Source organism: Pseudoruegeria sp. HB172150, from assembly GCF_013184805.1.
Lineage (GTDB): Bacteria > Pseudomonadota > Alphaproteobacteria > Rhodobacterales > Rhodobacteraceae > Psychromarinibacter.
This window is the reverse complement of sequence record NZ_JAATNG010000001.1, coordinates 1,297,293-1,352,761: the sequence shown is the minus strand read 5'-3', so window position 1 is coordinate 1,352,761 and position 55,469 is coordinate 1,297,293. Positions and strand designations below refer to the sequence as shown.

58 protein-coding genes and 2 tRNA genes (2 of these 60 cut by a window edge) are annotated in these 55,469 nt (G+C 60.9%); 25 read left to right on the top strand and 35 right to left on the bottom strand.

Annotated elements, in window-relative coordinates; genetic code table 11:
- The 4 genes from urtC to urtA form a co-directional block, all read right to left on the bottom strand.
- Positions 1-73 carry the start of an urea ABC transporter permease subunit UrtC gene (gene urtC / locus HCO70_RS06590; RefSeq protein WP_253913213.1) on the bottom strand. It extends 1,139 nt beyond the left edge of the window, so 73 of the gene's 1,212 nt are visible here — the first part of the coding sequence; its start codon is at positions 71-73; its stop codon lies off the left edge, out of view.
- A 115-nt stretch (positions 74-188) separates the two neighbouring features.
- Entirely contained in the window at positions 189-593 is a 405-nt protein-coding gene (locus tag HCO70_RS06585) for a DUF6636 domain-containing protein (protein WP_172294221.1), read from the bottom strand.
- 109 nt (positions 594-702) lie between these two features.
- Positions 703-2,697 carry an urea ABC transporter permease subunit UrtB gene (urtB, locus tag HCO70_RS06580; protein ID WP_172294219.1) on the bottom strand — a complete coding sequence of 665 codons (1,995 nt, stop codon included), beginning with the start codon at positions 2,695-2,697 and terminating at the stop codon, positions 703-705.
- Positions 2,698-2,752: 55 nt separating this feature from the next.
- The gene (gene urtA, locus HCO70_RS06575) at positions 2,753-4,036 is read right to left on the bottom strand and encodes an urea ABC transporter substrate-binding protein (RefSeq protein WP_172294217.1); all 1,284 of its coding nucleotides are present in this window, start codon (positions 4,034-4,036) and stop codon (positions 2,753-2,755) included.
- Positions 4,037-4,472: 436 nt separating this feature from the next.
- On the opposite strand from urtA, the gene HCO70_RS06570 reads away from it, so the two are divergent.
- The 3 genes from HCO70_RS06570 to HCO70_RS06560 are packed head-to-tail and all read left to right on the top strand — an operon-like array spanning position 4,473 to position 8,105.
- Complete coding sequence (locus HCO70_RS06570) at positions 4,473-6,026, top strand: glycosyl hydrolase (RefSeq protein WP_172294215.1); 1,554 nt, start codon at positions 4,473-4,475, stop codon at positions 6,024-6,026.
- The gene (locus HCO70_RS06565; RefSeq protein ID WP_172294213.1) at positions 6,026-6,760 is read left to right on the top strand and encodes an HAD-IIB family hydrolase; all 735 of its coding nucleotides are present in this window, start codon (positions 6,026-6,028) and stop codon (positions 6,758-6,760) included. Before HCO70_RS06570 ends, HCO70_RS06565 begins: the two co-directional genes overlap by 1 nt.
- A gap of 37 nt (positions 6,761-6,797) precedes the next feature.
- Complete coding sequence (locus HCO70_RS06560; RefSeq protein ID WP_172294211.1) at positions 6,798-8,105, top strand: glycosyltransferase; 1,308 nt, start codon at positions 6,798-6,800, stop codon at positions 8,103-8,105.
- A gap of 3 nt (positions 8,106-8,108) precedes the next feature.
- Here HCO70_RS06560 and HCO70_RS06555 read toward each other — a convergent pair whose 3' ends face one another.
- Positions 8,109-9,095 (bottom strand): cyclodeaminase, encoded by a 987-nt coding sequence (locus HCO70_RS06555; RefSeq protein ID WP_172294209.1) that lies wholly within the window; start codon positions 9,093-9,095, stop codon positions 8,109-8,111.
- Complete coding sequence (eutB, locus tag HCO70_RS06550; protein ID WP_172294207.1) at positions 9,085-10,089, bottom strand: hydroxyectoine utilization dehydratase EutB; 1,005 nt, start codon at positions 10,087-10,089, stop codon at positions 9,085-9,087. Before eutB ends, HCO70_RS06555 begins: the two co-directional genes overlap by 11 nt.
- A 111-nt stretch (positions 10,090-10,200) precedes the next feature.
- Between eutB and HCO70_RS06545 the strand changes: the two genes are divergently transcribed.
- Positions 10,201-10,833 carry an AAA family ATPase gene (locus tag HCO70_RS06545; protein ID WP_172294205.1) on the top strand — a complete coding sequence of 211 codons (633 nt, stop codon included), beginning with the start codon at positions 10,201-10,203 and terminating at the stop codon, positions 10,831-10,833.
- 157 nt (positions 10,834-10,990) lie between these two features.
- Here HCO70_RS06545 and HCO70_RS06540 read toward each other — a convergent pair whose 3' ends face one another.
- On the bottom strand, positions 10,991-11,719 hold the full coding sequence (locus HCO70_RS06540) for a hypothetical protein (protein ID WP_216665283.1): 729 nt from the start codon (positions 11,717-11,719) through the stop codon (positions 10,991-10,993).
- 280 nt (positions 11,720-11,999) lie between these two features.
- Between HCO70_RS06540 and HCO70_RS06535 the strand changes: the two genes are divergently transcribed.
- The gene (locus tag HCO70_RS06535) at positions 12,000-13,550 is read left to right on the top strand and encodes a phage integrase SAM-like domain-containing protein (protein ID WP_216665282.1); all 1,551 of its coding nucleotides are present in this window, start codon (positions 12,000-12,002) and stop codon (positions 13,548-13,550) included.
- Positions 13,551-13,577: 27 nt separating this feature from the next.
- Here HCO70_RS06535 and HCO70_RS06530 read toward each other — a convergent pair whose 3' ends face one another.
- A complete protein-coding gene (locus HCO70_RS06530; protein WP_172294199.1) occupies positions 13,578-14,108 on the bottom strand; it encodes a hypothetical protein in 531 nt (176 codons plus the stop codon).
- 75 nt (positions 14,109-14,183) lie between these two features.
- Here HCO70_RS06530 and HCO70_RS06525 point away from each other — a divergent pair, with 75 nt between their 5' ends.
- Entirely contained in the window at positions 14,184-14,534 is a 351-nt protein-coding gene (locus HCO70_RS06525) for a DUF2513 domain-containing protein (protein ID WP_172294197.1), read from the top strand.
- Positions 14,535-14,992: 458 nt separating this feature from the next.
- Here the strand turns inward: HCO70_RS06525 and HCO70_RS06520 are convergent, their stop codons facing one another.
- The 3 genes from HCO70_RS06520 to HCO70_RS06510 all read right to left on the bottom strand — a co-directional run bounded on the left by HCO70_RS06520 (position 14,993) and on the right by HCO70_RS06510 (position 17,837).
- Complete coding sequence (locus tag HCO70_RS06520) at positions 14,993-15,700, bottom strand: GIY-YIG nuclease family protein (protein WP_172294195.1); 708 nt, start codon at positions 15,698-15,700, stop codon at positions 14,993-14,995.
- Positions 15,701-15,801: 101 nt separating this feature from the next.
- Positions 15,802-16,440, bottom strand: coding sequence for a hypothetical protein (locus HCO70_RS06515; RefSeq protein WP_172294193.1), 639 nt, complete (start codon positions 16,438-16,440; stop codon positions 15,802-15,804).
- A 713-nt stretch (positions 16,441-17,153) separates the two neighbouring features.
- Positions 17,154-17,837, bottom strand: a complete 684-nt coding sequence (locus HCO70_RS06510; protein ID WP_172294191.1) for a recombinase family protein — start codon at positions 17,835-17,837, stop codon at positions 17,154-17,156.
- Positions 17,838-18,479: 642 nt separating this feature from the next.
- Between HCO70_RS06510 and HCO70_RS06505 the strand changes: the two genes are divergently transcribed.
- Complete coding sequence (locus HCO70_RS06505) at positions 18,480-19,781, top strand: MBL fold metallo-hydrolase (protein ID WP_172294189.1); 1,302 nt, start codon at positions 18,480-18,482, stop codon at positions 19,779-19,781.
- A 368-nt stretch (positions 19,782-20,149) separates the two neighbouring features.
- On the opposite strand, the gene HCO70_RS06500 is transcribed toward HCO70_RS06505, so the two are convergent.
- From HCO70_RS06500 to tgt, 13 genes are all read right to left on the bottom strand, one after another.
- Positions 20,150-23,449, bottom strand: a complete 3,300-nt coding sequence (locus HCO70_RS06500) for a hypothetical protein (RefSeq protein WP_172294187.1) — start codon at positions 23,447-23,449, stop codon at positions 20,150-20,152.
- 456 nt (positions 23,450-23,905) lie between these two features.
- Entirely contained in the window at positions 23,906-24,298 is a 393-nt protein-coding gene (locus tag HCO70_RS06495; protein WP_172294185.1) for a hypothetical protein, read from the bottom strand.
- 471 nt (positions 24,299-24,769) lie between these two features.
- Positions 24,770-25,180 carry a hypothetical protein gene (locus HCO70_RS06490; RefSeq protein ID WP_172294183.1) on the bottom strand — a complete coding sequence of 137 codons (411 nt, stop codon included), beginning with the start codon at positions 25,178-25,180 and terminating at the stop codon, positions 24,770-24,772.
- Complete coding sequence (locus tag HCO70_RS06485) at positions 25,173-25,706, bottom strand: hypothetical protein (RefSeq protein ID WP_172294181.1); 534 nt, start codon at positions 25,704-25,706, stop codon at positions 25,173-25,175. Before HCO70_RS06485 ends, HCO70_RS06490 begins: the two co-directional genes overlap by 8 nt.
- Positions 25,703-25,969 carry a hypothetical protein gene (locus tag HCO70_RS06480; protein ID WP_172294179.1) on the bottom strand — a complete coding sequence of 89 codons (267 nt, stop codon included), beginning with the start codon at positions 25,967-25,969 and terminating at the stop codon, positions 25,703-25,705. Before HCO70_RS06480 ends, HCO70_RS06485 begins: the two co-directional genes overlap by 4 nt.
- A gap of 551 nt (positions 25,970-26,520) precedes the next feature.
- Positions 26,521-27,051 (bottom strand): hypothetical protein, encoded by a 531-nt coding sequence (locus HCO70_RS06475; protein WP_172294177.1) that lies wholly within the window; start codon positions 27,049-27,051, stop codon positions 26,521-26,523.
- 272 nt (positions 27,052-27,323) lie between these two features.
- A tRNA-Val gene (locus HCO70_RS06470) sits at positions 27,324-27,399 on the bottom strand.
- Between the two features lie 52 nt (positions 27,400-27,451).
- A complete protein-coding gene (gene soxR / locus HCO70_RS06465) occupies positions 27,452-27,931 on the bottom strand; it encodes a redox-sensitive transcriptional activator SoxR (protein WP_172294175.1) in 480 nt (159 codons plus the stop codon).
- Between the two features lie 299 nt (positions 27,932-28,230).
- A tRNA-Val gene (locus HCO70_RS06460) sits at positions 28,231-28,305 on the bottom strand.
- Between the two features lie 21 nt (positions 28,306-28,326).
- Positions 28,327-28,719 (bottom strand): HU family DNA-binding protein, encoded by a 393-nt coding sequence (locus HCO70_RS06455; RefSeq protein ID WP_172294173.1) that lies wholly within the window; start codon positions 28,717-28,719, stop codon positions 28,327-28,329.
- A 190-nt stretch (positions 28,720-28,909) separates the two neighbouring features.
- Positions 28,910-31,321 (bottom strand): endopeptidase La, encoded by a 2,412-nt coding sequence (gene lon, locus HCO70_RS06450; RefSeq protein WP_172294171.1) that lies wholly within the window; start codon positions 31,319-31,321, stop codon positions 28,910-28,912.
- Positions 31,322-31,530: 209 nt separating this feature from the next.
- Positions 31,531-32,619, bottom strand: a complete 1,089-nt coding sequence (locus tag HCO70_RS06445; RefSeq protein ID WP_172294169.1) for an alkene reductase — start codon at positions 32,617-32,619, stop codon at positions 31,531-31,533.
- Between the two features lie 88 nt (positions 32,620-32,707).
- Positions 32,708-33,838, bottom strand: a complete 1,131-nt coding sequence (tgt, locus tag HCO70_RS06440) for a tRNA guanosine(34) transglycosylase Tgt (protein WP_172296185.1) — start codon at positions 33,836-33,838, stop codon at positions 32,708-32,710.
- A gap of 85 nt (positions 33,839-33,923) precedes the next feature.
- Here tgt and rimK point away from each other — a divergent pair, with 85 nt between their 5' ends.
- Positions 33,924-35,339, top strand: a complete 1,416-nt coding sequence (rimK, locus tag HCO70_RS06435) for a 30S ribosomal protein S6--L-glutamate ligase (RefSeq protein ID WP_172294167.1) — start codon at positions 33,924-33,926, stop codon at positions 35,337-35,339.
- 55 nt (positions 35,340-35,394) lie between these two features.
- On the opposite strand, the gene HCO70_RS06430 is transcribed toward rimK, so the two are convergent.
- Together HCO70_RS06430 and HCO70_RS06425 are read right to left on the bottom strand one after the other, a co-directional pair.
- A complete protein-coding gene (locus tag HCO70_RS06430; RefSeq protein ID WP_172294165.1) occupies positions 35,395-36,054 on the bottom strand; it encodes a glutathione S-transferase family protein in 660 nt (219 codons plus the stop codon).
- Positions 36,047-36,394 carry a DUF1428 domain-containing protein gene (locus HCO70_RS06425; protein WP_172294163.1) on the bottom strand — a complete coding sequence of 116 codons (348 nt, stop codon included), beginning with the start codon at positions 36,392-36,394 and terminating at the stop codon, positions 36,047-36,049. The genes HCO70_RS06430 and HCO70_RS06425 overlap by 8 nt, the downstream gene beginning before the upstream one ends.
- A 182-nt stretch (positions 36,395-36,576) precedes the next feature.
- Here HCO70_RS06425 and HCO70_RS06420 point away from each other — a divergent pair, with 182 nt between their 5' ends.
- Entirely contained in the window at positions 36,577-36,942 is a 366-nt protein-coding gene (locus tag HCO70_RS06420) for an SUF system Fe-S cluster assembly protein (RefSeq protein ID WP_172294161.1), read from the top strand.
- A 48-nt stretch (positions 36,943-36,990) separates the two neighbouring features.
- Complete coding sequence (locus tag HCO70_RS06415; RefSeq protein WP_172294159.1) at positions 36,991-38,655, top strand: mechanosensitive ion channel family protein; 1,665 nt, start codon at positions 36,991-36,993, stop codon at positions 38,653-38,655.
- A 95-nt stretch (positions 38,656-38,750) separates the two neighbouring features.
- On the opposite strand, the gene HCO70_RS06410 is transcribed toward HCO70_RS06415, so the two are convergent.
- Positions 38,751-39,233 carry a ferritin-like domain-containing protein gene (locus HCO70_RS06410; protein WP_172294157.1) on the bottom strand — a complete coding sequence of 161 codons (483 nt, stop codon included), beginning with the start codon at positions 39,231-39,233 and terminating at the stop codon, positions 38,751-38,753.
- Positions 39,234-39,417: 184 nt separating this feature from the next.
- Positions 39,418-39,618 carry a hypothetical protein gene (locus tag HCO70_RS06405; protein ID WP_172294155.1) on the bottom strand — a complete coding sequence of 67 codons (201 nt, stop codon included), beginning with the start codon at positions 39,616-39,618 and terminating at the stop codon, positions 39,418-39,420.
- Positions 39,619-39,717: 99 nt separating this feature from the next.
- Here HCO70_RS06405 and HCO70_RS06400 point away from each other — a divergent pair, with 99 nt between their 5' ends.
- The 5 genes from HCO70_RS06400 (at position 39,718) to HCO70_RS06380 (ending at position 42,744) form a co-directional block, all read left to right on the top strand.
- Complete coding sequence (locus HCO70_RS06400; RefSeq protein WP_172294153.1) at positions 39,718-40,557, top strand: LysR family transcriptional regulator; 840 nt, start codon at positions 39,718-39,720, stop codon at positions 40,555-40,557.
- A gap of 79 nt (positions 40,558-40,636) precedes the next feature.
- Complete coding sequence (locus HCO70_RS06395; RefSeq protein ID WP_172294151.1) at positions 40,637-41,284, top strand: hypothetical protein; 648 nt, start codon at positions 40,637-40,639, stop codon at positions 41,282-41,284.
- Positions 41,281-42,012: a DUF3307 domain-containing protein gene (locus tag HCO70_RS06390; protein WP_172294149.1), complete on the top strand. Its 732-nt coding sequence runs from the start codon at positions 41,281-41,283 to the stop codon at positions 42,010-42,012. Before HCO70_RS06395 ends, HCO70_RS06390 begins: the two co-directional genes overlap by 4 nt.
- A 31-nt stretch (positions 42,013-42,043) precedes the next feature.
- Positions 42,044-42,424 (top strand): iron-sulfur cluster assembly accessory protein, encoded by a 381-nt coding sequence (locus tag HCO70_RS06385; protein ID WP_172294147.1) that lies wholly within the window; start codon positions 42,044-42,046, stop codon positions 42,422-42,424.
- Positions 42,421-42,744 (top strand): TfoX/Sxy family protein, encoded by a 324-nt coding sequence (locus HCO70_RS06380; protein ID WP_172294145.1) that lies wholly within the window; start codon positions 42,421-42,423, stop codon positions 42,742-42,744. The genes HCO70_RS06385 and HCO70_RS06380 overlap by 4 nt, the downstream gene beginning before the upstream one ends.
- A gap of 3 nt (positions 42,745-42,747) precedes the next feature.
- Here the strand turns inward: HCO70_RS06380 and HCO70_RS06375 are convergent, their stop codons facing one another.
- A complete protein-coding gene (locus HCO70_RS06375) occupies positions 42,748-43,317 on the bottom strand; it encodes an NADPH-dependent FMN reductase (RefSeq protein ID WP_172294143.1) in 570 nt (189 codons plus the stop codon).
- 236 nt (positions 43,318-43,553) lie between these two features.
- Between HCO70_RS06375 and tpiA the strand changes: the two genes are divergently transcribed.
- Positions 43,554-44,303 carry a triose-phosphate isomerase gene (gene tpiA, locus HCO70_RS06370; protein ID WP_172294141.1) on the top strand — a complete coding sequence of 250 codons (750 nt, stop codon included), beginning with the start codon at positions 43,554-43,556 and terminating at the stop codon, positions 44,301-44,303.
- Positions 44,304-44,307: 4 nt separating this feature from the next.
- Here the strand turns inward: tpiA and HCO70_RS06365 are convergent, their stop codons facing one another.
- Positions 44,308-45,435, bottom strand: a complete 1,128-nt coding sequence (locus HCO70_RS06365) for an FAD-dependent monooxygenase (protein WP_172294139.1) — start codon at positions 45,433-45,435, stop codon at positions 44,308-44,310.
- Positions 45,436-45,508: 73 nt separating this feature from the next.
- Positions 45,509-45,931, bottom strand: coding sequence for an RNA polymerase-binding protein DksA (gene dksA / locus HCO70_RS06360; protein ID WP_172296183.1), 423 nt, complete (start codon positions 45,929-45,931; stop codon positions 45,509-45,511).
- A 183-nt stretch (positions 45,932-46,114) separates the two neighbouring features.
- On the opposite strand from dksA, the gene HCO70_RS06355 reads away from it, so the two are divergent.
- From HCO70_RS06355 to HCO70_RS06315, 9 genes are all read left to right on the top strand, one after another.
- Entirely contained in the window at positions 46,115-46,954 is an 840-nt protein-coding gene (locus tag HCO70_RS06355) for a MoxR family ATPase (RefSeq protein WP_172294137.1), read from the top strand.
- A gap of 110 nt (positions 46,955-47,064) precedes the next feature.
- The gene (locus HCO70_RS06350; protein ID WP_172294135.1) at positions 47,065-47,505 is read left to right on the top strand and encodes a GNAT family N-acetyltransferase; all 441 of its coding nucleotides are present in this window, start codon (positions 47,065-47,067) and stop codon (positions 47,503-47,505) included.
- Positions 47,506-47,510: 5 nt separating this feature from the next.
- The gene (locus HCO70_RS06345) at positions 47,511-48,890 is read left to right on the top strand and encodes a DUF2927 domain-containing protein (RefSeq protein WP_172294133.1); all 1,380 of its coding nucleotides are present in this window, start codon (positions 47,511-47,513) and stop codon (positions 48,888-48,890) included.
- The gene (locus HCO70_RS06340) at positions 48,887-49,054 is read left to right on the top strand and encodes a hypothetical protein (protein WP_172294131.1); all 168 of its coding nucleotides are present in this window, start codon (positions 48,887-48,889) and stop codon (positions 49,052-49,054) included. Before HCO70_RS06345 ends, HCO70_RS06340 begins: the two co-directional genes overlap by 4 nt.
- Positions 49,054-50,241, top strand: a complete 1,188-nt coding sequence (locus HCO70_RS06335) for a VWA domain-containing protein (RefSeq protein WP_172294129.1) — start codon at positions 49,054-49,056, stop codon at positions 50,239-50,241. The genes HCO70_RS06340 and HCO70_RS06335 overlap by 1 nt, the downstream gene beginning before the upstream one ends.
- A 51-nt stretch (positions 50,242-50,292) precedes the next feature.
- The gene (locus HCO70_RS06330; protein ID WP_172294127.1) at positions 50,293-50,685 is read left to right on the top strand and encodes a hypothetical protein; all 393 of its coding nucleotides are present in this window, start codon (positions 50,293-50,295) and stop codon (positions 50,683-50,685) included.
- A complete protein-coding gene (locus HCO70_RS06325; protein ID WP_172294125.1) occupies positions 50,682-51,311 on the top strand; it encodes a DedA family protein in 630 nt (209 codons plus the stop codon). Before HCO70_RS06330 ends, HCO70_RS06325 begins: the two co-directional genes overlap by 4 nt.
- A gap of 52 nt (positions 51,312-51,363) precedes the next feature.
- Entirely contained in the window at positions 51,364-51,948 is a 585-nt protein-coding gene (locus HCO70_RS06320) for a GNAT family N-acetyltransferase (RefSeq protein WP_172294123.1), read from the top strand.
- 88 nt (positions 51,949-52,036) lie between these two features.
- The gene (locus HCO70_RS06315) at positions 52,037-52,738 is read left to right on the top strand and encodes a M48 family metallopeptidase (RefSeq protein ID WP_172294121.1); all 702 of its coding nucleotides are present in this window, start codon (positions 52,037-52,039) and stop codon (positions 52,736-52,738) included.
- A 48-nt stretch (positions 52,739-52,786) separates the two neighbouring features.
- On the opposite strand, the gene HCO70_RS06310 is transcribed toward HCO70_RS06315, so the two are convergent.
- From HCO70_RS06310 to HCO70_RS06295, 4 genes are all read right to left on the bottom strand, one after another.
- On the bottom strand, positions 52,787-53,329 hold the full coding sequence (locus HCO70_RS06310) for an RSP_2648 family PIN domain-containing protein (RefSeq protein WP_172294119.1): 543 nt from the start codon (positions 53,327-53,329) through the stop codon (positions 52,787-52,789).
- Positions 53,326-54,522 (bottom strand): RSP_2647 family RNA methyltransferase, encoded by a 1,197-nt coding sequence (locus HCO70_RS06305; protein WP_172294117.1) that lies wholly within the window; start codon positions 54,520-54,522, stop codon positions 53,326-53,328. Before HCO70_RS06305 ends, HCO70_RS06310 begins: the two co-directional genes overlap by 4 nt.
- A gap of 92 nt (positions 54,523-54,614) precedes the next feature.
- The gene (locus HCO70_RS06300) at positions 54,615-55,214 is read right to left on the bottom strand and encodes a DUF6778 family protein (RefSeq protein WP_172294115.1); all 600 of its coding nucleotides are present in this window, start codon (positions 55,212-55,214) and stop codon (positions 54,615-54,617) included.
- Positions 55,215-55,397: 183 nt separating this feature from the next.
- Positions 55,398-55,469, bottom strand: partial view of an RSP_7527 family protein gene (locus HCO70_RS06295; RefSeq protein ID WP_172294113.1) — the 3' portion only. It continues 81 nt past the right edge of the window; the window shows 72 of its 153 coding nt (coding positions 82-153); the start codon falls outside the window, past its right edge; its stop codon occupies positions 55,398-55,400.

Here is a 55,469-nt window from a genome sequence, read left to right as displayed (position 1 = left end):
CCGACAGGATCGTCACGCCCACCGTGAAGATCGCGAGGCAGGCGAGGAAGATCAGCACCGAGGGGTGGCGCATGACGAATGGCTTTGCGCGCGGTGCGCCGCCATCCGGGTAGGAGGCGGAGAGAGTGGAGGTCTGGTCGGTCATGCCGCGCCCCCCGCATGTCCGGCCGTTCCGGGGCGACCGGAGGTCAGTAGACGCTCTGGCGCGCCCTCGACAGGAAGAAGCCGTGGCCGTCCAGGTTCGAACACTGGAATCCGGTGCGTTCCGACAGGCAGGTGATGCCGCCGAATTCGCCGGTTACCCCGTAGGGCGCCTTGTCCGAGTACGACAGGTTCTTCGGCGGCGGGGCACATTGCATTTCCACCGGGCCGCGCTCTCGCAGCATGAAGCGATGCCCCCAGACCTGCGCGCAATCCGCAGGCCACGGACGCGCCGGCGGGCCGTTCTTCTGAATGATCTCGCAAATGATATCCGCGGAGTTCCGCCCGATCCCCACCGAGCATTCGATGTTCCCCGACGGCGTTTCGAAGCTGAAGACATCCGCCATCGCGGGAGACGCGGTCAACGCCACGAGCAGTGCAATCCAACGCATTGAGACTATTCCTGTTTTCAATTCGATCCGTACCGGCAGAATATGCCTTGGCCCCGGCGCCGGGAAGCGGCTTGCGCGCGGCAGAGCGTGTCGGTCGTAACAGCATGCCCTAAGCCTCCGCCGCGCGGCCCTTGAGGGCGATGAGACCCCTTGGCCGGAACTGGATGAAGATGATGATGAAGATGATCATGTAGGTCTGCGCCGCCAGCGTGTTCGACGGGTTGAACCACTCGATGAACTTCTGCAGGAAGCCGATCAGCGTGGCGCCCAGCAGCGTGCCCCAGATGTTGCCGACGCCGCCTACGACCACTGTCATGAAGCTTTGCACGATATAGGCCTGGCCGAGTTCCGAGGTGACCTGTGCATAGAGGCCGATGGCGACGCCCGCGATGCCGGCGATGCCGGAGCCGAGGCCAAAGGTCAGCATGTTGATGCGGTCGGGGTTGATCCCCATCGAGGCGGCCATGCGCGGGTTCTGAGTAACAGCGCGCACCTCTAGCCCGACGCGGGTGCGGTTCATGATGAACAGGAAGACGCCGAGGAAGATCAGCGCGAGGACGAAGATCGCGATGCGGATGTAGCTGATCGAGACCACGTCGTTGATGACCATCGCGCCGCCCAGCCAGTCGGGCGAGGTCAGCGGCCGCGCCTGGGTACCGAAGATGTTCTTTGCCAGCTGCTGCAGCGCGATCGAGATGCCGAAGGTGGCGAGCAGGGTTTCGAGCGGACGGTGGTAGAGGTGGCGGATCACCAGCCGTTCCATCGCGACGCCCGCCGCGAAGGTGACGACGAAGGCCGCCGGGATCGCGATGGCGATGGAGACGGTGTAGTCGGGCACGATCTGCTGCACGACGTAGCCGGTATAGGCGCCCATCATGATGAACTCGCCATGCGCCATGTTGATGACGCGCATCACGCCGAAGGTGATGGCGAGGCCGATGGCGGCGAGGAAGTAGATCGAGGCGAGCGACAGCGCGTCGAGCGTCAGGTCGAGGAACTGGTTCACCGCGACGGTGGTGTCGATGGATTGCAGCGCGGCGGCGGCGGCAAGCGCCACCTGCGGCGAGGTGGCGGTGTAGACGGTGTAGAAAGAGAAGTTGGCGAGGATGTCGTCGATCTCGCTTTCGGTCGCGGCGGCGTTGACGGTGCCGGCCTCGACGAGGGCGTCGTAGGCCATGTCGCGGGCGGTGTCGGTGTCGAGGCTGGCGACTTCGATGCCGGCCACCTTGCCGTTGTCGATGTTCGCGATCAGCGCGGCCTTCTGGTCATTGCGGTTGATCAGCGGCGGCGCGAGGTCGTTGGAGACGAGGATGCGGTAGGCTTCGTCATAGGGGAGTTCCTCGGACCCGGCCTTGAGTTCGTCGGCCAGCGCGGGATCTTCCGGCACCTCGCCCTCGGCCGCCATGATGCGGGTGGCGAGGAGCGGGTTGAGCGTGGCGCGGACGTCGACGCCGAGGTCGCCGTGGAAGCTTTCGATGGCCTCGATCTTTTCTTCATCCGTTTCGCCGAAGCGGATGGTCAGCAGGCGTTCTAGGCGCTGCATGCGGGCCTGGATGGCGGCGTTTTCCTCTTCGCCCATGGCGGCGCGCAGGGTGGCGAGGTGGGATTCCTCGGCGTCGCGCTCGATCGCGGCGAGGGCGCCGGAGCGAACGATGGGGGACGGATCTTTCAACTGGAAGCGGACCAGCGCGGCGCCCATCAGAGCGCGGATGCCGCTGTTGGGCTTGAGCTGGTCCATGTCGTCCTCGAGGACGGTTTCCAGCTCTTCCCTGGTAGCGATGTCGAAGAGTTTCAGCAGGTCCTCGCCGTCCGCATCCTCGCCGGCCTCTTCGACGAAGTAGAACAGCCCGGTTTCCTCGTTCTGCCACATCTCGCGCGCCTGCCATTTTTCCAGCACTTCGCGCGCGGCGGGAAGGCCGCTGTCGGCGAGCGCGTCGATGGCTGGCTGGATCGTGGTACGGGAGGATTTCTCGATTATCTCGCGGTGCTGCTGCAGCAGCGCCTGGATCTCGGACAGGTCCGTGGCGGTATCGTCCTGGGCGGAGGCCAGGGTCGCGAGACACGCCAGAAGGCTCGCGATCAGAGTGCAAAGGATGCGTGTCATGCCTGCGCCCTTAAAGGGGTGCGCGGGAGGCTCATCGCCCCCCGCGCCGGTCAGTTTAGTAGTTCGACTTGATCTGAACGCAGGTCGAGGTCTCGGTGTTGTACATACCGCATTCGAGATCCTTCCAGTCCGACTTCAGGACAGCGGATTCCGGCAGGAAATCGGTCCAGGCATCGCCCGGAACCGGGTCGGTTTCCGAGATGATGTCGAACTGGCCGTCCTCGAGGATCTCGCCGATCAGAACCGGCTTGGACAGGTGGTGGTTCACGCCCATCACGGCGGTGCCGCCGGTCAGGTTCGGGAACTCCTGGCCCCACATGGCCGAGCGTACTGCGTCGACGTCGGTGGTTTCAGCCTCGGTGACCGCGTTCACCCACATGTTGAAGCCGATGTAGTGCGCTTCCATCGGGTCATTGGTCACGCGGGCATCGTCGCCGATGAACTCGTGCCAGGCTTCGATGAACGCTTCGTTCTCGTCGGTATCGGCGGACATGAAGTAGTTCCAGGCTGCCAGGTGGCCGACAAGGTTCGACGTGTCGAGGCCCGACAGTTCTTCCTCACCCACCGAGAATGCGACGACAGGGATATCGTCGGCCGAGATACCGGCGGCGGCGAGTTCCTTGTAGAAGCCGACGTTGGCGTCGCCGTTGATGGTCGAGATCACGCCGACTTTCTTGCCGTCGGCGCCGAGCGCCACGACGTCAGCCACGATCTTGGACCAGTCGGAATGGCCGAAGGGGGTGTAGTTGACGAAGATGTCTTCCTCGGCGATGCCCTTATCCTTCAGGTAGGACTCGAGGATGTTGTTGGTCGTCCGCGGGTAGACATAGTCGGTGCCCAGCAGCGCGAATTTCTCGACGCCCAGTTCTTCAAGGTAGTAATCGGTGGCCGGGATCGCCTGCTGGTTCGGCGCGGCGCCGGTGTAGAAGACGTTCTTGGAGGATTCTTCACCCTCGTACTGCACCGGGTAGAAGAGCAGGCCGTTCAGTTCCTCGATGACCGGCAGGACCGATTTCCGCGACACGGAGGTCCAGTTGCCGAAGATCACGTCGACTTCGTGCACGGTCAGCAGTTCGCGGGCCTTTTCGGCAAAGAGCGGCCAGTCCGAGGCCGGGTCGACGACGACGGCTTCGAGTTCGCAGCCCAGCAGGCCGCCTTTCTCGTTCTGCTGATCCACGAGCATCAGCATCGTGTCTTTCAGCGTGGTTTCGGAAATCGCCATGGTGCCCGACAGCGAATGCAGAACGCCGACCTTGATCGGGCAATCCTGCGCCAGGGCCGGGCCGGAGATGGCCAGGCCGGCGGTCGCGCCGAGCAGAGCCTTGGTGAATTTCGACATATGTCTCTTCCCTTCAGAAATATGCCGGAGAGGGATCATGCCGCAGGACATGCGGCACGTAGGTCGGTTGATCTGTCACGCTGATAACCGGTACATCCCCCTCGCAGCTTTTGTTGCACCCGTGCGGTGGTGGGAGAACTGCCAGGAACGACCGCCACCGCACATCCGGGTCGCCGATGCGAGATTCGACGGGTCCCGAGCAGTTTCATACGGGCGGCGGTCGCGCCACGCATCGGAATGGTCGGAAATGGTCTTCGGCCAAAATGCACTTCGGAATTTGTGGCGCAAAATTAGGCGCTATTCTGATTGCCGCCTAATTTATGGTCGGTTCTTGATGTGACTGTATCCAATGTTGCATTCGACGCCACGTCAACCGGGGCTGTTGATCACATGGCGCCTGTTTGCATCTGCGGTTCCTGCGATCCATGATCGCGCTATGTACGCCAGTCACGGTTTCCTTCGTTCCGACATCGGCGATGTCGACGTCGTCTATCACGACGGCATCTATCATCTGTTCCACCTGGTTCTGCCGAACCACGATTTCATTGCCCACGCAGTGAGCCGCGACGGCATGACGTGGCGCCGCGTGAAGAACGCCCTGTTCGTCGACGATCCCGGCGCCTGGGACGATGACATGCTGTGGACGATGCATGTGACCCGCGACCCGGACGACGACGCCAGCTGGCGGATGTTCTACACCGGGCTGAGCCGGACCGAGTATGGGCGGGTGCAGCGGATCGGCGTGGCGCGGTCCAAGGACCTTTACAACTGGACCCGCTGCAACAGCGGCAAGTACCCGCTGGAAATCTCGCCGGAATGGTACGAGGCGAACGCCGACGAGGGCCGGAACTGGGTCAGTTTCCGCGATCCGTTCTTCTATCACGACCGGGAAACCGGCGAGCGGCTGCTGCTGGCGGCCGGCCGGGTGAAGGACGGGCCGATCGTGCGGCGCGGATGCGTCAGCCTCGCCCGCGAGGTGGAAACGGACCGCTGGGAATTCGGCCCGCCGCTTTACAAGCCGGGCCTCTATGACGATGTCGAAGTGCCGAACCTGTTCTGGCTGAACGGCCGGTATTACCTGATCGGGTCGATCCGTGAGGATGTGAAGATCCACTACTGGACCTCGGACGAGCTGACGGGGCCGTTCCGGAACTTTGCCGACAATGTGCTGTTGCCGAAAGGGAATTACGCGGCGCGGATCTGCCGGGCGGGTGACAAGCTGCTGCTGTTCAACTTCTTCCAGCGGAAGGAAGTCATCTATGGCCGCGAGACCATCGCGCGCATGCTGCCGCCGCCGAAGGAGCTGGTGACCGATACGCGCGGGCGGCTGATGCTGAAATCCTTCAGCCAATTCGACAAGATCGTTCGCAACCCGTTCAAGGTGACCAACCCGGCCGAGATTGAAACGTTGCTGGGCAATCCGCATGCGACGATTTCCAACGAGGGCGGCGCGCTGCATGTGGGATGCCTGAGCGGTTACGAGGCGTTCCTGCTGCCGGGCGAGCATCAGGATTTCCGCCTACGGGCGAAGATGTCGATGGAGGGGATCGGCAAGTGCGGACTGGTGTTCCGGATGTCGGACGAGGCGGATGGCTATTACCTGGCGCTCGATCTGGTGAAGGGCTATGCGCAGCTGCGGCGCTGGGGCGCCAATCCGCGGCCGGAGTTCGAGTTCGCGTTCCAGTACGAGAGCCTGCAGAGCGGCAATTTCGTGCCCTACCCGGCCAGCAAGGACCTGAACCTCGAGATTGTTACACACGGGATGTATATCGAGTTCTCGATCAACGGGCAGGTGACGCTTTGCGTGGTGGACGATGCCTATGACGAGGGCCGTGTCGGGTTCTACACCGAAAGCGCGCAGCTGCGGCTGGAGGACGTGACGATGGAGTGGCTGAGCCGCCCGATCACCGAGGAAGAGCCGGTCTATACCGCCACGCGCTCGCACCACGACCTGCCCGCGCATCCGCTGGAAACGCCGTTGGGAGAGTGATGGCCGCGGCCGGAGATATCGGGACGAGGCGCTGGCTGCTGGTCAGCGATATCGACGACACGCTGACCGGCGACGATGCGGCGATGGGCGTGCTGGGCGAGGCGCTGCTGGCCGGTCGGGACAGGCTGTGGTTCGCGGTGAATTCGAGCCGACCGCTGGCCAGCGTGTCGGCGACTTTGACGGATGTGTTTCCGGCGTCGCTTGTGCCCGATGCGGTGATCACCGCGCTGGGGACGGAGGTTGCGATGGGAGGCGGGCCCCTGCCCGGCTGGCAGGACCGGTTCGCGGGCTGGCCGCAGACGGAGATCTATTCGCGGATCGCGGCGCTGGGGCACGCGCCGCATGCGGCGATCTACAACACCGCGTTCAAGGTGAGTTTCGCGGTGCCGCAGGAGGCGCAGGCGGAGGTTCGGGCGGCACTGGAGGGTCTGCCCTGCCGGATCATCGCGTCCGGCACCGACGATTTCGACGTGATCCCGCCGAACGCGGGCAAGGGCGCGGCGGCGCTGCATCTGGCCGAGGTGCTGGGTGTGGCGGAGGAAAACCTGCTGGTGGCAGGCGACAGTGGGAACGATCTTGCCATGTTCGGCGTTAGCAAAGCGGGCATTGCCGTCGGCAATGCCCGTGCGGAGCTTGTGGAGGCGCTGCCGGCCGGCAGTTTCTACCACGCGAAGGCCCCCCATGCGGGCGGCGTTCTGGAGGGGCTCAGACATTACGGGGTGCTGCCGCAGTAACGCGGCCCGGCACCCAGGGCGAAAAGGAGACAGACAGATGGCTGGGGTGAAAGGCGACACGATCGGGTCGCTGATGATGATCTCATTGCATGGTTACGTGGCGGGTTCGCCGGAACTGGGCAAGCCGGATACCGGGGGTCAGGTCGTCTTTGTCATGGAGCTTGCCAAGCGTTTTGCCAGGCTCGGTTACAAAGTCGACGTTCTGACACGGCAGTTCGAGGATCAGCCCGCCGAGGACCGCATCAACGAGAACCTGCGCGTCTGGCGCATCCCCTTTGGCGGCAAGGAGTTTATCCGCAAGGAGGACATGCACGACTGGTACGGCGACTTCGTGTCGAACGTGCTGGCGGCGGTGCGGGCGAACGGGCTGCAGTACGATGTAGTGAACTCGCATTACTGGGACGCGGGCGTCTCGGGCCAGAAGATCGCCGAAGAACTGCAGATCCCGCATATCCACACGCCGCATTCGCTGGGCTGGTGGAAGCAGAAGGACATGAAATCGCTTGGCAAGGACGATGCCGAAGGAAATTACCGGTTCGAGGAGCGGATCCAGAAGGAATTCGTGCTGTACCGGTCCTGCGACCATGTGATCGTCACGTCGGAGCATCAGGCGGAACTGATCGAGGATCACTACGACCTGCCCGCGCGCCACATCACGATGATCCCGCCGGGGATCGACGAGGCGCGGTTCACGGCGGTGACCCCGTCGCAGCTGTCGGATATCCGCCAACGGCTGAAGATGTCGAAGGACGACGTCTATGTCGTGGGGCGCGCGGCCACGAACAAGGGCTATGACCTGATCATCGACGCGCTGCCGCATCTTGTCGCGATGCAGCCGAAGGCGCGGCTGGTGCTGGCGGCCGGGGCCAATTCCGACGAGGACAAGCGGCTGGTCGGCACGTGGAAGGCCAAGGCACAGGAACTGGGCGTGGCGGACCGGATCGACTGGCGCGGCTATGTCGCAGACGAGGATCTTGCCAACTACTACCGCGCGCCCGGGGTCTTCGCCCTGCCCTCCCGCTATGAGCCGTTCGGGATGACGGCCGTGGAGGCGATGGCCAGCGGCACGCCGACTGTGCTGACCACGCGCGGCGGGCTGTTCGAGCAAATCGACTTCGGCCGCCATGCGCTGGTGGCCGATCCGACCCGTCCGCAGGAATTCGCAGCGATGATCAACATGCCTATGCAGCACGAATGGCTGCGCGAGAAGCTGACGGTGGAAGGGGCGCGGTTCGCCCGCCGCACATTCGGCTGGACCGGTATCGCGCGGCGCACGGTGTCGCTGTTCGAAAGCTTCCGCGGCAAATACCTGACGCCGGAGCTGATGATCGAGGAGGACGCCTGAGCCTCAGGCGCGGATCAGCGTTCCGGCCTCGCCGAGGATGCCCATCACGTGGCTCGCAATCGCGGTGTCCTGCGCGCCGGTGCCGGTGAGATCGCAGATCGTGACGTCGCTGTTGCTGTTGCGGCCCTTGGCGGTACCGGCGATGACCTGACCGAGTTCGACCGGCGGCGGCCCCTGCCAGAGACCGAGTTGCAGCGCCGCCTCAAGTTCTCCGGACGTCTCGCACTGGCTGACGCGGTCGCAGATGTAGGTGTCGGCGGCGGTCAGGGCGTGGGGGTCGAGTTCGTGCTTGCCGGGCTGGTCGGAGCCCATGGCGGTGATGTGGAGCCCTTCGTGGAGCCAGTCGGCCTCTACAAGCGGGTCGCGTGATGGCGTTGTCGTAACGACGAGCTGCGACTGGCGGACGAGGGTTTCGGCGTCGGTCATCATTTCCGCTTCGATCCCGAGAGCATTGCCGAGATCGGCGGCGCATTTCGCCGCCCTGCCCGGATCGCGGCCCCAGACGAGGAGGCGTTTGAACGGCCGGACCAGATGTGCCGCCTGCATCTGCAGCCGCGCCTGCACACCGGTTCCGAGGACTCCGGCGGTTTCGACCTCTACCGGAGCCAGATGGCGGGCGGCGACTGCGCCGGCGGCAGCGGTGCGGATATCGGTCAGGTAGCCGTTGTCGAGGAACACCGCCTGCACGAGACCGGTCTTCGCCGAGAACAGGATCATCAGGCCGTTGAGGCTGGGCAGGCCGAGCTTCGGGTTATCGAAGAAACCGGGGCTGACCTTGATCGCGAAGCCTTCGAAGCCGGGGATGTAGGCCGTTTTCACGTCGACCTCGGCGTTCGCCTCGTGCAGGTCCATCGACAGGATCGGCGGCATCACCACGTGGCCCCCGGCCAGCGCCGCGAAGGCGCGTTCGATCACGTCGACGGCAGTTAAGTCGAGGTGGACAACCTCTCGCAGCTCCGCTTCGGTGACGATCCGGATGTCATGCGGCATAGCGGCGGCCTTTCAGGGTGACGTCACCGAGCGCGATGTCCTCGCCGGACACGATCAGGTGGAACATGGCCATGTCCACGTTGCGGCCGGTGACGATGGTGGCGGTGGGTCCTTCCGGGGTGAATTTCCCGGACAGGATTGCGGCGATGCCGACGGCGGAGGCGCCCTCGGCAACTATGCGGTCCTCGAAATACAGCACCTGCATGGCGTCGCGGATTTCTTCCTCTGATACAAGGATCGTCTCGTCGAGGTATTGGCGGCAGAGCGGGAAGGAGAGCCTGTTTTCCATGCCGATACCGCCGCCGAGGCTGTCGGCGAGGCTGGCGACTTCCTCTACCTCGACAGGATGCCCGGCGGCGATGGAGGCGTGCATGGCGGCGCCCCGGTCCATGGTGATGCCGATAAGGCGGATCCTTGGATTGATCGACTTGGCGGCGACAGCGACTCCGGCCGCCAGTCCACCGCCGGAGAGCGGAACCAGGATGGCGGAAATGTCGGGCCGCGCCTCGACCATTTCCAGGCCGATGGTGCCGTGCCCCGCGATCACATGGGGATCGTCGAAGGGGGAGATTTCCACCAGACCCTCGGACCCGACCAGACGCAGGCTTTCGGCCTGTGCCTCGTCCTGCGAGGCGCCGCAGATCTTCACCTCTGCCCCGAGGGCGCGGATGCCGTCGATCTTGGTCTGCGGCACGAGGCTGGACATGCAGATCACGGCGCGCAGACCGCGTTGGGCCGCGGCATAGGCGACGCCGCGCCCGTGGTTGCCGGTGGAGCAGCAGGTGACGCCCGTCGCATCCTCTGGCAGGGCCGCGATGGCGTTCATCGCGCCGCGCAGCTTGAAGGCGCCGATAGGCTGCAGGCTTTCCAACTTGAGCAGGATCTCGTGCCCGGTCCGCGCCGCCATGCCGGGCGACGGGATGAAGGGCGTGGCGTCTGCCCGGTGCCGGATGACTTGCCTTGCGGCGAAGATGTCTGCCAGCGAGAATTCCATTCAACTCCCCTTGCGCGGTGTTGTCCCGGGACCATAGGGGATGGGGGGCTTGAATGGGAAGGACGGGCCGGAGAATTGGCCGCAGCGGCGGCAGGACCGGGGGAGGACGCGATGGATCAGACGGGCAATGTAACGGATTTCGACGGATTGTTGGCCGTTGTGCGGGAGCGTGGCGGCGCAGGGCGCAGCGTGACGGCGGTTGCCGGGGCGCCGGGCGCGGGCAAATCGACGCTGGCGGAGGCGCTGGTGGAACGGTTGAACCGGGACGATCCGGGCAGCGCGGCGGTGTTCCCGATGGACGGGTATCATTTCGACGACATGGTTCTGGAGGCGCGCGGCTGGCGCCCGCGAAAGGGCGCGCCGCATACGTTCGACGTGGGCGGCTACGCGCATATGCTGCGGCGGCTGCGGGAGAATGCGGAGGCGGAGGTCGCGGTGCCGGTCTTCGACCGGTCGATCGAGATCGCGCGCGCCGGCGCGCGGATCATCCCCTCGACGGTGCGGTACGTGGTGACGGAGGGAAATTACCTGCTGCTGGATCAGGCGCCGTGGGACGGGCTGGCCGCGCTGTTCGATACGACGGTGTTCGTGGATGTGCCGGAGGCTGAGCTGGAGCGGCGGTTGCTGGGGCGTTGGGCTGCGCTGTCCGGCGATGCGCTGCGGGAGAAGATGGAGGGGAACGACCTGCCGAACATGCGGCTGGTGCTGGCGCAAAGCCGGGCGGCGGAGTTCGTGGTCACGTAGCGGCCGTCCCTCGGCAATCGCCGGCCAGCCTGGTTTTGTTCGGACGCATACGATGCCAGGTCGGTTGCATGCGATCAGCCGCGTCATTCGCGGCTGATCACGGTTCGTCACGCAGCGCACCCCTGAGGGCGTTCCTGCTGTGTGCCAGACGCAAGCCTTACTTACAGGATGTCAGCTTCCGCTGCCTGAAATTGCCATAAGTCTTCCAAACCATGTACCCGACATTCTCATGCGGATGGAATGCATCGGATATCCTGCTGTAACTCTTGCTTGTCGCATTCTCCCACCGCACTTCGAGTTGAATTTTGCAGTCGTCATCTGGCCACGGAATATTAAACTTTGCGTAGTGGTTATACTTGACGTTTGCCCCCCGCACGCTCTTGATCGTGTCTTTGCCGGGGCAGAATAAAAGCAATTGCACATCATCGAAGGCGTTCGCCGTATTATAGTTATATACAGTAAACAAGTACTTTTTTGTGTCCGAACTTCCCCAACTATTTACATAGGCATCCCAAAAATTGGTGTCTAAATATGTGGTCGAGGCCTTGTGTTTATTCCCCTCCGCGTCAGTGCAAGTTGTGGCATGAACCGTGGACGAGGACAGAATAGCGATAATCAAAGTCAGTGCAGAGAGCTTCCTTAGCTTTTTCATGCAGGTCTCCTGTTTTTCTTGTGGATGTCGAAGATTGCTGCCGGTTGGAATCAGCCTGTGCCAGCATTGCCTGTCCCTCGCACAGTCGCATCCGGGATGCTTGGAGATTGTATGGAGAAAACCTGGTGCCTTAGGCTGCCCGCTGCACATTTCCGGACGTCCTTCGACCGAGACCTCATCCTTCCCAACATGGACGCAGTCCGACAGGCAGGCTGCATTTGCTGCACCGGTCACTGTATCGGAAGCACGGTTCCAGGTAATTCAGGGCAAGTCACCACCCACGCCGCCATTTGCCGACAAGCGGGTTACGAGAGAATGCTGACCGGAGACTGCGGTAGATTCGAAGGAAGGTGGTGGGTGATGAGAGACTCCCAACTCCGACAATGATGAAATTTCCCTTATTTTATTGACTAGCACCTCTATGTTAGATCAAATCAGCCTCAAAATTACCATGGAAATTTGAAACTTCTACCATGGAATTCTGTTTGAGGCAGTGGCTATGTCGCATGAAAAAGTGAAGTACCTCTACCCTGCGAAAGAAGGTCGCTGGAAGTATCTGAGGGACGTACCTAAGCGCCTTCAGACCGTCTTAGGGCGAAAACGTTGGGAGTATAGCCTCGGCTCCAACCGAACAGAGGCGTTGAGAAAGTGGGCTAGGTATAGTGAGGAGCATGACACTCTTATTGCATCGTTGTCCACGGATGACGCTGTATCCGAATACCAGAACCGGAGAGACAGCGAGCAAGCTGCAGAGGCAGCACGCACCCAGACGGCACTGCTCAATCGCCCGGGCATCAAGCAATATGCTGGCATTGTGCCAGAGCTGTCAGATCTTTGGAGACCGGACACACCACGTGAGGACTGGCGGCAGACGGAACGGGTCATGAAAGACGCGCGGTCAGACGATCCGAAACAAGAATGGAAACGATTAGCCCACTTCGCTGGTTACGCGTTCGGAGATCGGGCGCATCTCAATGAACTGACACCCGAAGAGCGTGACCCATTTCAGCTTATGTTGGCAGACGCTGCCACATGCACCCCACCCTCCGACCCGACCGCGCAGGCCATCTATGAAGCTAACCATATTATTCTCAATGGACGCCTCGCTGAACTTAGCCCATACGTGTCACCGGATGCGCCCGACAGGATTCTGAAATTCTACGCGCGCTTCGCGGACTTCAAGAGCCACAAAGAACTGACGCGCGTCGATTACGAGAAGAAGTTGAAAGACTTCGTGGACAGGGTAGGCGATCTCCGTATCGGTGAAGTCACGCGCGAACACCTCAAGACGTACCGGGACGGCTTGTCAAAGCGTATGAAGGAGGTCTCGTCCGTCGTGGGCTACATGGGCGCAATCAAGGCTCTTCTTGCGTACGCCTTCGATGAAGACGAAATTCCTACGAACCCGGCGGCGGGACTCAAGATGCCATCCGACCCTAAGAGCATTGAGGATCGGAAACACCTGCCCTTCAAACCAAGCCAAGTTCTGATGATCTTGGAAAAGATCCACACCGTCTGGGCGGACGAGAACTCCAAATCAAAACTGAGTCTCGGGCGGCGGCGTCTCTACCGCCTAACCATCGAAGCACTATTGCATACGGGCGCTCGTCCCCACGAACTCTGGCGGCTGGCTCCCTCAGACGCTGGGACTCATGAGGCGCACAACTGGCACCAACGAGGCATCGACATCCGCAACACCAAAGATGGTGCTCGACTGATCCCCTGCCCCGACAAAGCACTTCCGTTTGCCGACTTCGTTCAAAATGGAGGTCTGTCTGTTTTGCAGGCCGAGAACGAAAAGGAGATCGCCAACCGGATCAAGGCCTTCAGTGGCGAACGTCAGTTCGGTAAAATTCTGACCGACCTCAATATTAAGCGCCCGCGAGTAAGCCTCTACTCGACTCGCGCGACATTTGTTTCTGCACTACAGCGAAATGGATACGGAGACGGAATGATAGAGAACATCATAGGTCATGTCGGCAGCGCCAGAATGCTGCGCCACTACAAATCACCCGAGGAAATGGACGATATGCTGGCGGCGATGCAGAGCGTTTCTTACCGCTGACGCCGCAATGTCCGCAGAAATGGTAGATTAGTCTTCGTTAATTTCACCTTCTGACGCTAAAGCAAGGCGACGATCAGATTTCACTGCCAAGGTACGTCTACGGCGACACTCCGAGTCGTAATATTCAATTGTCCAGCTTCTAAAATGAAATCTAGTTTCGAAGTAACCATCTGCGTTAACAATATCTGGATTTTCTAGGCAGCAAAACAGGCGCCTATCTTCGTTTGACCTATACTCTTTAACAGTAATGTAGGTTCCTTTATCGGTACTCGAAACAACCCCTTCTTCGTTTTCTGCAATATGTGGATCGCTGAACGGGTCGGAGAGGCGCAAGATCCAATTCAATCCGATACTCTGTACTTCCATATCCTTACTAATTGGCGCGAGTGCGCAGAAATCTTTTGAGCCGTTTTCCGCTAGAATTAGGACTTTCGGACGGCCATTTTCTTCATGAAGACATATTGCAGATAAAATATGTACACCAGAGGAGAAATATATGAACTCTCCGTGCGCACAATCCAAGAATCTTTTGACCACCATCTTTGGAAAAATCTTCACAGAACGCCTCCCATCGACCCGTAGTCGATTCCTATGCTACATTTCTTACTGTCACTTCACAGGGATCTTTGACAGATGAAAAGAGACGATGACTACATTCGTGAACTTCTGTTCGCTGCCGAAGCAGAAGATGACCCACACGTAATTGCCGTCAAGACCCTTGGCGCAGACCAAGAAGAAGTCAGGCGCATCTATCACATCGATTTGCTGTCGGATGCGGGGCTGATGGTGGAGACTGGTAAGGGAGTATTCCGCCTAACGAACCAAGGGCACGACTACATTGAAGCGATCCGAAGCGATACCGTCTGGAAGAAGACTAAGGAAGGCGCTCAGGCCGTGGGCGGTGCTACCCTGAACATGATGAAAGACATGGCTATCGCGTATCTGAAAAAGGAAGCCGCCGAAAAATTGGGCATCCAGTTTTAGCAAGGCGTCGTTTGCAGGCAAAATTGTACGAAACGAACATAGCCAAATCTGCCATTCGGAATGTGCGAATGGGAAAGAGTGACGGACCGATCACTGCACGGTGACCTCGAACCATAACTGACAAGCTCATTGGCGCGACGTAAGCGCAGAGGATAAAGGCGTTTTCCAAAAAAGAACCAACGCGCGAGTTTCGGCCTTGCGATGACCGGCCAAAGCAGTTGCAGTTTCCCATCGATTTTCCGTTGACGATGAATCAACTTCGCGCTGCAATGACAGGTGTGGAAGCGAGAGAACCTACGAGAACTACTCAATAAGTTCTCTCGCCGATACTGGCGCACCCGAGGTCCGCCGTATGCGAGGCAAAGAAGGTCACGACTTCCGCGTCCTACGCCCGATAAGGGTCGCATGCGGCGGGCTGCGCCGTCAACTTTAATTCACCTTTTGGGTGAAGCGGCAGTTTACTGAAATTTGCGGCGCTTGAATGCCCTAAGGTCCGCCGGCGTAAGTCGAAACCATTCCCCATTTGCGCGCTTGTCAGCAAAACGCCGGTGCCAGTACGCTTCAATTCCGGGTGGGTCGTCGGTGCGGATGACGTGCTCCAAGGTGACCTGTTCCGGCATCGCCACACCAACCTGTTTGACTCGGCGCTCTATGTCGGCACTCCGACCGATCTTGTAGTGATCACCGGACTTCAAGAGGTAGACGAACCCTTCGTCCGCCTTGGCGCGCGGTGTCTCGGAAGGAATTTCTGTTTCGGGCAGAAGCTCCAAGATATCCGCAAAATCCTCTTGATCCGTCGCCCATCGTGAGAGCGCAGTGACAATTCCAGCCTTGCTACCGAAGTGGTTGGTGAAAGTCGTATGACCGGGGAAATCCGGTCGTTCGCGGGCATACATGCGTATGTCAATTTCTGCCGGGACACGCTGGAAGTGGCGCACTGCCTCTGCGTATTTGCGCAGTACGTCTTCCGAGGAAAGGCGCACCTGCTTTCTGTTGGGGGCGAGCCCTGCCTCGGTGATTGCGTCGCCCCAGCTTCGCCAATAGGTTCCATACCAGTCGGCTTGATGAATGCCGGTTTCCTTCTCAAATAATAGTCGGCCCGGCGCACGCCCAATCTTATCCGAGACGCGGCGGATTTCTCCGATTATGTGCTCTTTGGTCACCATGGCGTGTTTGCCACAGTCTTCCGGTGGCGCGTAATGCAGTCAACAGTTCCGTCGGGATCTGACCGGGCCTTAGTTCGAAAGCTTTCCGACGGCGGAACGGCTCAGGCGAGGATCAGTCCGAGTTTCTTGCCACGCGCGACCTTGTAGGCAACCTGCCCTTCACTTCGGGTTTGTACCCAAGCGTCTTTCTGTTTGGCGCATTCACAGGCCAAGCGCTTGTACTCCTTGGCGATGGAGTCCAACACTGCGCCGCGATATTCGTCCAGCGCAGCACCATACAGAAACTGCGAATAGTAATCGTATGCCGTGCACTCATGCCGCAGATAGTTCACCAGATTGCGGTGGTGCGGGTCACGCAACTGCTCGATAACCGCAATTTCTACGGCTTTGAGCGACGGTGTATCAAACAACAGCCCGTCCCGAAGTGCTTCCGGCAGAATAGATTCAACGTCATGTTGCAACGCCTTGGCGCGCGTCTCTTTGGCTTTCGGTGCGGCCATTTTCGCGGACACCGACCGTTTGAGACTGCGCGCTGCATCCTCTTGGAAGCTCTTGCGCCGTTCGATTTTTTTGATGGTGCTTATAAGCCAAAATTTCATCGGCGACGCGCACTTGTAGTGAGGATTGTCGCGGTAGTCGTCGGGATCAGGCAAGTGCCTCTTCATCAAGCCGTCGGTCCATCCGCGCTCTTTAAGATCGGCGGTTCCCAAAAGTTTGCAACGGTCGTGTTTGCTCTCCAATGTAAAATTCTCCTCTCTTGTTAAAGATGAGGATCAAATAAAGGCTAACATAGTTCCCATAAAGAGGGATTGATTTATTCGGATGTAGGTTCGAAGCAGAAGAAATGGGTTTTCGTTTAGAAACAACATCTTTTTGAGTTTTAAATCTTACGAACAGATCGAAAAATATTTTCCTTACACGGTTATTTTGATAAAATAACTCCTTTCTTTCGTCATTGTTTCCCTTTTGAACAGGAGGCGGCCAAAGCGGTCAACAACTTCAGGGGGCTAACCGAGCCCAAAATTCGGAGAAATTCTGACGGCTGAACGGCTCAGGCGGGGTTACCAATACGCTAGTCTGGATCCCCTGCGGTTGGTGTGGAACGCGTCCTAGCGAACCTATCGCGACTAAACCTACATGCACACGCCGTGTGGCCCGGATCGGGGGCGCCGGGGGGAATACCCTCGTGGAGCCCCCAATATGTTCAATAATGCCATACAGTTAAAGTGACTCTGATTTCCCGCTGACGCGGGACGTCTTAAGCCATCAGTCGTGACAGCATCCATCTTTCAACGTCATATGCTCAAAGGTGAACCGACTACCGTCTCGCCAAGGGACTAGGTTGTTAGGTCGCGACATTCAGATGTTGGCGCGTTCATGCTGGCCGCCGTTAGGCGGTCGGGTCAGACATGCCCAAGAACGATGTATACTGCGATCAGTAGAACAAGTGTCACTAGCTGCATAGTTGTGCCTCTTGGCGCTTGAGCACCTTCCCGACAGACACATGCGAGAGCTGGTGGCCATCGGCTTTCAGCGCAGCGCTGATCTCCCTCAACGTCATGCCGCGTTCTTGCATGGCAACCATCGACTTGATGGCCTCCTGTTCGGCGGGGATCGCTTCCAGTATGGCATCACGGCCTTTCCCGAGCTTCCGGTATCCGAACGGTGCAGAGCCACCTATATGGCCGCCAGCGGCCTTCTTGGCCGCCCTGCCCTCCGAGACACGTTGGCGAAGGATGTCACGTTCAAATTCAGCAACCATGCTGAGGATACCGAACAACAGCTTGGAAGTACCGTTCTCTGTCACAGGGTCCGCGCCGAAGTCGGCGATAATCAGTTGTATTCCCAGCTTCTTCCATTCCTCGACGGTCGAGAGCGCGTCAGCGCTGTTTCGGAATAAGCGGTCGATCTTGTATGCGATGATCGTGTCACCGGGTTGGACGGTGGCGAGCATGTCAGCGCCCGCAGGACGTTCACAGAGAGGCGTTGCACCGCTGATTCCGGCATCAGTGAAGGTTCGGGTGACCACCAAGTCACCTATAACTGCCGTTGCCAAGCATTTACGGCTTTGTTCATTGAGGGACGTTCCCTCGATCTGATCAAGGCTCGAAACTCTGCGATAAACATACGTTTCCATACTGCCACCACCTTCTCCTAACGCCTCGCCGGTTCCTAACTGGGTCGGAGGATTATCTCCTAGCATTCTGGGAGGCTAAGGCGGCGCTCTCAAAAGCGCCTCCTGTTAACCGAAATGACGACAATCAGCTTAACCGATTCTGTTAATCTCGTATACGTGATTTACTATTATTGGCCGAAAATAATTGTCTTGACTCGACTTCAGCCGAAATAAGCCGATTCGGCATACTATCGCATACCCAACGTCACCATAGAACCGATACGGACCTATTCTCCTGCAGTTTCGAGAAGATCGGAATGGCGGTTGGTTTAGGCGGAATTTCAAAATTGTGATTTGATCTTGCCAAAACGGAAAAACGTCAAAACGTCAAAACGTCAAAACGGATTGCATCTTGGTTCGCGATTAAGCCAAGATAATTTGAGAAATTATTGCGCAAAACTCGTAACGGTGAACTTTTATTTCAACCAAGTCTCCCGCAGCGACTTAATGTTGGTTTTTCACCGTCGGCAGTGTGACCAAACAAAGGTGCTCATCTGACCAAAACTCCGACACAATCGAAGTATTTCGCCTTTACTAACAGGTTGGAACAAGGCTGAATCAACTGCTAAATGTGGTTGAGAAACGGAAAGGAAAGATCGTCACGTGGCTGAAATCTGTATAGTACATCAATTCTATCCGGTCGGTCAGGGGCTGTTCACAACTGGATCAATAAGATTCACACCACCATCGAAAAGAACTGGGCGGAGCTTCAAATACCAAGGAAAGCCTGAACCGCATCACCTTGGGCCTTACCTCTGGGTTTATGACTGTGGCTCCACCACTTCAAAACGCCTCGTTACCAACGCAATCGAAAGAGTAAAAATCGGCTGTGCCGGTGAGAGAATTGATCTATTGACAATATCGCATTTCCACAATGACCACATTAGCGGTTTGGTCGAATTACTCGGACAAGTTGGCGCCAAAACTGTTATGCTGCCGTGGGCTCACCTGTGGCGTCGTCTATTGATTGGCTTTGATCAGGGACTTCGGGAGGATGATGCTGAGATGCTGTTCTTCGTCGATCCGGTCTTGTACCTAACACAAGAAGCCGACGGCCGTTTTGATCGTGTGTTGTTTGTTCGACCGTCCGAAGGAGACGGACCGCCCATCAGACCCGAACCCATCTTCCCACCTCCGACATTGGAAGATTCTGAAGATCGGGAAAAGGATGACGGGCCCGGTGACGGCATTTCGGAGTCAGGTCTGAATGACTTGGACGTCTCTGGGAAGAATTCAGTTGAGCGAGTAAGGATACTTGAATCCGGAAAATCCATCCCGGTACTTCATGGGGTGTGGGAGTTTGTGCCCTATAACGATCCAGACACATGTCCGAAAGATGCTAAGGGGTTCGCCAACATGGTGTCTTACCTTCGCGAGAGTTTACTGAATAGTGCCGATGATGATCGTGAAGAAGCCCTTGCGAAATTAAGGCGGTACTATGAGGCGCATTTCGGTCGCGCCTCAACTAATGAAGTCAGCTTGATGCTTTATGGCGGCGCCGTTGGCACGTGGAAAGGACAACGATTTTGTGAGTGTGATTGGCCATATCACCGACTAATCGGCACATGTGGTTGTTGGAAAGAATTCGAAACGAGAGGGGCAATCCTGTTGACCGGCGACGGGAACTTGAGCAACGCGTCGAAATGGAACAATCTGAAGAGCTATCTCAATGCTGGCCGCGCAGTAGGAACTAGCGTCTTTCAAGTAGCTCACCACGGAGCGCTTGCGAATTGGCACGACGGACTTGCAGCGGCAGTGTTGCCATCAAACAGTGTCTTTAGCTCTGACCCTCGCCATAATTACGGCCATCCACATGCAGAAGTGCTGCGCGATTTTTGGCCGTTCCGTCCAGTTCAAGTCGATCAGCATTCGGGCTTTTCGGTGCACATGTTTCTAGATCGCTAGGCTTCGCTGGTGCTGGTAGGTCTGTGCGTATGCCGGGTAGTGCCTCCAATTTTTCAGCGAGCGCCGCACAATAAAGGTGGCGAAGTCGTGGTTCTGTGCAAAAATGCACTATAAGTAGCCTCGCTCCCTAAAAATACTTAGATCACAGAGAATCCTTCAAACACCTACCAGCGGACTAAATCCTACCAGTTGAACCATTACCCATCTGAAAACATTAAGAAATAGTTGCTGGTAGGTGGCTGGTAGGTCGCTGGTAGGTTCGGACCTACCAGCGCACACATCGCAACAAATCATCGGCGGGCGCAAAAAACGCGGGTGGGAGCCACACCTACCAGCCACCTACCAGCAGGCGCTGACGCGCCCCAACATCACTCGAACGGCGGCAACTGCACCAGTTCGTACAGCGCTCCATGCTGATCATCACGTACCTTTTGAACCTGATACCGCCCATGCTGGTTCTCGCTATCGGTCTTGCTGGCGTCCCATTCGCGAACGTCGTCAGTAAGTCCAGCCACCATCTGAGACACGGATTGCTTGGCCTTCTCAGGGTAGAAAATAGCCCCGTCACTGTCTGCTTTGACCCATCCGAGGTTCTTCAGTGCGATTTCGTGTTCGTTCAGAAGATCCCGGATCGCCACAACATGATGGTCGGCGTATTCGTACGGAATGAACTCACCCGCATCGTTCTTGATCTTTTTCGGCGGCGGTTGGGTTCCCCATGCACGGAACAGGACACCTGCTTTGCCACCGGGCACGGCGTGATGTGCGGCAATGGCGGCATCCAGCAAAGCGGAAGTCGGCTCTTCCGTCTTGGCAATAGCTTTCAGCTTGCCCCGGTTCTTCATAAAACCGCGAATGCCTGCGGCTTCCAGAATGCCACCGATCACCTCTGCGTGGGACTTGAAGCCTCCCAGCGACTGCCCTTCCCATTTCGGGCAGCCCTTAGCCTTCCAGTTTTGAACAAGCACCAGCAAGCAGTACAGATATTCGCCCGCATGCCGGGGGATGTGGTCGCTCAGGTTAAGGCTAAACTTGCGGTCTTCCGGGTGCTCCATCTTCGGGTCGAGTTGGATCAAGAGCGTCCGTTCGGCAAGCTGTGGCGACAACGCCGTCTTGTTTCCCGTGGCACCCCACGTGATCTTCACCGATGCCTTGATCATGGCGGAGTGGTTCAACCGCCGGGCCTTGTAGTACGGATAGGCGGTCACAACGGAGGCGGCTTCGTCGGATTCAATTTCACCCGCCGACGACAGATTGTCCAAAAGGCCGTAGGGTGCGCCTTCATCCAACATAGAAACGAAGGTTTTAACCACCTCCGCCTTCGAGTCCGGCAGCGCCATCGGGTCCACATAGTCCAGCGTGGCGATGTATCCCATGTGCATCAAAATCGTCGTCGCGCCGGTCCGAGGTTTCATCTTGCGCGCAAGGTGGATCGGCGTCGGTCCCGGAATGATATCCCGACAAATCGGCGTCAGTCCAAAGGACACCAGATGACAAAACGACGGAACGTCGTCGCCGTTCTCAAGAGCCGCGTCGAACTCGTCGGCCGTCATTCCGTCCAGCGGAAACTCCCGAAACGGCACGGCCAGCTTCCGCACTGCGTCGTGCACTTCGTCCTCTGTCGGTTCCTCCGGTATCTCGGGGATCGTGACACCGGGCTTCGGCTGAAAGAGAATCCCACTTTTGTGGTATCCGGCCTCGCGAACCAGTTCACCTTCGGCGCCGCAGACCGGCGCGCTGACAATGCGGTGGATCGGCGGATACTCCGTCAGATCCCCCTGAAATATGCGGTTTACGATGCCTTTCGGGGCCTCGACATTTTTCAGATCGCCCTTCTCGTTCTCCCGATAGAAGTCAATCCGATCCTCGATCCGAGCTTTCAAGCGTTCAGGCGTCGTCTGCTGAAACCGCAAATTGGCGTTCTCATCGGTTTCGACAGTCACCAATCGCCCCATGTTGTGAAACAAGACAGGATCGTCACCTTGATCCGTCATGACCTTCCGAACGTCATCGCTATTGGCCCGGAAGTTGTTCAAGATGATTTGCGGGTTTTGGCCATCCGCCGAACCGCCTTCAGCGATCATTTGCGATCCAGTCTTGGCCTCCTTAATGCCTGTCGCGACAAGACGGCGCACACTCGTTTTGCGCTGAGAAACTCGGGCGCTGATGTCGTCAATCAGCCGTTCCAAAAAACCTTCGTCTTCACAGAACTGCGCCACGCCTTTCGCAGCGCTCACGATGGCCGAGTCTTTAGACTTCTTGTCGAGTGTAGCGGCTACGTCTTTGGGTTCGGGCTCCTGATCTTCATCCGGCAGCGGTATGCACCATTCCTCGTCGGTCAGGATGGATTCCTCGAACCAGCCATCTTCCAGCATCTGCCGGACGAATTCCAGCTTGTTGCGGCCTTGGCACGAATCGTGCCGACAGAAAATGGTCCAGTAACCGGCTTCATTCTCATCCGGATTCATCGCCATGGTGGCGGTGCCATCCGGCTTAGAGTGCTCGTGTTCAAACGGACACTCTAGGTGCACGGTACCGGGGCGTTCGCCGCCTGCAACGCGGACCTTGTCGTGAGCGAAAGACTCAATGACGTCGGCAGCCAGCCACCGCTCTTTATAGTCGCGATGCCACGCGTTCAGGTCGAAGCTGGACTCGGTCGTGAACTGTTCACGCTGAGCTTTGTGGTCACCACCAACAGCCGCAAAGGGATCGGCATCCCCACCACGGTTGCGAACGTACTTGTCCTTGGAATAGGGCTCGATGTCTTCGAAGCGCAGCGGGCGCCCCTGCACAACGGCGCTGTACCAGTCTTCTGCATCCGGCGCGTGGCGTGGTGTGAAGAACAGGCGGTTCACATCGGCGCACGTGGAGTCGAAGGACACGCCCAGCATGTTCACGGCGACGCCTGTAACCGCGTCCGCCCACACGTCCTTCCATTCCTTAACGGTCGGTGCGAGGTCAGCCAGTTCAACCGGTTCCCACAGCGGCAGGATCACGCGAAACTTGTCCAGCGGACGCGTTTTCAGGATCGTCTTCAACCCGTCTTTGGTCTGGTGGCGGAGTTCTTCGATCTCGATTGTCTCGATGAAGTCGTCGTCGTAGCGATCCTTGTGGTGCTCGCGCAGATACATCTGAATCTGCGTGCGATTCGGAGACTCCTTGAGCTTGAGCTTGCGCATGATGTCGTCATGCTTGAGCGTCAGCGTGTCCTTGCCGTGACTGTGCGACGTGTAGACGATAGCGAAGAGCCCAAGGTCTTCCAGCTTGTCGAGCACGAAATCCAGCGATGCACCGGAGTCGATGTCGAGTCCGACCGCATACATGGTCTTGATCGCACTATCCGTCCGTGCGCCGTCGATTGCATCCACCAGAACGATGGAGGCGCCCTCTTTGCTCTTGTTCTCAGGGTGACGCGTCAGGCCCCACGTTCGCTTGCCTTTTTCCGCGCCTTGAAGCCAAGCCAGCAACGGCATTTCCACGCGCTTCCAGTCGCCGTCTTGCGTGTTGCGCCGGTCGCGGGCGCCGTAGAGGTCGCCAGTCATACAGACGAACGGTCGCGCCAACATTTCCTGCATGTTGGGATGGTCTGTCCCGAGCAGTTCGGCGTCGTTCATGTACTGGGGCTCAGACTCGATCAGCTCGAAGTCGTCATTGGAATGTTTGTTCATAGTCTTCTCCATAAAGATGCCGCTGCCGTATCTGACGGCAGCCAACACCACCGCCGGACCATCCGACGGCATCGACCATGATGTTTTCGCTCCCGCTTAGACGCGGGCGCGAAGCATCATGATCTAGGAGAAGCGATGAAGAGCATTCTTAGCCGTTAACCCTTGGTTTTCGACCATATACAGCTTGAACTTTTCGGCGATATACTGTATATAGATCGTGTTCATAGTATAAGACCGTCGCCCTTCTAGCCGGGGGCGGCGGTCTTCTTGTATCTAGCGAGCCGATTCGCTCGAGTCAATGATTTGCAGATTCAGCTTTTCGCACGCTCGTCAATCATAATTTGGCACATTGCAACCCACCTGACTACATCCAGCGTGCCGCAAAGAACCTCCAACGACATATTGAAAAGAGTCTGCGAATTTGCGTGAGTATTATTACCAACCTGATAGTATTCGTTACCCATCATCGTACCATTCGGACAGGATCTTCGTTGGAATTGTCACGTCCGGCTGACGCCGGTGATGAAAGGCTGCCGCGCTGTGACCAGCCAACTTGAGGGCAAGATTCACAGTCGCTGCGCCGTACTTCTTCTTCAATTCCCGCGTGTCCAGCTTGACACCGCTGGCAGGTCCGCCTGTGATCTCGAACACGTAGACGTCAATTGCTTCAGCTAAACTGAAGATCGTCGCGAGGCTGCCAAGGTTTCCAGTGTCCGCGTAGGCAATCGCCTCCGCCAGCGCGGCGCGACGATCCTTTTCGCAAGGTGCGGCGAATGGGTCTTTTGGGTCGCTCAATGCCTCGGTCAAAGAGACATGGACCTTTGAGCGTTCGTAGGGGGTTAGGTACATTCAAGTTGCTTTCATTGAGGCTCCTGTCGGGTGGAGTGGTGTCAAGATGTCGGGAATGCAGAGGTGAGCCCTGCCGCGATAATACAAGTCGGATGCGGCAGGGCTCACTGAGTGCCACGGGACGTGGACGCTCAACATGTTAACTAGTTATTGCCGCGTTTGATTGGAATAGATGAGCCCGAACTTTTGCGACGTCGCGCATCGCGGCGACACGCCAGACAACCAGTACCCCGACCGGATTTCTCGCTGCGCAGTCGGCGCGGAGCGATGTGTCCGTTGGCGCACCGGACGCCCGTGAAACAGTGATGAAGGCCAAGCTCGCGGGCCTCATCTTCCGTGACCACCCGGAAGGCTGATCCGCGCCCGTCGCCGACGTATGTGGCCGCAGGGTCGTAATGGATCGGGCCGAATGCGCCCAGTGCCTGCGTCGAGGACAGAGGACAAGCAGGGCCGGACCAAGGTGCCTTCCAGTCACTGAGCTGCATGGCGTGCCTTCGCGATCCGTTCCGCCATGGCTAGGGTGTCAGGCGTCTGCGCACGTGCGTTAGCACGCGAAGTCGGAAGTATACCGCCACAGGCTGGGCATATGCCATTCTTCAGGGCGAGAATGGTACGCTTCGCCGCGAAAAGGTTGTGTCCCGCATCGCTCATGTCGCACTTTGCACCTCCCGGCGTCGATGGAGATTGCTCTTCAGGCAACTCCATACCTGCCAGCTTCGAAAGCGTACTGCTAAGGATGTCGATGCTTTCGGCGAGCTGGCGAAGGGTGTTTTCCGCGCTCTTCCCGCGTACCGTTTTCAGCTTCGCAGTCAACTGCCGGACCGCGCCGCTTTCGCTTTCAGCGATGCGAAACAGGGCCGCAATGGAGGGGTCGTTACTCATCGTTCGCTGCCTCCCCGCAAGTGCACGTCGGCATCATGATAGCGTCAAAAACCTGTTTCTTGAATGCTGGGTCCACGAGCTTGTCCCCATAACTCACCGCTCCTTTCCGGCGGGCGCGGCCCACCCGACCGACGTGTTTGAGAGCCACCCGACTGAGCTGCTGGGCGATCTTACGGTGGCCGGTAGCAGTCGCCACATCGCAGCTCTGCATCAAGTCACGCGTGATCCGGTCCAGCAGTGCACCAATGTCGTCGCCTCGGATCTCGGGCGGAGGATTCTCGTCTTCTGCGGCAAGGGCGAGACGCGCCTGTTCCTCGCGTAGGAATTCGATCCGCGTTGCATGCTTCTTTGCCAGAGCCCCGGCGCTGGCCCGGATCGAACCGGACAGCGCCTCACCGTCGGGAGGCACCCGCCCCTGTATCGTGGCATAGGCGAGACCAATACCCATGCCGTCTACTGCAATCAACCGAGCAAACTGTTCATGTTTCTGGTTTTTTAGCGGAAGCGCACCAATATCCTCGGTCATATTCGCTGCCCAAAATAGGAACGGCGGAAGGTGTCGAGAGGGCGACCCAATTCTCGGAGGGCGGCAGATTTAGCAGCGTCCCAGTTCAACGCGGCATGCTCGAATGCATGCACCACGTCTTCGCAGACGTAGGCCGTACTCGCCCCGGCACCCTTCCGGACGCGTCGGATCTTCGGCTTGACCATATTAACGAAACCGCGAACGCAACTTTCGCTTTCAGCACACACTTGGGTAATTTCGGCAATGGAGACGTACATGGTCATAGGTCGCACTCCGGGACTGCCATGCCCATGAGCTTTTTCGCGCGTTCGGGTGACCAGTGCTCGGGGGCGAGCACGCGTTTCAGGTGTCGGATGGTTGAGCGAGGGTCGAACCCGTTCTTTTTTGGCACGGGGTATCCCCCATCCCGCCGGTGAATGCCCTTTGCTGTTGGGACACATCCAGTGAGGCGAAGCAGTGCGCCAACATCGTTGCGGCTCACGTGCAGCACATCTGAAATGTGGCTGATAGTGATGTACCGTGGTTCAGTCATCGCCAGCCACATCCAGCCGTACCGTACGTGCCGCCGGGCGCGCTCGTGATCGGAGCACCAACTCTTGCGGGCCGTTGAAGAGATGCGCCGCCACTACCCGACGCAACCAAACACAGACGGCGTCCACATCGTAGCCTCGCTCTTGGCCGCGACCGACTCCGCTTGGGATGCGGGCCGTTTCAGCCCGAGGGCCACCGGTAAACGAAATGACCTTCCGTGAGACGTCGACTCGGGGGCCGTATCCGAGGGCCAAATTGATGTCGCTTGCCGATACGTACTCCATCAGTTGTCGTCCGCTTGGAGAAGGTCTCGCAACGCACGATGCGCCTTCAGTCGCTCGGCACCGCTGAGGTGCTGGACAGCACGTGTGAGGTCTTCGATAGTCGGCTCCTTTTGGCCCGTCGTTTCGGGATCATTTCGGCCTTGGTGGCGCTTCGGAAGATCCATCCCTGCGGCACGTGCCTTTTGCATCCGGTTGGCGGGGCGGAGGCTTTGTATTTCCTCGACCGCTGCTGCATCTTCCGCTTCGATCCGTTGTCGGACCTCTTCCAACTCGCGCGCCTTTTTGAGACGGGGGAGGGATTCTTCGATCTCCTGCCGAACGTTCATGAGATAGCTGTCGTCCGTCCCATTGAGCGCTACGTACGTGCGAACGGACCGCAACCCCATCAGTTCGGCCTTGGATATGGTTACGCCTTGATCGGCCAGTTCCGCCAGCAAGCGGTCGGACGTAACATCCCAGAGGGATTTCAGGGCTTCGTTGCCGGGAATGGTGAGCATATTTCGAAAGCTATCGACATTTTTGTCGAACATTTTTGGTTTCCTGTCGTGGGAATATGGATGTGGAGGACAAGGGCCAGCGCCACGCGGGAGAAAGCACCGTGTGTTGCTAAACAGTAACACTACTGTGGCATATATGTCAATACGCGGACACGGAACGGTCGCGAGATGTGTCGATTCTTCTAGCGCAGAGCCCCATCACATCAGCAAAAAGTGATCGGAGATTACCATGGAAATTTGGGGGAACTACCATGGATTCCGCGCCCGGATCGAGAAATTATCGTTTGTTTTCAATGGAAATAGGATGGTGGGTGATGAGAGACTCGAACTCCCGACATCTTCGGTGTAAACGAAGCGCTCTACCAACTGAGCTAATCACCCGCCGCGACGCGCCTGATAGCGAAGCAGCGCGCTGCGCGCAAGGGTTTGCGGATCAGGGCTGCGGAATGCCCTCGCGTTCGCGCCGGGCGCCGATCCAGCGGCGCGGGCCCGGACCGTTGCGGCCGAGCGTGTCGGCCGGGTTGTAGAGCGGGCAGTTTTCCACCGACAGGCAGCCGCAGCCGATGCAGGCGCCGATCTGATCGCGCAGCCGCTGCAGGAGCGCGATGCGGTCGTCGAGCTGTGCTTTCCACGGTTCCGCCGCTTCGGCCCAGTCGCTGGCCCTGATAGCGCGGTCGCGCGGCAGGCGCGCCAGCACATCGCGGATTTCCGACAAGGGCACGCCGACCGATTGCGCCACGCGGATGATGGCGACCCGGCGCAGTTCGCGCCGGTCGTAGCGGCGGTGGTTGGCGGGGGTGCGCCAGCTTTCGATCAGGCCCTCGGCCTCATAGAAATGGATCGTGGAGACGGGCACCCCTGCCCGCTCGGCGAAAACACCGACGCTCAGGTCGTTGGAAACCGGCTTTTTCATCGCTTGACCTCAAGTTGGCTTGAGGAACTACACCACGATCTCCGGGCCCGACTCAAGGGGGCCAAGTCAGGGAGAGTAATCGTGTGGACGTGGAATTTCAGCGAATGGCTGTTGGAGCGGTGTCGGGACGCGTTTCGGGTCCCGCTGCGGCGCGACATCGATGCGGCGTTCTCTGCGCATGTGTGGCGGGACATAGGCCTGGTGAGACGACAGCAGGAGACCGGCACCGGCCCCTGGCGCATCGTGTCCGACAACGGACACCCTGTGCCGCGCCTATGGCACGTTCCCTAGCGGGTGAATGGTGGGTGATAAGAGATTCGAACTCCTGACATCTTCGATGTGAACGAAGCGCTCTACCACTGAGCTAATCACCCGGCCGGGGCTGTCATTTAGCGTCACTCGGCAGGCTGCGCAAGGGGATCTTCGTCCGACTCTTCGGCAGCGCGGATCGCCTGTTTCGAACGGCGCAGGCGCAGTTCCACGACCTCGGCATTCTCGAGATTCCGGTAGTTCTTGACGATGCCCTTGCCGAATGGCTGCAGGTTCAGCGTTTCGCCCCGCGAGAGCGCGTCGCCCAGTTCCTTGAGCATCGCTTCTACCACCGGCTTGGCGGCACGTTTCTTGATGCCGGACGCTTCGACGACGCGATTCACAAGTTCGCGCTTCCCCATGACTTTCGGTCCGTCCGCCGTATCGGCGATTTCCGGCAATTCACTTGTGGTCTCGGCAGTCACCGACTTATCGATTTTGTTGGCAGTCGGTTTGTGCGCGGTTGTCTTTCTGGCCATGACACCCCCAGCTAATCCGATGTTTGCAATTGCAGCGAGCTTACACCCAGAAATTAACTATTTCCACCTTTCACTTGTGTACGAGTCCTAAATCTAGACCGGTGAACGAATATCCACCGAAGATACAGTGATTTGCCCAAAAGAAAAGGCGCCCCGGAGGGCGCCTTCTTGTTTGCAGCTGCGGCACAGGTCAGTGCGCGACGGCACCGGGCGCATCTGGCTGCGGATTCATCGCGGCGCGTGCGGCCGCGGCCTCTTCCTCGGCAGCCTCGTCCCATTCGATGGGCTCCGGCTTGCGTACCAGCGCCTTGTCCAGCACCTCCGCCACGGTCGAGACCGGGATGATCGTGAGACCTTGCTTCACGTTGTCCGGGATCTCGGTCAGGTCCTTCTCGTTCTCCTGCGGGATCAGCACCGTGGTGATGCCGCCCCTCAGAGCCGCAAGGAGTTTCTCCTTGAGACCGCCGATCGGCAGGACGTGGCCGCGCAGGGTGACCTCGCCAGTCATGGCGATGTCCTTGCGGACCGGGATCTGCGTCAGGACCGACACGATGGAAGTCACCATCGCGACACCGGCGGACGGGCCATCCTTGGGCGTCGCCCCTTCCGGCACGTGCACGTGGATGTCCATCCGGTCGAAGCGCGGCGGCTTGACGCCGATGGACGGCGCGATGGCACGGACGTAGCTCGACGCCGCGTCGATCGACTCCTTCATCACGTCGCCAAGCTTGCCGGTGGTCTTCATCCGGCCCTTGCCCGGCAGGCGCAGAGCCTCGATCGACAGCAGGTCGCCGCCAACGGAGGTCCAGGCCAGACCGGTCACGACACCGATTTGATCGTCCTTTTCGGCCAGGCCGTAGCGGAATTTCCGGACACCCAGGAAATCATCCAGGTTGTCGGAAGAAACCTCGACCGTCTCGGCTTCCTTCTTGATCAGCCTGGTCACCGATTTCCGGCAGATCTTGGCGATCTCACGCTCCAGGTTCCGTACGCCCGCTTCGCGGGTGTAGTAGCGGATGATGTCCTTAAGCGCGCCGTCCGTCAGTTCGAACTCGCCCTTCTTCAGGCCGTGGTTCTTGATCTGCTTCGGGATCAGGTGCTGCTTGGCGATCTCGGACTTCTCGTCCTCGGTGTAGCCGGCCAGCGGAATGATCTCCATCCGGTCCAGAAGCGGCCCCGGCATGTTGTAGGAGTTCGCCGTGGTCAGGAACATCACGTTCGAGAGGTCGTATTCCACCTCGAGGTAGTGGTCCGTGAAGGTCGCGTTCTGTTCCGGATCCAGAACCTCCAGCATCGCCGAAGCCGGGTCGCCACGGAAATCCTGGCCCATCTTGTCGATTTCATCGAGCAGGATCAGCGGGTTCGTGGTCTTGGCCTTCTTCAGCGCCTGGATGATCTTGCCGGGCATGGAGCCGATATAGGTCCTGCGGTGGCCGCGGATCTCGGATTCATCGCGCACGCCGCCAAGCGAGATGCGGATGAACTCGCGCCCCGTCGCCTTGGCGACGGACCGGCCCAGCGAGGTCTTGCCCACGCCCGGAGGGCCGACGAGGCACATGATCGGCCCCTTCAGCTTTTTCGACCGCTGCTGCACCGCGAGATACTCGACGATGCGTTCCTTGACCTTTTCCAGGCTGTAGTGGTCGTCGTCCAGGATCGCCTGGGCGCGGTGCAGGTCCTTCTTGACGCGGGACTTGGTGCCCCACGGGATCGACAGCATCCAGTCGAGGTAGTTGCGGACCACGGTGGCTTCGGCCGACATCGGAGACATCGAGCGAAGCTTTTTCACCTCTGCCTCGGCCTTTTCCTTGGCTTCCTTGGACAGCTTGGTGTTCGCGATCTTCTCTTCGAGTTCCGCGATCTCGTTCGCGCCGTCTTCGCCGTCGCCCAGTTCCTTCTGAATGGCCTTCATCTGCTCATTCAGGTAGTACTCGCGCTGGGTGCGCTCCATCTGCGATTTGACGCGGGTCTTGATCTTTTTCTCGACCTGCAGAACCGACATCTCGCCCTGCATCAGGCCATAGATCTTTTCCAGCCGTTCGGCGACGGACAGCGTTTCCAGAAGCTCCTGCTTCTGGTCGACCTCGACGCCGAGGTGACCGGCCACGAGATCCGCAAGCTTGTTCGGCTCGCGCGTCTCGGCCACGGCACCGAGGGCTTCCTCGGGGATGTTCTTCTTGATCTTGGCGTAGCGCTCGAAGTCCTCGGCGACCGATTTCACCAGGGCCACGACGGTGGCGCGATCGCCCGGATCTTCCTCCAGCACCTCGGCACGCGCCTCGAAGAACTGATCGTTGTCGAGGTAATCGTGGATACGCACGCGGCTGCGCCCTTCGACCAGCACCTTCACGGTGCCGTCGGGCAGCTTGAGCAGCTGCAGGACGTTGGCGAGAACGCCGACCTCGAAGATTCCGTCGGGAGTGGGCTCGTCTACCCCGGGATCGACCTGGCTCGACAGCAGGATCTGTTTGTCGTCCTGCATCACTTCCTCGAGCGCGCGCACGGATTTCTCGCGCCCGACGAAGAGCGGTACGATCATGTGGGGGAAGACCACAATGTCGCGCAGCGGCAGAACTGGGTAAGACGGAAATTGTTCAGACATGCTCTTTCCTTGCTTGGCAAGACGGTCCTGGCCCCGATAAGCGGCGACACTCGTCCGTCTCCGGTCTTGGCCTCAAGATCTGGGGCTTCTGCCCTTCTGTTTCAACCATACCGGCGTTCCGTTCCGCCCACTCTGACTCTCATGAGCCTGTTCGGCAAGGGCCGGAATTCCGGAGGGCGCAACGCCAAAGCGCTGCGCCCGGGGTTCGTTCAGGCAACCTCCAGCGCCGGATAGTCGGTAAATCCTTCCGCGCCGCCGCCGTAGAAGGTGTCGCGGTCGCCCTCGTTGAGCGGTGCGTCGCGCTTCAGCCGTTCCACAAGGTCCGGATTGGCGATGAAGGGCCGGCCAAAGGCGATCAGGTCCGCCTTGCCGGATTCGACCGCTTTCATGGCCATTTCGCGGTCGTAGCCGTTATTGGCCATGTATGGGCCATCGAAGAGCCTGCGCAGTTCGTCGATGCTTTCGCCCTCTGCCAGCTCACGCGTGCCGCCTGTGGCCCCTTCGACCATGTGCAGATAGGCGAGGTCGAAGCGATTCAGTTGCGGGATCGCGTAGCCGAAGGTTTCCATCGGATCGGCGTCGTCTATGCCGTTCGCGGGGCTGAACGGCGACAGGCGCAGGCCGACCTTGCCGCCGCCGATTGCGCCGGTCACGGCCTCCATCACGTCGAGCAGCAGACGGGCCCGGTTTTCGGGCGTGCCGCCGAACGCGTCGTCGCGGCGGTTGGCGCCGGTCTTGAGAAACTGGTCGATGAGGTAGCCGTTGGCGCCGTGCACCTCGACACCGTCAAAGCCTGCCTTCATCGCCATGTGCGCGGCGTGGCGGTAATCGTTGATGACGCGCGGCAACTCTTCCAGCGCAAGTGCGCGGGGCGGCGAGGTTTCTTCGAATCCGTTGGCCGTGAAGGTCTTCACGCCGGCGGCCAGTGGCGAGGGCGCGACGGGCTGCTGGCCGTGCGGTTGCAGCGACACGTGGCTGATGCGGCCGACATGCCAGAGTTGGACGACGATCTTGCCGCCTTCGGCATGCACGGCGTCGGTCACCTTCTTCCAGGCGGCGGCCTGTTCCTCGGTGTAGATGCCGGGGGTGGCGAGGTAGCCCTTGCCTTCGGGGCTGATCTGGGTGGCCTCGGTCACGATCAGACCGGCGCCGGCGCGCTGGCGGTAGTACTCGACGTGCAGGTCGCCGACTTCGCCGGTGTCGTTGTCGGCGCGGTTCCGGGTCAGCGGGGCCATGACGACGCGGTTGCTCAGCTCGATGTCACCTGCGGTGAATGGCTGGAAAAGGGGGTGGGACATAACCGGTCTCCTTGGATCATTCTGTCCAGGCAGACCTATGGGCTCGCTGCACCGCGGCAACCCGGCGTGGCCGGTTCCCCGGCGGAGCCTAGAGCGGCTCTATGTCGCCCATCTCGCGCATTGCATTGAATTCGCTTTCGAATTCGGTGAAGCGCCCTTCCGAGATGGCGGCACGCATACCGGCCATGAGTTCCTGATAGTAATGCAGGTTGTGCCAGGTCAGCAGCATCGAACTGATGATCTCCTGCGATCGGAAAACATGATGCAGATAGGCGCGGGAATAGCGGCTGCAGGCAGGACAGGTGCAATGCTCGTCCAGCGGGCGCGGGTCGTCCTGGTGGCGGGCGTTCTTGATGTTCACGACGCCCCGCCGCGTGAAGGCCTGGCCGGTGCGGCCGGATCGGCTGGGCAGCACGCAGTCCATCATGTCGACGCCGCGCTTGACGGCGCCGAGGATGTCGTCGGGCTTGCCGACGCCCATCAGATAGCGCGGTTTGTCCTCCGGAAGCATGCCGGGCGCGTAGTCGAGGACACCGAACATCGCCTCCTGCCCCTCGCCCACGGCAAGGCCGCCGATTGCGTAGCCGTCGAAGCCGATCCGCGAAAGGGCTTCGGCGCTTTCGCCGCGCAATTCCTCGGTCACCCCACCCTGCTGGATGCCGAAGAGCGCATGCCCCGGACGGTCGCCGAACGCGTCGCGCGACCGCTGCGCCCAGCGCATCGAGAGGCGCATCGACGTTGCGACGGTCTCTTCATCAGCTGGCAGCGCGGGGCATTCGTCGAAGCACATCACGATGTCGGACCCGAGAAGACGCTGGATCTCCATCGAGCGTTCCGGCGTCAGTTCGTGCTTCGAGCCGTCGATATGCGAGCGGAAGGTGACGCCTTTTTCGGTCAGTTTCCGCAGTTCGGCCAGCGACATCACCTGGAAACCGCCGGAATCCGTAAGGATCGGACGCTCCCAGTTCATGAATTTGTGGAGCCCGCCGAGGCGGTCGATCCGTTCGGCGCCGGGGCGAAGCATCAGATGATAGGTGTTGCCGAGCAGGATGTCGGCACCGGTGGCGCGCACCGACTCGGGCATCATCGCCTTGACTGTCGCAGCAGTGCCGACCGGCATGAAGGCAGGTGTCCGGATCTCTCCGCGCGGGGTCGAAATCGCCCCGGTCCTCGCCTTTCCGTCCGTCGCTGTTACTTGAAAGCCAAAATTCGACGCCATGTTGTACCCTGTCATGCCCGGCTGCTGGCCGCATCCGGCCTTTTCGGGCATTTGCCGCACGAAGCCAAGCCGTCCAGGACCGTACATGCCCGAATCTCACAGCCAGCACGATCCATTCCGCCTGGGGTGGGAAGAATGGCTTTCCTTCCCGAAACTCGGTCTGCCGGCGCTTAAGGCAAAGATCGACACCGGCGCCAAGACCTCGGCGCTGCATGCCAGCGATATCGAACCTTTCGGGCCCGCCACCAAACCGAAGGTGCGGTTCCAGGTCCATCCGATCCCGGGCCAGTACAACGTGGCGATCCCCTGCTCCGCCACCATCACGGACCGGCGCGATGTCACCTCGTCCAACGGGGAAACCGAGTTCCGTTATGTGATCGAAACGCCGATGTCGATCGGAGGGCGTGAATGGCCGGTTGAGGTGACCCTGACCGACCGTGGCCAGATGGCGTATCGTGTTCTCGTGGGACGTCAGGCGCTGGCCGAAGACATGATCGTGGTCCCGACGGAGAGCTTCTGCCAGCCGGCGCTGGACTTCGACGTCTACCACTCTGCAGAGCTGCGCGACGTGGTGCCCGACCGGATCCTGCGCATTGCCGTGCTGAGCCGGGAACCAGCCAACTATTCCACCACCCGGCTGGTGCACGAGGGCGAAAAACGCGGCCATGTTGTCGAGGTGATCGACACAACGCGGTGCTACATGGCGATCAACACGCTGGCGCCGGAACTGCATTATGACGGCAAGCGCCTGCCGCGCTACGACGCCGTCATCCCGCGCATCGGTGCGTCGATCACCCCCTATGGCACCGCCGTCGTGCGCCAGTTCGAGACGACGGGCACATACTGCCTGAACGGGTCCGAAGGGATCACGGCGAGCCGCGACAAGCTGCATGCGCATCAGATGCTGGCGAGACAGCGGATCGGCATGCCGGTGACGGCCTTTGCGGCGTCTCCGAAGGATACCGACAACCTGATCGGGCTGGTGGGAAAGACGCCCCTGATCGTCAAGCTGCTGGAATCGACACAAGGCAAGGGCGTCGTGCTGGCGGAAACGCCAAAGGCCGCACAGTCCGTGATCGACGCGTTCCGGGGACTTCGTGCGAACTTTCTCGTGCAGCAATTTGTCAAGGAAGCGGCGGGCGAAGACATCCGCTGTCTCGTCGTCGGTGGCAGGGTCGTCGCCTCGATGAAGCGGACCGGGGCCGAGGGCGACTTTCGCTCGAACCTGCACCGGGGCGGCACTGCCGTGGCGGTGAAGATCAGCAAGACGGAACGGGAAACCGCCGTCCGGGCGGCGCGTGCGTTCAAGCTGGGGCTGGGCGGTGTGGACCTCTTGCGGTCCGAGAGCGGGCCGAAAGTTCTGGAGGTCAATTCCTCGCCCGGTCTCGAAGGGATCGAACGCGCGAGCGGCAAGAACGTTGCCGGCCTGCTTTACGAGCATATCGAAAAGCAGGTCCGTCCGGCGCCGGTGCGGAGACCCCGTACCCGCGCGGTTCAGTGACGCGATCCGCCGGGCCGTTGAGGAAATCCGGCCCGGCGGCTGCGCCGTCGGCCGGTCAGGCGGCCTCGTAGCGCGCGAAATCCGCGAGTTGCCCGTCCAGCGCCCGCGCGAATGCTGGACGGTCGAGGCAGCGCTTCAGGTAGGCGGACAGGACGGGACGTTCCGTGAGCAGCGGACGATTTTCCAGAGCCCGCAGCACCGTGGCCATCACGATATCCGCGACGCTGAACCGGCCGGTGAGCCAGTCCTTGCCGTCGAGCCAGCCGGACAGTGAGTCCAGGCGCATGGCTGTGAGCCTGTCGGCGGCGGGCTGGAACCCTTCCACCCAGTCCTCGCCGGCATGAAAAATGCCCGGATGGACGGTGTTGTTCACCATCGGCTCCACCGAGTTCAGCGCGGCGGTGACCCATGCCATCTGCTGGCCGCGCTCTGCTTCGTCCCATGCGCGCAGGTTTTCGGACAGTTCGGCGATGCGCAGGAGGATCGCACCGGTTTCGAAGATCTTCATCTCGCGGTCGCGATAGGCAGGGACCTGTCCGAAGGGCTGCCATTGCCGGTACTCAGCGCCGTTGTTTTCTTCCGGACCGATGAGACGTACGGAATACGGCAGACCGGCCTCTTCCAGCGCCCAGCGCGGGCGAAGGTCCTTGACGTAGCCCTGTGCAACCTCGGGCACCCAGGCGAAGGCGGTGATTTCGATACCAAACTCAGGCATTGAACAGCACCTCGAATCCGCCCCACATCATCCGCCGGCCGTCGAATGGCATTTCTATGCCCGCCATTTCTTCGTCGTTCATCATCGCTTTCCACGCCTTGTCGTAGGTTTCCTTGTCCGGCCAGAAAATCCAGGAGAAGACGATCTTCTCCCCTTCCTTCCGTTTCACGGCCAGCGGGAAGGAAGTGACCTCGCCGTCGGGGACGTCGATTTCCCAGTTTTCGTAGGTCGCGGTTGCGCCGTGCTTCTTCATCAGCGCCCAGCCGTCCGTGGCCATTTTGCGGTACTTCTCCTTGTTCGCTTCCGGCACCGCCAGAAGGAAACCTTGCACGTAAGTCATGCTATCTCTTCCCTTTTTGGAATCGCCCGAACAGCATGTCAGGCATGAATGTTGATATCAACTTTTTTCTCCCGATTGGCGAATTCGCACCACGGCCAGCGCCGCATGGCTCATCCGACCCGGGGTTTACGCAGCCTCCTCAGATCCCTATATCTTTGGTCAGTTTTTCACAGGGGACTGTCATGACCGCCGAGGCCGGAAACCAGATCGAGGGTGCCCCCCTGATCAAGCCATCGAACACGGACCATGAGCTTTATGACAGCGTGGTTGAAGCCTGCCGCACGGTCTACGACCCCGAGATTCCGGTGAATATCTACGATCTCGGACTCGTCTACACGATCGAGATCAGCCCCGAGAACGACGTGAACGTGATCATGACACTGACGGCGCCGGGCTGTCCGGTCGCGGGCGAGATGCCGGGCTGGATCGCCGATGCCGTGGGGCCGCTGCCGGGCGTGAAGGACGTCAATGTCGATATCACCTGGGACCCGCCCTGGGGTATGGACATGATGTCCGACGAGGCGCGGCTGGAACTCGGCTTCATGTAATTAGCCCCGGCGAGGGAACCGGTCGGCGCGCAACGGCGTTGCCGCTGCATGGTTCTGCGTACAATTGCCAGTTTGCTGGTGTCTCTCGTGCTGTTCCTGCTGCCAGCTGTTCCGATGCACGCGCAGGAAGGTCAGTCGGATGCTGTGTTTCCGCTGGAGGCCCTGAACGAGGGGCTTCCCGACCCGGAAGGGCGCATCGACAGATCTACACCCCGCGGCACGATGGAAAGCCTTCTGGGGGCTGCGGAGGACGGGCGCTGGGTCGACGCCGCGCATCTGCTGAACCTGAACGAAGTTCCCGTTGACGACCAGATGGCCTATGGCGCGCAGCTTGCCCGCATGCTTGAAGCCCTGATCGACCGGAAGGCGGTTATAAACTGGAGCGACCTGCCGGACCGCCCCGACGCCTTCGATACCCAGGAATCCAGCAACAGCGCCACGGCGGGGATGTCACGCCGCTCTATCCTGCTCTGGTCGCTTCCGCTCGACAGCCGCCCGGCCTCGCTGCGGCTGTCGCGGGTGCAGGTGGGCGACGAAGATCCCGTCTGGGTCTTCTCGCCACAGACCGTGCAGAACATCGGGGCGCTTTATTCCATCTACGGCCCCTCGCCCATCGAGGAACAGTTCCCGGAATTCCTGAAACAGAAGGTCGCGTTCGGCCTTATGCTGTGGGAGCTGATCGGTCTGCCGCTGCTTCTGGCGACCTGCGTCCTTGCGGGTCTGGCCGTCCGTTCCGCGCTGAACTGGGCGTCCCGTCAGGCGAAGACAAAGGTGATGACCGATGTCCTCCGCGCGATCCGCGGACCTGCGATCTACGGGACGGTAGTCGCGCTGATGTCTTTCGCCACGACACGGCTTTTCGTGTTTTCCGGCCGGATCGACACGGTTCTGACGCCGATCATAACGCTCGGCATTGCATCCAGTGTCCTTTGGCTGATCGTGAACGCCGTCGACGCGGTCCTGGACAGGATCGTCATCTCGGCCTCGGAGAAGCTTTCACAGCGGCAGCAGCAGGAACAGCGTGCGCTGGCGACAAAGGTCGCTGCGGGACGTCGGGCGCTGATCGTGGTCTTTGTCGCGACCGCCCTCGGCATCGCGCTGAGTTCGACGACGATTTACCAGAACCTAGGGCTGTCAATCATCGGCACCGCCGGCGCGCTGACACTGGTCTTCGGCTTCGCCGCACGGCGCGTGCTGGGCAACATCATGGCGTCGCTTCAGATCGCCATGAACCAGTCCGCGCGGATCGGCGACCGGATCGTGTTTCGCGATCACCTTTGCCACGTGGAGCGCATCAATTTCACTTACGTGCAGCTGAAAGACTGGGACGGCACCCGCCTTGTCGTCCCCGTGGAGCAGTTCACATCCGAACCGTTCGAGAACTGGACGATGCAGGAACCCGAAATGCTGCGCATCATCAAGCTTCAGTTCTCGCATACGGCCGATGTAGACCGCCTTCGCGCGATCTTCGACGATGTGATCGCCGATCTGGATCAGGAGGAACTGGGACGGCTCGAAGAGGTCAGTGTGCGGGTCGCGGCACAGGATGTGTTCGGCAAGGAAGTCTGGTTCGCCCTGCCCTGCGCCGATCCCAACACGTCCTGGGATATTGCCTGCGAAGCGCGGGAGAAGATCCTTGCCAGAGCAGCCGAAGCGGAACAGTCGGGTGAGGACAAGATGTTCCCGGAGGCGACGCCTGCGGAGGCCGCCTGACGCGCATTTTCGGGGGCGGCGCATCTACATTTCGGAGGCTGAGAGAAGCAGCGCGGCGTGACCGCGCTGCAGCTTTTTCGTAAGGCCCGTCGGTGTCAGGCGGCCTGCTTGTTCAGCGTGCCCTCACCGAGTTTCGACAGTTTCTGGTCCGCGGCATATTCCTGATCGAGGTTCTTCTGCAGCAGCTCCGCAGCCTCGTCGTAACCCAGCGTCTTGGCCCAGGAGACCATCGTGCCATAGCGGGTGATCTCGTAGTGTTCCACCGCCTGGGCCGCCGCGATCATGCCGGCGTCGCGGGTGTCGCCCGCATCCGCTTCTTCCATGATCTCCTTGCCTTCTTCGAGGATGCCGTCGATCGCCTCGCAGGTAACGCCGCGAGGTTTCAGGCCCAGCAGATCGAAGACTTTCTTGAGGTTCTCGATCTGCTCCTCGGTTTCGCCGTGATGGTGTTCGAAGGCTTCGCGCAGGTCGTCGGATTCGGCCTTGCGCGCCATCTTCGGCAGGGTTTTCAGGACCTGCCGCTCGGCATAGTAGATGTCCTTGACGAAGTGCTTGAACAGCGATTCCAGATTTTTCATCTCACTCTCCATGTCAGAATGTCCGGTGGCTGGGCTTAATTGCCTGCGCTTCCGGTTGCCGAAGAAACCCGTGTTTCGCCCATTGGGTTCCCGACGCGCGAAAAAGATTTCTGCGTCCGATGGCGGGTGCCGGATACGGTGCGGGCGGCCCCGGGGCCAGGTGAGATGAAGCGGATCGCTTGCGCTAGCAGGCGCGGGACGGCGTGGATGTGAACCGCCGTTCCCGGCTGACGACGCGGCGCCCGGTCACAAGTGCAAGAAACAGCAGCCTTTTGCGGCGACGTTCCCATTTCCTGTGACTGCGGATGCGGGCCCGGATCAGGTCTTCTTCCCGGCGGCGCTGGATAAGCGGTTGCGGACGTATGTCGACTGGCAGGAGAAGCATGATTGCCTCCTATTCGTTTCATTTTCGGTTGATAAGCGTGAAGGTAGCGCGCTTGCGGCCCTTGCAGAACTGGGCGACTTTGCAATAGTCGTTTCATTTATGGAACAATCTCTGGATGACATCGCGCTTTTCCTCGCCATTGCCGATGCCGGCGGGCTGGCCGGTGCGGCGCGGGCGACGGGTCAGAGCCCGCCGACGCTGAGCCGGAGGATGACAGCCCTTGAGCGGCGGCTGGAAAAGCGCCTGTTCGAGCGCGGCAAGCGTGGCTACTCGCTTACGGCGGCGGGTCGGGCGCTGCTGAAGGAAGCGGAGCCTTTGCGGGAAGCGGCGGCGCAGCTGGATCGCTGGAGCCGCGGCGAGCATGTGCCGCGCGTGCGGATCACCACGGGCCTGTGGACCGCGCGGTTTCTGGCACAGAACATCGCGCGGGTCTGGTCGCCGGGCGATGGCTGGATACCGGAGTTCCTGGCGTCGAACGCAAATATCGACATCGCCCGGCGCGAGGCGGATATCGGTGTCCGCAACCGGCGGCCGGAGCAAAGCTGGCTGGCGGGACGTCAGACATCGGTTATCGAGTATGCGATTTATGGGGCCTCCCCCGAGGTGACGGGCTTTCTCGCCCTGCCCGACGGTTATCCGACCACGCCCTCGGAGCGCTGGCTGCGGGCCAATCACGGGGATGAGGTCGTCACCGGTGCCTCGGACACCCGGCTGATGCTGGACCTGGCACTGTCCGGGGTGGGCCGGATCGTGATGCCGACCTACGCGGGAGACGTGACGCCCGGGCTTGTCCGTCTGGGTTCACCGATTGCCGAGATCACCCATGGCGAGTGGCTGGTGACCCATCACGACGCACGCCATGACCGGCCGGTCCGGGCGGCGCTGGATGCGCTGGCGGGTCTTCTGACGGATAAGGGGTTGCGGCCTGCGCGAGCCTGATGCAACGGGAATTGATTGCATTTTTAAAAGCAAGCTAAAACAATTGCTTTATTGAAAAGCAAGTTATATGAATTGCATCATGACCAACACCGCCCTCTCCGCTGTCCTGACCGGGGACCTGATCGCGTCGCGGGACGCCAAAACCGGCCGCGTCGACGAAGCCATGAAGGCGTTGGCAAACGCGGCCCGGGATTTCGGCGAGGAATGGGATCTCGACCTGCGTTTCACACGGTTTCGCGGCGATGGGTGGCAGGTGCATCTGGCCGACCCAAACTACGTCCTCGACGCAGCCATCTTTCTGATCGCACGCCTGAGGGCGGCAAATCTAAGCATCGATACGCGGTTATCGGCCGGCATTGGCACTGTCGAAACACTGGGGACCAATGACCTTTCCGACGCAGATGGTTTTGCATTCTACGCTTCGGGAGAACACCTGGAAGACCTCAGTCCGCGCAGACGATTGGCAATTGCCGGACAAGGGATCGGCCACTGGCAGGCCGCCATCATTGAACTGATTGATCACATCGCGATGGGCTGGACATCAGCACAGGCAGAAGCGGTTGCACTGTCACTTCGGTCGGATTTCCCAAAACACGAGCAGATCGCAGAAATCCTCGGCATTTCCAGGCAGGCAGTTCAGGCGCGGATGGCAGCCGCGGGCTTCTCTTTCTTCGAAACTGCATTGTACGCATTTAGAACCTACAATTTTGAAGGCTCAAACATATGATCCCAACCCTCGCCGCCCTGCTTTTCGCCCATGTGCTGGCGGATTTTCTGCTGCAGCCGGGCTGGATGGCGGCGGGCAAGCGCAATCCGCTGATCCTTCTGGCGCATGGTGCCGTGGTGCTGGTCCTGTCCTGCCTTGCCACCGGTCAACCGGCACCGCCTGCCCTGCTGGTGCTGGCGGCGGCGCATGTGGTCATCGACGGCGGCAAGGCGTGGATTCCGGCGGCGCGCGGCATCATCGGCTTCCTGACGGATCAGGGGCTGCATCTTGTGACGCTCGTCGCGGTTTCTGCCTGGGCGCCGGATCTTTGGGGCACCGGCGCGTGGAGCATGGCCCCGGCCTTCGTTCTGCATGGTGCCGTACTTGTCTCCGGACTGATCCTCGCGACGCAGGGCGGCCGCTTTGCCGTCGCGCTGCTGGTGAAGGACCTGACCACGCCGGACGATCTGCCGTCGGACGGATTGCCGAAGGGGGGCATGGTGATCGGCCTTCTGGAGCGGGTGATGATCTTCGTCCTCATCATCGCGGGCCAGCCCGCGGCGATAGGCTTCCTGATCGCCGCGAAATCGATCCTGCGGTTCGGAACCGTGCAGGAGGACCGCGCCGCCAGCGAATACGTGATTATTGGCACGCTGGCCTCGTTTGCCTGGGCCATTGCCGTCACGCTGCTGTGCGAAACCCTTCGCGGCGCCCTGCCCCCGCTTGAGATCGCCGCGCCGCAGCCTTAGATTGGGGGAACAGGCACGAAGGAAAGCAACCATGTTCGGCATTCCCGGCAAACAGGCCGTGACCATGACACCAAAGGCAGCTGCGCAAATCGCGAAGCTGATGGCACGTGACGGCACGTCTGGCCTGCGCATCGGCGTCAAGAAGGGCGGCTGCGCGGGAATGGAGTACACGATGGACTACGTGTCCGATGTGGACCCCAACGACGAGGTGGTCGAACAGGACGGTGCCGTCGTGATGATCGCGCCGATGGCGCAGATGTTCCTGTTCGGAACCGAGATCGATTATGAAACTTCGCTGCTGGAAAGCGGTTTCAAGTTCCGCAACCCGAACGTGGCCGATGCCTGCGGCTGCGGCGAGTCGATCAAGTTCAAGGATGTCGAGGAACTGGCGGCGGAACGCGGTCAGGAATGAAGCTTTCCGCCGAGGAGATCGCTTTTGCGAAAGAGCTCTTCTCGGGTCTGGGCGAAATCACCACACGGCGGATGTTCGGCGGCATGGGGATTTACCATGGCGGCGAGATATTCGCGATCCTGCGCAGCGATGGCACCATCCTTCTGAAAGGCGCGAACGGCTTCGGCGGGGAGCTGGAGGCCGCGGGCGGCGAACCGTGGACGCATACCCGCAAGGACGGCAGCAGCGCGACGATGCCCTACTGGACCCTGCCCGACGAGGCGCTGGACGACCCGGAGGTCGCCAGCGACTGGGCGCGTCGAGCCATCGCCTGTTTCTAGGTGTCAGGCAGCCTGCCGCATCTGCTTCAGGGCTTCGGCCCACTCCGCCAGTTCGTTGAGCAGCAGGGTCGCGCCCTCCTTCATCTTGTCGTTGGGCTGAACTGTGCCTTCATCCAGGAAATTCGGGAAGAACGGGACCGGTACGGTCTGTGGCAGCGGCATGATGCTGAGAGTCGTCAGGATCTGGCGCAGTTCCTGCGACGCGCGCAATCCCCCGGAAACACCGCCATAGCTGACGATGCCGGCCGGTTTCCTGCGCCACTCGTGGACCAGATACTGTATCGCGTTGATCAGGGCCGCCGGCGGGAAGCTGTCATATTCGGGCGTCACGAAGACATATGCGTCCGCCTCGTCGACGATCGCGCTCCAGCGCTTGGAGTGCGGGTGCTGATAGTCACGGGTGATCGGATGTTTCGGCTCGTCGAGAAGCGGCAGATCCAGCTCGGCGAGGTCGACAAGTGTGACATCGAATTTTCCACTCTCGCGTGCGAGGCCGGCAAACCAGTCGGCAAAGACCGGACCGACGCGACCGGGGCGCGTGCTGCCGATGATGATCTTGAGTTTAAGTGCCATGCCGCAATTCCCTTGCTTTCGACCGGCCCGTTTTCCGAGGCCGTCGGCTTGTTGGTTGATATCGTTTTGAAAACGCCTGCATTCTGCGGCGCAGCGTCTGTTACAATAGCCGTGCGGGCCGGAGCTACAAGCAGGCACCTGCGCGAAACCCAGGTAAGGGACGCCGCGTCGCCTTGCCCCCTTTCCGCGTGCTGTCAAAGTCATTAACCAGACTATGGGACCTAAGGGAGACGAACATGCCGCCAAAGAAACTCGCCGCCGGGAACTGGAAGATGAACGGGCTCAAAGCGGATCTGGCCGAGGTTGCCGCGCTGGCGGAGGCGCATGCGACGACTGCCTGCGAAATCCTGATCTGCCCGCCCGCAACGCTTCTGGCGCCGATGGCGGCAACGGTCGGCAGCGCGCCGATCCTCCTTGGCGGACAGAACTGCCACGCCGCTGAATCGGGTGCGCATACTGGCGACATCTCTGCCGCCATGCTCAAGGATGCCGGCGCGGGATACGTGATCCTGGGCCATTCTGAGCGGCGCGCGGACCATGGCGAGACCGACGCCGAGGTGCGGATCAAGACCGGAGCCGCATGGACCGCCGGGCTGACCGCAATCGTCTGCATCGGTGAAACTCTGAGCCAGCGTGAGGCTGGCGAGACTCTGGACATCGTTGGCGGTCAGCTTGACGGCTCCCTGCCCGACGGGTCCACGGCTGAGAATATGGTCGTGGCCTATGAACCGGTCTGGGCCATCGGCACGGGCAAGGTGCCGACCACGGTTCAGATCGCGGAGGTTCATGATTTCCTGCGTGCGCAGCTTGTTTCCCGGTTCGGCGATGCCGCCAATGGCATCCGCCTGCTCTACGGCGGGTCGGTGAAACCGTCGAACGCGGCAGAAATATTCGCGGTCTCCAATGTCGACGGCGCGCTCGTCGGTGGTGCCTCGCTGAAAGCCGCGGATTTCGGCGGGATCATCGACGCGCTTGCGGCCGCCTGACACCTCAGCTGGCGGTCACGTCGTAGCCGTAGAGCCAATCGTATCGCTTCAGCGGCGCCGAGGGCGCAACCGCCCCGCCGAGACGCAGAGCCAAGTGCGCCGCATCGCGCAGAACCGGCGTACGCAGGTGGAAGTTTCTCGCGTTGGCATTTGCCGCCTCGACGGCGCGCGCCGCACGTGGTCGGCGGCGCACCTGATAGAGGGCAAGCGCCTCGGATTTGGGCAGCGAGCCAAGGCAATCCGCAAGGACCCACGCATCCTCCATAGCCATGTTGGCGCCCTGGGCGAGGAATGGCAGCGTCGGATGCGCGGCGTCGCCCAGTAGCGCCCAGGCGTCCGAATGCCAGAGCGGCGCAACCGAATGCCGGTGCAGGCCCCACAGGTGGACCTCTTCGATCCGGTCGAGCCAGCCGCGCACTTCCGGCGCATAGCCAGAGAACGCGCGCCGGAGGTTGTCTGGGGAGTCAGGGTGGGACCACCCCTCCTCCGTCCATTCCTCGCGTTCCTCGATGGCGACGATGTTCCTGAGCCCGTTTCCGAGCGGATAGGTCACAAGGTGCCGGCCCTTGCCCATGAAGACCTGCGACTCGGGCGGCGCGTCGTCCTTTATGACCGCCCGCCACGCGGCCTGACCAGTGAAGAACGCATCCCCCGGCCCGTTCAGCGTGGCACGCATCTGCGAGTGAAGTCCCTCGGCGCCGACCCGCAGATCCTCTCCCGGAAGCGGGGGATCGGACGGGTGCACCTCGGCCCCCAGCCGGATGTCAACCCCGACGGCGCGGGCGCCTTCCGCCAGCACGTCGATCAGGCGCGCTCGGTGGATCAGGACGAACGGGTGCGGGCCATCCGAGTATTTCGACAGGTTGATCCGCAGAACCTCTGCCCCGCGCGCATAGTCGCGCAGAACCACGGCGCGGCTGATCACACCGGCGGCCCGGATGGCATCGCCCAGCCCGAGAGCCTCGAGGACGGCGAATCCATTGGGAGAAATCTGGATTCCAGCGCCGACCTCGGTGATCGCCGTGGCCCGTTCCAGCACCGTCACGTGCGCGCCGCGCATGGCAAGCGCGGTCGCGGCGGCGAGACCTCCGATACCCGCGCCAACGACGGTTATCTGCATTCCGATCAGCATGCGGCCCTCCCGAAAGCAAAGACACCGGAGCGTTGCCCCGGTGTCCCTGTATTCCTACCGATGCGCCATCGGATCAATCGTCGCGGTGCACCCGTTCGCGGCGTTCGTGGCGCTCCTGCGCTTCCAGCGACAGGGTGGTCGTCGGACGTGCATCCAGACGCTTGAGAGAGATCGGTTCACCGGTCTCCAGGCAGTAGCCGTATTCGCCGGTTTCTATCCGCCGCAGCGCAGAATCAATCTTGGCGACAAGCTTGCGCTGACGATCGCGGATGCGCAGTTCGATGGCCCTGTCGGTCTCTTCACTGGCGCGGTCGGCGATGTCGGGAATGTTGCGAGTGCCATCCTGCAGGCCCTCGATGGTCGATTTGCTTTCGTCGAGCAGCTCGGCCTTTTGCTTGAGAAGTTTGCGACGGAAGTATTCCAGCTGACGTTCGTTCATGAACGGTTCGTCTTCAGCCGGGGTATACTCGTCGTGATCGAATGACTCGGCCTTCATACATGCAATCCCTGCTAGGCCGGACAGGTCGATGTCGCGTTCCACCGCCATCCAGCACCCTCCATATGCGGCCCATCTATCGCAAGCCAGATGGGATGTCACGCCCCAATCCGCCGCGCTTGCGCCTTTGCCACACCGCAGCTATGCAAAGTTCAACTACAAGCTTCAGTGGATTGACAGGGAATGAAATTCGCCGGAACCGAGTCCTATGTCGCGACCGAAGACCTGACCGTCGCAGTTAACGCGGCGGTCACTCTGGAAAGACCTCTGCTGGTCAAGGGCGAACCCGGAACTGGCAAGACGGAACTGGCACGACAGGTTGCGCAGGCGCTCGACCTGCCCATGATCGAGTGGCATATCAAGTCGACCACAAAGGCTCAACAGGGCTTGTACGAATACGATGCCGTCAGTCGCTTGCGTGACAGCCAGCTTGGCGACGAACGTGTTAACGACGTTTCGAACTACATCCGCCGCGGCAAGCTGTGGGAGGCGTTCAGCAAGGACACGAAATGCGTCCTGCTGATCGACGAGGTCGACAAGGCCGACATCGAGTTCCCCAACGACCTGCTGCAGGAACTCGACCGGATGGAGTTTCACGTTTATGAGACCGGAGAGACTGTGCGCGCGCAGCACAGACCGATTGTTATCATCACCTCGAACAATGAGAAGGAATTGCCGGATGCGTTTCTGCGCCGGTGCTTCTTTCACTACATCCGCTTCCCGGACATGGAGGTGATGAAGCAGATCGTCGAGGTGCATTTTCCCGGCATCAAGGATGCGCTTCTGACGACGGCGCTGACCCAGTTCTTCGAGATCCGCGAAATGGCTGGCCTCAAGAAAAAGCCATCGACCTCGGAAGTCCTGGACTGGCTGAAGCTCTTGCTGGCCGAGGACATGACGCCCGAGGACCTGAAGAAGTCCGGCACCAATGCCCTGCCCAAGCTTTACGGCGCGTTGCTGAAGAACGAGCAGGACGTGCATATGTTCGAGCGGTTGGCCTTCATGGCGCGCGGCGGACGGTGAATTCACGGTTTCCGTTACCGCCGGTATTGGACCTGAGCCGGCGAAGCCGGTAACAATGGCCGGGTCGCGTATGCCAGCGCGGCGCTGAAGGAACCGGAGGCTGACCGCCGTTGATCGAAATACGCCCCATCCAGGCCAGTGACCGTGCGGAATGGCAAAGGCTCTGGACAGCATATCTTGAGTTTTACGAAAGCTCAGTCACTACAGATATTTACGAGACGTCATTCGCGCGTCTTCTGGGCAACGATCCACACGATTTCCACGGGCTGATCGCCGAGCTTGATGGCAAGCCATGCGGTTTGGTCCATTATCTGTTCCATCGGCACATGTGGCGAACCGAGAACGTGTGCTATCTGCAAGACCTTTATGCGGATCCGGAGGTGCGGGGCATGGGTGTGGGGCGCAAGCTGATAGAGGCCGTCTATGCGGCGGCGGATGCGGCGGAAAGCCCGACGGTTTACTGGCTGACACAGGATTTCAACCAGACAGCCCGCAAACTCTATGACAGGATCGGTACGTTGACCCCCTTCATCAAGTACAACCGGGCCTGAGCCGCATGCGTTTTCTGATCTCCGTCGTGTTACTGGTGTCGCTTGCCGCCTGCGCCGCGCCGCCGACCGCAGACACTCCGACCCGTCGCGTGACCTTGCCCGCGACAGAGCCCCTGCCGCCGATGAAGACGTTTCCGTCTCCGAAGGTGACGCCGCCGACCCGTTCGAACGCCGCAATCGCAAGGGATTTTCTGGATCTGTCCTTCGAGCTCGAAAGCGGCCGGACGCTGCCGATACTGACACGCTTCGAAGAACCGATCACCGTGCGCGTTACCGGAGCCGCGCCCGGCAGCGTTGGCCCCGATCTTACACGCCTGCTGCGGCGCCTGCGTCAGGAAGCGGGCATCACGATCACCCGGGTCCCCGCAGACTCCGCCGCAAACATCACGATCGAAGTGCTGCCCCGCAAGGAGCTGCAGCGGTATGTTCCGCAGGCCGCGTGTTTCGTCGTTCCACGGTTGTCGAGTTGGGCTGAATTCAAACGCGAACGCCGCTCTGCAGCGGTTGACTGGACGACGTTGGAAACCCGCGAGCGGATGGCGATCTTCATCCCCGGCGACGTCAGCCCGCAGGAGGCGCGCGACTGTCTGCACGAGGAACTGGCGCAGGCGCTCGGGCCCCTCAATGACCTCTACCGGCTGAGTGACAGCGTCTTCAACGACGACAATTTTCACACGGTTCTGACCGGTTTCGACATGCTGATCCTGCGGGCCTATTACGACCCTGCCCTGCGTTCGGGCATGCGGCGCGAGGAAGTGGCGGCGCGTCTGCCGGCTATCCTGGCGCGACTGAATCCGCAGGGGCAGTATCGCAGCAGCGCCTTGCCGTCGCGCACGCCGCGCGAATGGATAGACTCAATCGAAGAAGCGCTTGGCCCGCGCACGTCGGACAATCGCCGTCAGGCGGCGGCCAAGCGCGCCGTGGCAATCGCCCGTGCGCAGGGCTGGTCCGACAACCGCATGGCTTTCTCGCTTTTTGCGCTCGGGCGTCTGGCGCTCGCCGGTGAAGCGGATATCGCGCTTGCCTCCTTCCTTCAGTCCAGCGCGCTGTACAACGCCCGGCCGGAAACCCGCCTGCAGGGCGCACATGTCGCGATGCAGCTCGCCGCGTTTGCATTGAGCTCCGGCCAGACTGACACCGCCATCGCCCTGATCGATGACAGCCTGGGCGTCGTCGCGCAGGCGGAAAATGCAGCACTTCTGGCGACACTCCTGATGATCAAGGCCGAGGCTCTGGAGGTGCAGGGACGCGTCGCGGAGGCAAAAGCCGTCCGGCAGGATTCGCTCGGCTGGGCGCGGTACGGCTTCGGCTCTGACGACGCTGTTCACGGACGCCTCTCCGAAATTGCCGCCCTCAGTTCGCGTGTGAAGGCCGCCTCGCTATGATCGTTCTGGCAGCCGCGGTCTTCGGCGTCCTGCTGGGCGTACTGACGGCCCGTAACCGCAAAGGAAACCGCAAGGACATGGCGCAATATGGTGCCGTCTTCGGCATCATCTTCAGCATGCTGGGCTTGTTTGCGACCATCATCATCGAGCGTATGATGACCTGATGTTCATCCCCTTCTTCGACTCCCTCAGATCGGCCGGAATCCCGGTATCCCTGCGCGAATATCTGGGGTTCCTCGAAGGGGTGAAGGCCGGCCTCGTCACCTACGATATCGAGGGTTTCTACTATCTCGCCCGCACCGCCATGGTGAAGGACGAGCGTAACCTCGACCGTTTCGACCGCGCCTTCGCCGAAAGCTTCCGCGGCATGGAGTCGATCCCGCTCGAAGCGGTACTGCAGGCCGTCGAACTACCCGCCGATTGGCTGGAGAAGATGGCCGAGAAGCACCTGAGCGAAAAGGAAAAAGCAGAGATAGAGGCGTTCGGCGGCTTCGAGAAACTGATGGAAACCCTGCGCGAACGGCTGAAGGAACAGGAAGGCCGCCATCAGGGCGGCAACAAATGGATCGGCACTGCCGGCACCTCCCCCTTCGGTGCCCACGGCTACAATCCCGAGGGCGTGCGCATTGGCCAGACGGAAAGCCGCCACCAGCGCGCGATAAAGGTCTGGGACAAGCGCGAGTTCCGCGATTTCGACGACACCGTCGAAATCGGCACCCGCAACATCAAGGTCGCACTGAAGCGCCTGCGCAAATGGGCCCGCGACGGCGCAGACGAAGAGCTGGACCTGAACGGCACCATCCGTGCCACTGCCGAGCATGGCTATCTGGACGTGAAGACCCGGCCAGAGCGGCGAAACGCGGTGAAGGTGCTGCTTTTCCTCGACGTCGGCGGTTCCATGGACCCGCATGTGAAGGTAGTCGAGGAGCTGTTCAGCGCCGCCAAGGCGGAGTTCAAGCATCTTGAGCACTACTACTTCCATAACTGCCTTTATGAAGGCGTGTGGAAGGACAATCGCCGCCGGTGGAACGCGCAGACGCCGACCTGGGACGTGCTGCATACCTACGGTTCCGACTACAAATGCATCTTCGTCGGAGATGCCTCGATGTCGCCCTACGAGATTGCCTATCCCGGCGGCGCCAACGAACACTGGAACGCCGAGGCCGGACAGGTCTGGCTGGAGCGCGCGCGGGACCAATGGCCGAATTGCCTTTGGATCAATCCGGTCCCCGAACGCTACTGGGAACACACCCAGTCCACCCAGCTGATCCTTCAGATCTTCGGCCCGTCCCGAATGGTGCCGATGACGCTGGAAGGGATCGAACGCGGGATGAAGGAACTGGGGCGATAAGCCGCCTTCGCCGGCCTTGCCAGATCGGTCGCCGACGTTTCATCTGACGACATGGCCGAGTCCGACAACCGCCCCGATCTGCTGAGCCGCCTTGCCGATGGCTGGCGCAGGCACCCCGTGCTCTGGACGCTGTTTCCGGCCGCGCTGGCACTGACGCTGTTCTTTCTGGTCCAGGGGGCCCTGCATGCCATGTACTGGTCCGACCCCGCGCATCGCGACGAGCAGATCGCGGGATGGATGACGCCCGGCTACGTCGCCCATTCCTGGCATGTTCCGCGGGACGTGATGATCGCGGCAATCGGCGCCGGCGACCCCGGCAAGGGCGAACGCCCCACGCTGGACAGCATTGCGCGCGACCAGGGCATATCGACTGATGAGCTGATCGCGCGGATCACGGCAGCCATCACAGACCACCGGGCAACGGCCGGTCCCGCGCAACCATGATCGATACAATACTCGCGGCCGTGCCCACCTACGGGCTATGGATCGTATTCGCCGCGACGTTCCTGTCCTGCCTTGCCCTGCCGATCCCCTCTTCGCTGATCATGCTGACGGCAGGAGCTTTCGTCGCCGCCGGGGACCTGCCGCTGACCTTTACGATACTGCTGGCATGGCTGGGCGCGATCCTGGGCGATCAGGTCGGCTTCTACCTTGGCCGTCGCGGCGGTGACGTTACAAAACGCATGACAGAGGGCGGCAAGGCGGCAGAGCTGATGGCACGCGCCAACACGCTGTCCGACCGTTATGGCGGCCAGGGCGTGTTCCTCAGCCGCTGGCTGCTGTCGCCGCTGGGGCCTTACATGAACTTCGTCACCGGCGCGGCACGCATGAAATGGGTACGCTTCGCAGTGTGGGGCGCCTTGGGAGAGGCCGTGTGGGTCGCCATCTATGTTGGATTGGGTGCCGGCTTCTCAAATCAGATCGAGGCGGTGGCACAGCTCGCCGGCAACTTCTCCGGCGCGCTGGCGGCGGGTGCAGTGGCCATCGGACTCGGCCTCTGGTTGCGTTCGGCGCTCAGGGCCGACAAACGCTTGAAGCGCAAGCAACAAGCGGGCAAGCTTCCGGAATAAATTGACCGCCGCCAGGCCGTTGAACAGCAGCAATTTTCCCGGTCCAGATCACATGAATCCCTATCGTTTCGACATCCGCTCGCTGACACCGGAGCGCTGGGAGGATTTCGAGACGGTGCTGGGCAAAAGCGGCCAGAGCGGGTGCTGGTGCATGTACTGGCTGGCGGACGGCTCCAGGGCGTTCCGGGACGGAGCCAGGGGCGGCGGCGAGGCCACGAACCGCAGTGCGTTTCGCACAATCGTCGAGAAAGGTCCCGCGCCCGGCCTTCTGGCCTATGACCGCGATGTACCGGTCGCCTGGGTGCGCATTCTGCCTCGCAGCCGGCATCCGTCCCTGGAGAATTCGCGTTTCTTCCGCACGCAATTGCCGACCGATCATGTCTGGTCGCTGTCCTGCTTTGTGGTGCGCGCCAAATGGCGCCGCCACGGATTGACGGAACAGCTGACCCGCGCCGCGATCCGGTATGCCCGCGAACATGGGGCCCGCGCCGTTGAAGCCTACCCCACCGAAACCGATGAAAAGAAGGATTCCAGCTCGATTTACATGGGCGTCGCGTCCACGTTCCGACGCCTGGGTTTCGAGGAAGTGCAGCGCAAGGCGCCGCACAAACCGATGATGCGGCTGTTCCTGAACTGACCTGCTGCACGCGACCGACCAGACGGCCCACGCGGCGATCAAGCGAAGGTTTCTTGCCGGCGGTCCCGTGCCTCCCCATATTCGCTTCATGATCAAGTTCACCCCGATCCTCCTGGCGGTGCTTTACGCGCTGGTGATGTACAAGTTTTCGACCTGGCGCACCGCGAAGATGCTGGACGCGCAGTCGACCGAACTTGCCGATCCGATGCTGAAGGCGTTCACCGACCGCATGGCCCATGCATTGGAGGTCGAACGCATCCGGGTGCACATCTACGAGATCGACCCGGTGAACGGCCTCGCCGCGCCGGACGGGCGGATCTTCATCACCCGCGGATTCTTCAACCGGTACCGCGCCGGGGAGGTATCGGCGGCGGAACTGTCTACCGTCATCGCACATGAGCTGGGGCATGTCGCACTCGGCCATTCCCGGCGCCGGATGATTGATTTCTCCGGCCAGAACGCCGTTCGGGTCGGGCTGGCGATGGTGCTGGCCCGGTTCCTTCCGGGTTTCGGCTATCTCGTCGCCAACCTGGTGGCGCGGATGCTGGCCGCGGGGCTGTCACGCTCGGACGAGTACGAGGCCGACGCATATGCCTCGGCGCTGCTGGTTAAGGCCGGGATCGGAACTGAACCGCAGAAGGCGCTGTTCGGCAAGCTGGAAAAGCTTTCAGGCAATGGCGGCGCCGGGATGCCGGCCTGGCTTATGAGCCATCCGAAAACGCAGGACCGAATCGCCGCAATCGAGAAGCTTGAGGCACGGTGGAAGCTGGCGGGATCCGCCGGCACCTAGCTGCTAGCTGAACGGACTAGCGAGAGATTTTTTGGGCTCAGCCCGGCGCTACGTTTCCAGCGCCTTTCCCAACCTCGGCAGCCTCGCTTTGCGCATCAGCTTTCGGATCGGCCAGGCCTCTCCCGAAAGCTCTTCCGCCTTCTGCCGCACCGTTTCCGCTGCATCCTCCACCGCGTCGGGATGATCGGCCCATAGGCGCATCAGGAAGGGATCGACGCTCCACCGCTCCAGTCCCTCCTCCGCGAGGACACCGCGGGGAAAGTCCTTCGCATTCTCGCTCAGGATCGCGTCCGCGCTGCCCCGGATCGCCGCGGACAGCACATGAACGTCCGCCGGATCCGGCAGCCAGAGTCGACCCTCCAGCCCCGGATCAACCGGCACTTCCGCACCCGGCCAGTCGGCCCGGACCATCGCGATCTCGGCTCTTGCCTGCGCTTCGCCCTCCGGCCCCAGCTTGCGTGCCGCCCGCGCCCATTCCTCCAGTATCCGCGCCGACCAAAGGGGGGTGAACAGCCCGGCCTTCGCGACGCCAAGCACCACCTCGCGCATCACCGTCGGGTAAAGCACATTGGCGTCGATCAGGACCTTCATGCGGTCAGTCGGAAGAACAGCGCCTTCAGATATCCCGACTCCGCCAGTTGCGGCAGCTGCGGATGGTCCGGCCCGGCAAAGCCGGTGTAGACGATCTGCCCGCGCCGCCCGCCCTTGCCAATTCCACGCGCCGAGGCGTTGCGGAACTTCGTCAGATCCGCCGCGTGCGAACAGGAACAGAGCCCGAGGTACCCGCCCGGCGCCACCAGCGGCGCGGCGAGCCGCGCCACGCGCTCGTAGGCGCGCAGGCCGGCATCCAGCGCCTGACGGTTCGGCGCGAAGGCCGGCGGATCGCAGATGACGAGGTCGAACTTCGCGCCCTCCTCCGCCAGCGCCGTCATCGTGTCGAACGCATCGCCGCGACGGGTGGCGAAGCGGTCCGCCGCACCCATCGCCTGCGCGCCCTTCTCCGCAAGATCCAGCGCGGCCGCAGAACTGTCCACGGCCAGCGCCGACGCGGCACCGCCAGCCAGCGTTGCAAGCGAGAAGCCTCCGACATGCGAAAACACGTCCAGGACCCGCGCGCCCTTTGACAGGCGCTGTGCGAAGGCATGGTTGTCGCGCTGGTCGAAGAACAGGCCGGTCTTCTGCCCGCCCAGCAGATCGGCCATGTACACGGCCCCGTTCATCGCTACCGGGACCGGAGCGCCGACATTGCCGCGCAGCACCAACGTCTCTTCCGGCAATCCTTCCTGGCTTCTCGCCCGGCCAGACCCGTTCTTGACGATCGTCGTCACACCGGTGACGTCAGCCAAAGCATCGGCCAGCGGCTCTATCAGCGCCTCGGCCCATGCCGCATTCGGCTGGATCACCGCCGCGTCGCCGAAACGGTCGACGACGACACCCGGCAGTCCGTCCGCCTCGGCATGGACAAGCCGGTAGAACGGTGTGTCGTAAAGCCGTTCCCGATGCGCCAGCGCCGCGCGAAAGCGATCCGCCAGCCAGGCCTGATCGATCACCGCCTCCGGGTCGCGGTCCAGCACCCGCGCGATGATCCGCGAGCCGGGGTTCACCGTGCACAGGGCCATCGGCCGCCGCTCGCCATCCTCAAGCACCGCGAGCGTTCCCGGCGCCAGTGCTTTCGTGCGGCGGTCGGTGACGAGTTCGTCGGAATAGACCCAGGGGAATCCGTGCCGGATGGCACGGGCCTCTGCTTTTGGTTTCAGGCGTATCACGGGATAGTCGGGTGTCATGGACGCCCTGTTATCCGGTCGAGGCGGCCTGTGGAAGACGAAAGCCCGGGCGCATCGGCCCGGGCTTCACTGGTGTCCGCCGTGAGTGGGTCTTACAGGGCCGCCAGTTCGTCTTGGATCACACCGGCCAGATGCCGGCTGATGCGCACCTTCTGCGTGTCGCCACGTGCTTCCGCAGCAACCGCAGCCGATCCGCCATAGGCACGCAGGTTGGCCTTCACGAAATGCTTCGGTACGATAACCTCGCCCGTCGCCGCATCCGCGACCTGCAGGTAGAAGTGGATGGAATGAACGCCGCCAACCGTGTAGCGGGCCTTCTGCGTCAGGGCGTGGAACCGGGTCACCTCGATATCCAGAACGACATCGCGTGCGCCATCGAACGGTTTGACACCCTTCGCCATGGCATCGGTGAAGATCGCTTTCACCTGCTCGTGCCGGTTCCCCATGGGATCACCGTGCCAGACAATGTCGGTCCCGGGATAATAGGCGTTGCTTTCGCTTTCGCGCAGCGAGTCCGGAACGGTCACGTCGATCCGGGCCACCGAGAAATCGTGCAGGCCGCCCGGCAGCACCTGTGCGGTTTCCAGCGCGGTCGCCGGAGTGAAATCGCGGGTCACCGGATTGCTGCCGCAGGCCGCCAGTCCCAGAACGGCGCCCAGCGCCAAAATAATGCGTCTACGATATGTGGTCATCTGCCACCTCCTGGGCGTTCTGCCCATGTTTCAGAGTGGCAAACAGTCTGTTGTTTCTTTCAGGCCAAAAAAAGAAAATCCCGGCGCATTTCCGGGATTTCTTTTTGGTCTGACTATGCGCGCTGCATCAAAATTGTTGCCGAATTGCGGCAAGTATCGACGCTGCGGCAACCCTGGGTTTTATTACAGGGTCTGGCCTTCCGGATGACGTTTAAACGCACCACGGACCCAGGTCCGGAGCGAGCGGAAACCATG

Coding starts and splice junctions, on each gene's coding strand:
- HCO70_RS06585 (WP_172294221.1), bottom strand. CDS start 593: ATGCGTTGGATTGCACTGCTCGTGGCGTTGACCGCGTCTCCCGCGATG.
- urtB (WP_172294219.1), bottom strand. CDS start 2,697: ATGACACGCATCCTTTGCACTCTGATCGCGAGCCTTCTGGCGTGTCTC.
- urtA (WP_172294217.1), bottom strand. CDS start 4,036: ATGTCGAAATTCACCAAGGCTCTGCTCGGCGCGACCGCCGGCCTGGCC.
- HCO70_RS06570 (WP_172294215.1), top strand. CDS start 4,473: ATGTACGCCAGTCACGGTTTCCTTCGTTCCGACATCGGCGATGTCGAC.
- HCO70_RS06565 (WP_172294213.1), top strand. CDS start 6,026: ATGGCCGCGGCCGGAGATATCGGGACGAGGCGCTGGCTGCTGGTCAGC.
- HCO70_RS06560 (WP_172294211.1), top strand. CDS start 6,798: ATGGCTGGGGTGAAAGGCGACACGATCGGGTCGCTGATGATGATCTCA.
- HCO70_RS06555 (WP_172294209.1), bottom strand. CDS start 9,095: ATGCCGCATGACATCCGGATCGTCACCGAAGCGGAGCTGCGAGAGGTT.
- eutB (WP_172294207.1), bottom strand. CDS start 10,089: ATGGAATTCTCGCTGGCAGACATCTTCGCCGCAAGGCAAGTCATCCGG.
- HCO70_RS06545 (WP_172294205.1), top strand. CDS start 10,201: ATGGATCAGACGGGCAATGTAACGGATTTCGACGGATTGTTGGCCGTT.
- HCO70_RS06525 (WP_172294197.1), top strand. CDS start 14,184: ATGAAAAGAGACGATGACTACATTCGTGAACTTCTGTTCGCTGCCGAA.
- HCO70_RS06520 (WP_172294195.1), bottom strand. CDS start 15,700: ATGGTGACCAAAGAGCACATAATCGGAGAAATCCGCCGCGTCTCGGAT.
- HCO70_RS06510 (WP_172294191.1), bottom strand. CDS start 17,837: ATGGAAACGTATGTTTATCGCAGAGTTTCGAGCCTTGATCAGATCGAG.
- HCO70_RS06500 (WP_172294187.1), bottom strand. CDS start 23,449: ATGAACAAACATTCCAATGACGACTTCGAGCTGATCGAGTCTGAGCCC.
- HCO70_RS06495 (WP_172294185.1), bottom strand. CDS start 24,298: ATGTACCTAACCCCCTACGAACGCTCAAAGGTCCATGTCTCTTTGACC.
- HCO70_RS06490 (WP_172294183.1), bottom strand. CDS start 25,180: ATGAGTAACGACCCCTCCATTGCGGCCCTGTTTCGCATCGCTGAAAGC.
- HCO70_RS06485 (WP_172294181.1), bottom strand. CDS start 25,706: ATGACCGAGGATATTGGTGCGCTTCCGCTAAAAAACCAGAAACATGAA.
- HCO70_RS06480 (WP_172294179.1), bottom strand. CDS start 25,969: ATGACCATGTACGTCTCCATTGCCGAAATTACCCAAGTGTGTGCTGAA.
- HCO70_RS06475 (WP_172294177.1), bottom strand. CDS start 27,051: ATGTTCGACAAAAATGTCGATAGCTTTCGAAATATGCTCACCATTCCC.
- soxR (WP_172294175.1), bottom strand. CDS start 27,931: ATGAAAAAGCCGGTTTCCAACGACCTGAGCGTCGGTGTTTTCGCCGAG.
- HCO70_RS06455 (WP_172294173.1), bottom strand. CDS start 28,719: ATGGCCAGAAAGACAACCGCGCACAAACCGACTGCCAACAAAATCGAT.
- lon (WP_172294171.1), bottom strand. CDS start 31,321: ATGTCTGAACAATTTCCGTCTTACCCAGTTCTGCCGCTGCGCGACATT.
- HCO70_RS06445 (WP_172294169.1), bottom strand. CDS start 32,619: ATGTCCCACCCCCTTTTCCAGCCATTCACCGCAGGTGACATCGAGCTG.
- tgt (WP_172296185.1), bottom strand. CDS start 33,838: ATGGCGTCGAATTTTGGCTTTCAAGTAACAGCGACGGACGGAAAGGCG.
- rimK (WP_172294167.1), top strand. CDS start 33,924: ATGCCCGAATCTCACAGCCAGCACGATCCATTCCGCCTGGGGTGGGAA.
- HCO70_RS06430 (WP_172294165.1), bottom strand. CDS start 36,054: ATGCCTGAGTTTGGTATCGAAATCACCGCCTTCGCCTGGGTGCCCGAG.
- HCO70_RS06425 (WP_172294163.1), bottom strand. CDS start 36,394: ATGACTTACGTGCAAGGTTTCCTTCTGGCGGTGCCGGAAGCGAACAAG.
- HCO70_RS06420 (WP_172294161.1), top strand. CDS start 36,577: ATGACCGCCGAGGCCGGAAACCAGATCGAGGGTGCCCCCCTGATCAAG.
- HCO70_RS06415 (WP_172294159.1), top strand. CDS start 36,991: ATGGTTCTGCGTACAATTGCCAGTTTGCTGGTGTCTCTCGTGCTGTTC.
- HCO70_RS06410 (WP_172294157.1), bottom strand. CDS start 39,233: ATGAAAAATCTGGAATCGCTGTTCAAGCACTTCGTCAAGGACATCTAC.
- HCO70_RS06405 (WP_172294155.1), bottom strand. CDS start 39,618: ATGCTTCTCCTGCCAGTCGACATACGTCCGCAACCGCTTATCCAGCGC.
- HCO70_RS06400 (WP_172294153.1), top strand. CDS start 39,718: ATGGAACAATCTCTGGATGACATCGCGCTTTTCCTCGCCATTGCCGAT.
- HCO70_RS06395 (WP_172294151.1), top strand. CDS start 40,637: ATGACCAACACCGCCCTCTCCGCTGTCCTGACCGGGGACCTGATCGCG.
- HCO70_RS06390 (WP_172294149.1), top strand. CDS start 41,281: ATGATCCCAACCCTCGCCGCCCTGCTTTTCGCCCATGTGCTGGCGGAT.
- HCO70_RS06385 (WP_172294147.1), top strand. CDS start 42,044: ATGTTCGGCATTCCCGGCAAACAGGCCGTGACCATGACACCAAAGGCA.
- HCO70_RS06380 (WP_172294145.1), top strand. CDS start 42,421: ATGAAGCTTTCCGCCGAGGAGATCGCTTTTGCGAAAGAGCTCTTCTCG.
- HCO70_RS06375 (WP_172294143.1), bottom strand. CDS start 43,317: ATGGCACTTAAACTCAAGATCATCATCGGCAGCACGCGCCCCGGTCGC.
- tpiA (WP_172294141.1), top strand. CDS start 43,554: ATGCCGCCAAAGAAACTCGCCGCCGGGAACTGGAAGATGAACGGGCTC.
- HCO70_RS06365 (WP_172294139.1), bottom strand. CDS start 45,435: ATGCTGATCGGAATGCAGATAACCGTCGTTGGCGCGGGTATCGGAGGT.
- dksA (WP_172296183.1), bottom strand. CDS start 45,931: ATGAAGGCCGAGTCATTCGATCACGACGAGTATACCCCGGCTGAAGAC.
- HCO70_RS06355 (WP_172294137.1), top strand. CDS start 46,115: ATGAAATTCGCCGGAACCGAGTCCTATGTCGCGACCGAAGACCTGACC.
- HCO70_RS06345 (WP_172294133.1), top strand. CDS start 47,511: ATGCGTTTTCTGATCTCCGTCGTGTTACTGGTGTCGCTTGCCGCCTGC.
- HCO70_RS06340 (WP_172294131.1), top strand. CDS start 48,887: ATGATCGTTCTGGCAGCCGCGGTCTTCGGCGTCCTGCTGGGCGTACTG.
- HCO70_RS06335 (WP_172294129.1), top strand. CDS start 49,054: ATGTTCATCCCCTTCTTCGACTCCCTCAGATCGGCCGGAATCCCGGTA.
- HCO70_RS06330 (WP_172294127.1), top strand. CDS start 50,293: ATGGCCGAGTCCGACAACCGCCCCGATCTGCTGAGCCGCCTTGCCGAT.
- HCO70_RS06325 (WP_172294125.1), top strand. CDS start 50,682: ATGATCGATACAATACTCGCGGCCGTGCCCACCTACGGGCTATGGATC.
- HCO70_RS06320 (WP_172294123.1), top strand. CDS start 51,364: ATGAATCCCTATCGTTTCGACATCCGCTCGCTGACACCGGAGCGCTGG.
- HCO70_RS06315 (WP_172294121.1), top strand. CDS start 52,037: ATGATCAAGTTCACCCCGATCCTCCTGGCGGTGCTTTACGCGCTGGTG.
- HCO70_RS06310 (WP_172294119.1), bottom strand. CDS start 53,329: ATGAAGGTCCTGATCGACGCCAATGTGCTTTACCCGACGGTGATGCGC.
- HCO70_RS06305 (WP_172294117.1), bottom strand. CDS start 54,522: ATGACACCCGACTATCCCGTGATACGCCTGAAACCAAAAGCAGAGGCC.
- HCO70_RS06300 (WP_172294115.1), bottom strand. CDS start 55,214: ATGACCACATATCGTAGACGCATTATTTTGGCGCTGGGCGCCGTTCTG.